The 56,533-nt window shown below is 62.8% G+C and carries 57 protein-coding genes, 1 tRNA gene and 3 pseudogenes (1 of these 61 cut by a window edge); 51 read left to right on the top strand and 10 right to left on the bottom strand.

The genetic code is table 11. The annotated features are described in order from the left end of the window. The 4 genes from IV498_RS02790 to IV498_RS02775 form a co-directional block, all read left to right on the top strand. Positions 1–574: the 3' portion of an FABP family protein gene (locus IV498_RS02790; RefSeq protein WP_269045027.1), read on the top strand. The gene continues 29 nt to the left of window position 1, outside the view; only the last 574 of its 603 coding nucleotides appear in the window; its start codon lies off the left edge, out of view; its stop codon occupies positions 572–574. Positions 575–625: 51 nt separating this feature from the next. Further along, entirely contained in the window at positions 626–1,723 is a 1,098-nt protein-coding gene (gene ygfZ, locus IV498_RS02785) for a CAF17-like 4Fe-4S cluster assembly/insertion protein YgfZ (protein ID WP_269045026.1), read from the top strand. A 98-nt stretch (positions 1,724–1,821) separates the two neighbouring features. Then, on the top strand, positions 1,822–2,394 hold the full coding sequence (locus IV498_RS02780; protein ID WP_269045025.1) for a PadR family transcriptional regulator: 573 nt from the start codon (positions 1,822–1,824) through the stop codon (positions 2,392–2,394). Between the two features lie 8 nt (positions 2,395–2,402). Then, on the top strand, positions 2,403–4,001 hold the full coding sequence (locus tag IV498_RS02775; protein WP_269045024.1) for a DHA2 family efflux MFS transporter permease subunit: 1,599 nt from the start codon (positions 2,403–2,405) through the stop codon (positions 3,999–4,001). A gap of 157 nt (positions 4,002–4,158) precedes the next feature. On the opposite strand, the gene IV498_RS02770 is transcribed toward IV498_RS02775, so the two are convergent. The 3 genes from IV498_RS02770 to IV498_RS02760 form a co-directional block, all read right to left on the bottom strand. Beyond that, positions 4,159–4,854 carry a GNAT family N-acetyltransferase gene (locus IV498_RS02770; protein WP_269045023.1) on the bottom strand — a complete coding sequence of 232 codons (696 nt, stop codon included), beginning with the start codon at positions 4,852–4,854 and terminating at the stop codon, positions 4,159–4,161. A 76-nt stretch (positions 4,855–4,930) separates the two neighbouring features. Beyond that, positions 4,931–5,956: a 6-phosphofructokinase gene (locus IV498_RS02765; RefSeq protein ID WP_269045022.1), complete on the bottom strand. Its 1,026-nt coding sequence runs from the start codon at positions 5,954–5,956 to the stop codon at positions 4,931–4,933. A 134-nt stretch (positions 5,957–6,090) separates the two neighbouring features. Next, on the bottom strand, positions 6,091–7,338 hold the full coding sequence (locus IV498_RS02760) for a pyridoxal phosphate-dependent aminotransferase (protein WP_269045021.1): 1,248 nt from the start codon (positions 7,336–7,338) through the stop codon (positions 6,091–6,093). 228 nt (positions 7,339–7,566) lie between these two features. Here IV498_RS02760 and IV498_RS02755 point away from each other — a divergent pair. The 9 genes from IV498_RS02755 to rplL all read left to right on the top strand — a co-directional run bounded on the left by IV498_RS02755 (position 7,567) and on the right by rplL (position 14,202). Further along, positions 7,567–7,639: transfer RNA gene (locus IV498_RS02755), tRNA-Trp, on the top strand. 144 nt (positions 7,640–7,783) lie between these two features. Beyond that, positions 7,784–8,062 (top strand): preprotein translocase subunit SecE, encoded by a 279-nt coding sequence (gene secE / locus IV498_RS02750; protein ID WP_269045020.1) that lies wholly within the window; start codon positions 7,784–7,786, stop codon positions 8,060–8,062. An 84-nt stretch (positions 8,063–8,146) separates the two neighbouring features. Next, complete coding sequence (nusG, locus tag IV498_RS02745; RefSeq protein ID WP_269045019.1) at positions 8,147–9,016, top strand: transcription termination/antitermination protein NusG; 870 nt, start codon at positions 8,147–8,149, stop codon at positions 9,014–9,016. 140 nt (positions 9,017–9,156) lie between these two features. Then, the gene (gene rplK / locus IV498_RS02740) at positions 9,157–9,588 is read left to right on the top strand and encodes a 50S ribosomal protein L11 (RefSeq protein ID WP_269045018.1); all 432 of its coding nucleotides are present in this window, start codon (positions 9,157–9,159) and stop codon (positions 9,586–9,588) included. Between the two features lie 131 nt (positions 9,589–9,719). Next, on the top strand, positions 9,720–10,427 hold the full coding sequence (rplA, locus tag IV498_RS02735; RefSeq protein ID WP_269045017.1) for a 50S ribosomal protein L1: 708 nt from the start codon (positions 9,720–9,722) through the stop codon (positions 10,425–10,427). A gap of 106 nt (positions 10,428–10,533) precedes the next feature. Continuing rightward, positions 10,534–11,691, top strand: a complete 1,158-nt coding sequence (locus IV498_RS02730; protein ID WP_269045016.1) for a GNAT family N-acetyltransferase — start codon at positions 10,534–10,536, stop codon at positions 11,689–11,691. Beyond that, on the top strand, positions 11,688–12,785 hold the full coding sequence (locus IV498_RS02725; RefSeq protein ID WP_269045015.1) for a GNAT family N-acetyltransferase: 1,098 nt from the start codon (positions 11,688–11,690) through the stop codon (positions 12,783–12,785). The genes IV498_RS02730 and IV498_RS02725 overlap by 4 nt, the downstream gene beginning before the upstream one ends. Before the next feature lie 371 nt (positions 12,786–13,156). Further along, positions 13,157–13,729 (top strand): 50S ribosomal protein L10, encoded by a 573-nt coding sequence (gene rplJ / locus IV498_RS02720; RefSeq protein WP_269045014.1) that lies wholly within the window; start codon positions 13,157–13,159, stop codon positions 13,727–13,729. A 98-nt stretch (positions 13,730–13,827) separates the two neighbouring features. Beyond that, a complete protein-coding gene (gene rplL, locus IV498_RS02715) occupies positions 13,828–14,202 on the top strand; it encodes a 50S ribosomal protein L7/L12 (protein ID WP_269045013.1) in 375 nt (124 codons plus the stop codon). Between the two features lie 225 nt (positions 14,203–14,427). Here rplL and IV498_RS02710 read toward each other — a convergent pair whose 3' ends face one another. From IV498_RS02710 to IV498_RS02695, 4 genes and pseudogenes are all read right to left on the bottom strand, one after another. After that, positions 14,428–14,931: an aminoacyl-tRNA deacylase gene (locus IV498_RS02710; RefSeq protein ID WP_269045012.1), complete on the bottom strand. Its 504-nt coding sequence runs from the start codon at positions 14,929–14,931 to the stop codon at positions 14,428–14,430. 8 nt (positions 14,932–14,939) lie between these two features. After that, the gene (locus IV498_RS02705) at positions 14,940–16,187 is read right to left on the bottom strand and encodes an acetyl-CoA C-acetyltransferase (RefSeq protein ID WP_269045011.1); all 1,248 of its coding nucleotides are present in this window, start codon (positions 16,185–16,187) and stop codon (positions 14,940–14,942) included. Positions 16,188–16,354: 167 nt separating this feature from the next. Beyond that, entirely contained in the window at positions 16,355–17,710 is a 1,356-nt protein-coding gene (locus tag IV498_RS02700; protein ID WP_269045010.1) for an L-lactate MFS transporter, read from the bottom strand. Between the two features lie 92 nt (positions 17,711–17,802). Then, positions 17,803–20,141 (bottom strand): annotated as a pseudogene (locus IV498_RS02695) (FdhF/YdeP family oxidoreductase). Positions 20,142–20,626: 485 nt separating this feature from the next. On the opposite strand from IV498_RS02695, the gene rpoB reads away from it, so the two are divergent. The 29 genes from rpoB (at position 20,627) to map (ending at position 46,523) form a co-directional block, all read left to right on the top strand. Further along, the gene (gene rpoB, locus IV498_RS02690; protein WP_269045009.1) at positions 20,627–24,160 is read left to right on the top strand and encodes a DNA-directed RNA polymerase subunit beta; all 3,534 of its coding nucleotides are present in this window, start codon (positions 20,627–20,629) and stop codon (positions 24,158–24,160) included. A 184-nt stretch (positions 24,161–24,344) separates the two neighbouring features. Next, on the top strand, positions 24,345–28,247 hold the full coding sequence (locus tag IV498_RS02685; RefSeq protein WP_269045008.1) for a DNA-directed RNA polymerase subunit beta': 3,903 nt from the start codon (positions 24,345–24,347) through the stop codon (positions 28,245–28,247). A 429-nt stretch (positions 28,248–28,676) separates the two neighbouring features. Then, positions 28,677–29,051: a 30S ribosomal protein S12 gene (rpsL, locus tag IV498_RS02680; RefSeq protein WP_055239341.1), complete on the top strand. Its 375-nt coding sequence runs from the start codon at positions 28,677–28,679 to the stop codon at positions 29,049–29,051. Position 29,052: 1 nt separating this feature from the next. Next, on the top strand, positions 29,053–29,523 hold the full coding sequence (gene rpsG / locus IV498_RS02675; protein WP_269045007.1) for a 30S ribosomal protein S7: 471 nt from the start codon (positions 29,053–29,055) through the stop codon (positions 29,521–29,523). A 136-nt stretch (positions 29,524–29,659) separates the two neighbouring features. Next, positions 29,660–31,762, top strand: a complete 2,103-nt coding sequence (gene fusA, locus IV498_RS02670; protein WP_269045006.1) for an elongation factor G — start codon at positions 29,660–29,662, stop codon at positions 31,760–31,762. Positions 31,763–31,894: 132 nt separating this feature from the next. Continuing rightward, positions 31,895–33,085, top strand: coding sequence for an elongation factor Tu (gene tuf, locus IV498_RS02665; protein WP_269045005.1), 1,191 nt, complete (start codon positions 31,895–31,897; stop codon positions 33,083–33,085). Positions 33,086–33,530: 445 nt separating this feature from the next. Then, positions 33,531–33,839, top strand: coding sequence for a 30S ribosomal protein S10 (rpsJ, locus tag IV498_RS02660; protein ID WP_038464699.1), 309 nt, complete (start codon positions 33,531–33,533; stop codon positions 33,837–33,839). 17 nt (positions 33,840–33,856) lie between these two features. Then, positions 33,857–34,507: a 50S ribosomal protein L3 gene (gene rplC, locus IV498_RS02655; RefSeq protein WP_269045004.1), complete on the top strand. Its 651-nt coding sequence runs from the start codon at positions 33,857–33,859 to the stop codon at positions 34,505–34,507. A 3-nt stretch (positions 34,508–34,510) separates the two neighbouring features. Beyond that, positions 34,511–35,221, top strand: coding sequence for a 50S ribosomal protein L4 (rplD, locus tag IV498_RS02650; protein WP_269045003.1), 711 nt, complete (start codon positions 34,511–34,513; stop codon positions 35,219–35,221). Beyond that, positions 35,218–35,523: a 50S ribosomal protein L23 gene (rplW, locus tag IV498_RS02645; RefSeq protein ID WP_269045002.1), complete on the top strand. Its 306-nt coding sequence runs from the start codon at positions 35,218–35,220 to the stop codon at positions 35,521–35,523. Before rplD ends, rplW begins: the two co-directional genes overlap by 4 nt. Positions 35,524–35,553: 30 nt before the next feature. Beyond that, positions 35,554–36,393: a 50S ribosomal protein L2 gene (gene rplB / locus IV498_RS02640; protein WP_269045001.1), complete on the top strand. Its 840-nt coding sequence runs from the start codon at positions 35,554–35,556 to the stop codon at positions 36,391–36,393. Positions 36,394–36,405: 12 nt separating this feature from the next. Further along, complete coding sequence (rpsS, locus tag IV498_RS02635; protein ID WP_196396945.1) at positions 36,406–36,687, top strand: 30S ribosomal protein S19; 282 nt, start codon at positions 36,406–36,408, stop codon at positions 36,685–36,687. Positions 36,688–36,725: 38 nt separating this feature from the next. Then, the gene (gene rplV / locus IV498_RS02630) at positions 36,726–37,091 is read left to right on the top strand and encodes a 50S ribosomal protein L22 (protein ID WP_269045000.1); all 366 of its coding nucleotides are present in this window, start codon (positions 36,726–36,728) and stop codon (positions 37,089–37,091) included. Further along, complete coding sequence (gene rpsC / locus IV498_RS02625) at positions 37,092–37,970, top strand: 30S ribosomal protein S3 (protein ID WP_269044999.1); 879 nt, start codon at positions 37,092–37,094, stop codon at positions 37,968–37,970. It begins immediately after the preceding gene. Next, positions 37,971–38,387, top strand: coding sequence for a 50S ribosomal protein L16 (rplP, locus tag IV498_RS02620; RefSeq protein WP_269044998.1), 417 nt, complete (start codon positions 37,971–37,973; stop codon positions 38,385–38,387). 2 nt (positions 38,388–38,389) lie between these two features. Then, a complete protein-coding gene (rpmC, locus tag IV498_RS02615; protein ID WP_269044997.1) occupies positions 38,390–38,716 on the top strand; it encodes a 50S ribosomal protein L29 in 327 nt (108 codons plus the stop codon). Between the two features lie 11 nt (positions 38,717–38,727). Next, complete coding sequence (gene rpsQ, locus IV498_RS02610; RefSeq protein ID WP_442951266.1) at positions 38,728–39,036, top strand: 30S ribosomal protein S17; 309 nt, start codon at positions 38,728–38,730, stop codon at positions 39,034–39,036. 210 nt (positions 39,037–39,246) lie between these two features. Beyond that, entirely contained in the window at positions 39,247–39,615 is a 369-nt protein-coding gene (rplN, locus tag IV498_RS02605; RefSeq protein WP_269044996.1) for a 50S ribosomal protein L14, read from the top strand. A gap of 3 nt (positions 39,616–39,618) precedes the next feature. Continuing rightward, positions 39,619–39,993 carry a 50S ribosomal protein L24 gene (gene rplX / locus IV498_RS02600; RefSeq protein WP_269044995.1) on the top strand — a complete coding sequence of 125 codons (375 nt, stop codon included), beginning with the start codon at positions 39,619–39,621 and terminating at the stop codon, positions 39,991–39,993. Next, on the top strand, positions 39,990–40,586 hold the full coding sequence (rplE, locus tag IV498_RS02595) for a 50S ribosomal protein L5 (RefSeq protein WP_269044994.1): 597 nt from the start codon (positions 39,990–39,992) through the stop codon (positions 40,584–40,586). Before rplX ends, rplE begins: the two co-directional genes overlap by 4 nt. 112 nt (positions 40,587–40,698) lie before the next feature. Then, entirely contained in the window at positions 40,699–41,097 is a 399-nt protein-coding gene (gene rpsH / locus IV498_RS02590; protein WP_269044993.1) for a 30S ribosomal protein S8, read from the top strand. Positions 41,098–41,115: 18 nt separating this feature from the next. Then, positions 41,116–41,652, top strand: coding sequence for a 50S ribosomal protein L6 (gene rplF / locus IV498_RS02585; RefSeq protein ID WP_269044992.1), 537 nt, complete (start codon positions 41,116–41,118; stop codon positions 41,650–41,652). A gap of 2 nt (positions 41,653–41,654) precedes the next feature. After that, complete coding sequence (gene rplR, locus IV498_RS02580; protein ID WP_269044991.1) at positions 41,655–42,026, top strand: 50S ribosomal protein L18; 372 nt, start codon at positions 41,655–41,657, stop codon at positions 42,024–42,026. Positions 42,027–42,052: 26 nt separating this feature from the next. Further along, positions 42,053–42,772: a 30S ribosomal protein S5 gene (gene rpsE / locus IV498_RS02575; protein ID WP_269045072.1), complete on the top strand. Its 720-nt coding sequence runs from the start codon at positions 42,053–42,055 to the stop codon at positions 42,770–42,772. After that, positions 42,772–42,984: a 50S ribosomal protein L30 gene (rpmD, locus tag IV498_RS02570; protein WP_269044990.1), complete on the top strand. Its 213-nt coding sequence runs from the start codon at positions 42,772–42,774 to the stop codon at positions 42,982–42,984. The genes rpsE and rpmD overlap by 1 nt, the downstream gene beginning before the upstream one ends. Positions 42,985–42,986: 2 nt before the next feature. Then, positions 42,987–43,493, top strand: coding sequence for a 50S ribosomal protein L15 (gene rplO / locus IV498_RS02565; RefSeq protein WP_269044989.1), 507 nt, complete (start codon positions 42,987–42,989; stop codon positions 43,491–43,493). A gap of 209 nt (positions 43,494–43,702) precedes the next feature. Further along, positions 43,703–45,028, top strand: a complete 1,326-nt coding sequence (gene secY, locus IV498_RS02560; RefSeq protein WP_269045071.1) for a preprotein translocase subunit SecY — start codon at positions 43,703–43,705, stop codon at positions 45,026–45,028. 5 nt (positions 45,029–45,033) lie between these two features. Continuing rightward, positions 45,034–45,606 carry an adenylate kinase gene (locus IV498_RS02555; RefSeq protein ID WP_269045070.1) on the top strand — a complete coding sequence of 191 codons (573 nt, stop codon included), beginning with the start codon at positions 45,034–45,036 and terminating at the stop codon, positions 45,604–45,606. A 77-nt stretch (positions 45,607–45,683) separates the two neighbouring features. Then, positions 45,684–46,523, top strand: a complete 840-nt coding sequence (gene map, locus IV498_RS02550; protein WP_269044988.1) for a type I methionyl aminopeptidase — start codon at positions 45,684–45,686, stop codon at positions 46,521–46,523. Between the two features lie 82 nt (positions 46,524–46,605). Here map and IV498_RS02545 read toward each other — a convergent pair whose 3' ends face one another. From IV498_RS02545 to IV498_RS02535, 3 genes and pseudogenes are all read right to left on the bottom strand, one after another. Next, positions 46,606–47,973 (bottom strand): ABC transporter substrate-binding protein, encoded by a 1,368-nt coding sequence (locus IV498_RS02545; protein WP_269044987.1) that lies wholly within the window; start codon positions 47,971–47,973, stop codon positions 46,606–46,608. Positions 47,974–48,036: 63 nt separating this feature from the next. Beyond that, a complete protein-coding gene (locus IV498_RS02540; protein WP_269044986.1) occupies positions 48,037–48,924 on the bottom strand; it encodes a carbohydrate ABC transporter permease in 888 nt (295 codons plus the stop codon). Next, positions 48,921–49,922 (bottom strand): annotated as a pseudogene (locus tag IV498_RS02535) (carbohydrate ABC transporter permease). Before IV498_RS02535 ends, IV498_RS02540 begins: the two are co-directional and overlap by 4 nt. Positions 49,923–50,185: 263 nt before the next feature. On the opposite strand from IV498_RS02535, the gene IV498_RS02530 reads away from it, so the two are divergent. The 9 genes and pseudogenes from IV498_RS02530 to IV498_RS02490 all read left to right on the top strand — a co-directional run. After that, the gene (locus IV498_RS02530) at positions 50,186–51,187 is read left to right on the top strand and encodes a P1 family peptidase (RefSeq protein WP_269045069.1); all 1,002 of its coding nucleotides are present in this window, start codon (positions 50,186–50,188) and stop codon (positions 51,185–51,187) included. 258 nt (positions 51,188–51,445) lie between these two features. Then, complete coding sequence (gene infA, locus IV498_RS02525; RefSeq protein WP_011775571.1) at positions 51,446–51,667, top strand: translation initiation factor IF-1; 222 nt, start codon at positions 51,446–51,448, stop codon at positions 51,665–51,667. A gap of 30 nt (positions 51,668–51,697) precedes the next feature. Beyond that, positions 51,698–51,811 (top strand): 50S ribosomal protein L36, encoded by a 114-nt coding sequence (rpmJ, locus tag IV498_RS02520; protein WP_011775570.1) that lies wholly within the window; start codon positions 51,698–51,700, stop codon positions 51,809–51,811. 225 nt (positions 51,812–52,036) lie between these two features. Further along, positions 52,037–52,414: a 30S ribosomal protein S13 gene (rpsM, locus tag IV498_RS02515; protein WP_269044985.1), complete on the top strand. Its 378-nt coding sequence runs from the start codon at positions 52,037–52,039 to the stop codon at positions 52,412–52,414. Positions 52,415–52,538: 124 nt separating this feature from the next. After that, positions 52,539–52,940, top strand: a complete 402-nt coding sequence (rpsK, locus tag IV498_RS02510) for a 30S ribosomal protein S11 (RefSeq protein ID WP_269044984.1) — start codon at positions 52,539–52,541, stop codon at positions 52,938–52,940. Positions 52,941–53,090: 150 nt separating this feature from the next. Further along, positions 53,091–54,101 (top strand): DNA-directed RNA polymerase subunit alpha, encoded by a 1,011-nt coding sequence (locus IV498_RS02505; RefSeq protein WP_269044983.1) that lies wholly within the window; start codon positions 53,091–53,093, stop codon positions 54,099–54,101. Positions 54,102–54,185: 84 nt separating this feature from the next. Continuing rightward, the gene (rplQ, locus tag IV498_RS02500) at positions 54,186–54,797 is read left to right on the top strand and encodes a 50S ribosomal protein L17 (protein WP_269044982.1); all 612 of its coding nucleotides are present in this window, start codon (positions 54,186–54,188) and stop codon (positions 54,795–54,797) included. A 51-nt stretch (positions 54,798–54,848) separates the two neighbouring features. Next, entirely contained in the window at positions 54,849–55,739 is an 891-nt protein-coding gene (locus IV498_RS02495) for a tRNA pseudouridine synthase A (RefSeq protein ID WP_269044981.1), read from the top strand. Positions 55,740–55,907: 168 nt separating this feature from the next. After that, positions 55,908–56,533, top strand: a pseudogene (locus IV498_RS02490) (hypothetical protein); the annotation flags it as partial.

Genomic DNA, 56,533 nt, shown 5'->3' with positions numbered 1-56,533 from the left:
ACCGGAACTCGTTCCGCTGTCTTGGCTGCTGGGCGAATGGAACGGCGGCGGCCGGCTCGGAACGGGGGAATCGGACTCGGAGTATTTCTCCCAGCTGGTCACGTTCTCCACCAACGGGTTGCCCTACCTGCGCTACACCGCGGAAAGCTGGTTGACGGACGAGGAGGGCACTACGCTGCGTCCGCTCTCGGTGGAAACCGGATTCTGGGCGCTGGACCGTAAACTCAACGAGGCCGACGGCGGCCCGGGATTGGTTCCAGCGGACATTGTTCCGGCCCTGACCACGGCCGAGGATGTCGAAAAGCTGCGGAATGCGGACGGAGGCTTTGACCTCACCGCCACGATCGTCCACCCCGGAGGCATCTCGGAATTGTATTACGGCCAGATCAAGGGTCCGCAGATTCAGTTGGCCACCGATGCGGTAATGCGCGGTGCCGGGTCCAAGGATTATGCCGCCGCCACCCGAATATTCGGCCTTGTCAACGGCGATCTCTTCTGGCGTTGGGACGTGGCGGCGAACGGAAGCGAGCTGTCCGCCCACGCCTCCGCAATACTGAAAAAGACTCCCGCCTGATTCCAGCACGGCCCGGCGGAATACCCTCCAAGTACAGGACGTTCCCATTCCATGAGCTATTCAAGCGCCCTGCTCGCACGCCCCGGTGCTGTCGAGGCCTCCGGTCTGGACGCCGGCGTCGCCGCGCACTACGGCGATCCGATCCTGGAACAACGCAATCTCGCCGGCATTCACGGCAAACCCGGCACCGCCGTCGTCGACCTGTCCCACCGCGGAGTGGTAACCGTCACTGGAGCCGACCGGCTCAGCTGGCTCAACACCCTCTCCTCGCAGCAGGTCACAAACCTCGCTCCGGGGGTCGGCACGGAACTGCTGCTGCTGAGCATTACCGGCCGAATCGATTTCGATGTGCGGCTGGTCGATGATGGCACCACCAGCTGGCTGTTGGTGGAGAGCGCCGAGGCGGCGCCGCTGGCCGCCTGGCTGGCCAGCATGAAGTTCATGCTTCGGGTGGAGGTGGCCGACGTCTCTGCGCAGTGGGCTGTGGTTGGGTCAACGGTGCCCGTTTCCGGGTGGGCGGACCGCGTCCACTGGCGGGACCCGTGGCCCGAGGTGGGGTCGGGCGGATACGCCTATACCGCGCTGCCGGAGGAGTTACATCCGGGCAGGGAGCGCACTTGGTTTGAATACCTGCTGCCGCTCGCGGAGCTGGAATCCGCGACGGCGGCGCTGCCGCTGGCCGGAACATTGGCCTCCGAAGCGCTGCGCATCGCGGCGTGGCGTCCGCGGCTGGGCGCCGACACGGACGAGAAGACCATTCCGCATGAGCTTGACCTGCTCCGAACGGCGGTGCATCTGGCCAAGGGCTGCTACAAGGGCCAGGAAACCATCGCCCGGGTGCACAATCTGGGACATCCGCCGCGGAGGCTGGTTTTCCTGCAGCTGGACGGATCGCAACATACCCTGCCGGCCGCGGGCAGCGACGTTCTGATGGGGGACCGCCGGGTAGGCACGGTGACCTCCGTGGCGCAGCACTATGAAATGGGGCCGGTGGCCTTGGCGGTGGTCAAGCGGAGCGTGGATCCGGATGCCGCCCTCACCGTCGATGATGCGGGTGAGCTCTACATCGCGGCCCAGGAGATTATTGTCGCCCCCGATGCCGGACAGGTTGCCGGCCGGCAGACGGGCTTCCTGCGCGCACCGCGCTGATTCGGCGGCCGTCCGCACCCCCGTGGGTGCTCAAAGTTATTCCATGTGGAATACTTGATGCGGAATAAGAACGGGTTTTGTCGGGACGGGATGGATTGATGCCGGCGCTGACGCAATTGACACCCTTGGGCGTGGCCTCGTTGGCCCTGCTCGCGGAACGTCCCATGCATCCGTACGAGATGTATCAGCTGCTGATGGCACGAAGTGAGGACCGGCTGCTTAAGGTCCGGCCCGGGACGCTCTATCACGCGGTGGGGCGCCTGTCCGAGCACGGACTGGTGGACGCGGTGGGAACGGACCGGGAGGGCAACCGGCCCGAGCGCACCACCTACGAAATTTCGCAGGCCGGCCGACGTGCCCTCACCAGCCGGCTGGAGGACATGCTGGCGGTTCCCGCGAACGAGTATCCCGAGTTTCCACTGGCCATCGCGGAGGCGCACAATCTGCCCCGCGGACAGGTGCTGGAACTGCTGGACCGGCGGCTGGAAGCCCTGGTGGTGCGGTTGCTGGATTTGGAGCACGGGGAGCGCGTGGTCACCGGCCGCCGGATCGAGAAGAAGTACTGGATCGATCTCTGCTACCAACAGACTTTGCTGCGGGCCGATATTGGTTGGATCCGCAGCTTTCAGGAAGACCTTCGAACCGGCCGCATCGGCTGGGAATCGCCATAAGGAGAAAAGTGGAAAACGTTACTCGGCCGTGGCCGGCGCTGTGGTCGCTGGTGATTGGCTTCTTCATGATCCTGATCGATACCACCATTGTTTCCGTGGCCAATCCGGCCATCATGGAGGGCCTGCACACAGACATTAACTCGGTCATCTGGGTCACCAGTTCGTATCTTTTGGCTTACGCCGTTCCACTGCTGATTACCGGCCGGCTGGGGGATCGGTTCGGCCCGAAGAAGCTCTACCTTGCCGGTTTGGTGGTCTTTACCCTGGCCTCGCTGTGGTGCGGTTTCTCCTCCGACATCGCGACATTGATCGTGGCCCGGGCCGTGCAGGGGCTGGGTGCGGCGCTGATGACACCGCAGACCATGGCCGTCATCACCCGGATTTTTCCGCCGGACCGCCGCGGCCAGGCGATGGGTCTGTGGGGCGCGACTGCCGGTGTCGCAACGCTGGTGGGTCCCATCTTGGGCGGCGTGCTGGTGGATTCGCTGGGCTGGGAATGGATCTTCTTCATCAATGTCCCGATCGGCGTCGTCGCCTTCATTCTGGCCTGGCGGCTGGTGCCAAACCTGAGCACGCATCCGCATAAGTTTGACATTCCCGGCGTGCTGTTCAGCGCCGCCGGCATGTTCCTGCTGGTCTTCGGCATCCAGGAAGGTGGCACCTATTCCTGGGGAACCATCGTTGGTCCCATCTCGGTATGGGGCCTGATCACTGCCGGCATCGTGGTGCTGGTGCTGTTCGTTCTCTGGCAGGCCGTCAACAAAGGCGAGCCGCTGCTGCCGCTGTCGCTCTTCAAGGACCGCAATTTCTCGCTGGCCAATGTCGGCATCACCACGGTGGGCTTCAGCATCACCGCCATGAGCCTGCCGCTGATTTTCTACTATCAGGTGGTCCGCGGCCTCACGCCAACCCAGTCCGCGCTGATGATGGTGCCGATGGCGTTGATCTCCGGCGGTCTGGCACCGGTGGTGGGCAAGATTATTGACCGGGTCAATCCGAAGTACATTTGTTCCGCCGCCCTGGCGCTGATGGCGGTGGCCCTGTTCTGGAACGCGAAGCTGATTGCCCCCGATACCCCCATCTGGCTCTTCCTGCTCCCCAGTGCGCTGCTGGGCTTCGCGAACGCCGGCATTTGGGCGCCGCTGTCCACCACAGCCACGCGGAACCTCGCCCCGCGGCAGGCCGGTGCCGGCGCCGGCATCTACAACACCACCCGTCAGGTTGGTGCCGTGCTGGGCAGCGCGGCGATTGCTGCGCTGATCCAGTCCCGCCTGGCCGCGGACCTGCCGAAAATACCGGGTGCCTCCGGTGCCGCTCCGACAATGGAGTTTTCCGGCAGCCTTCCGGCCGCTCTGCATGCAGGCTTCTCCAGCGCGATGGGGGAATCGATCCTGTTGCCTGCGTCAGTGATAGTCCTTGGCGCGGCTGTGGCATTGTTCTTTGCCAAGCCAAGTTCAGTCGCGGGATGGGGCAAGCCGGACGACGGCGGCGCGCAGGCCGGGCACGACGACGGCGGCGCGCAGGCCGGGCACGACGACGGCGATGCCCGCGTGAGGCGGCCAAAGCACCGCGAGCCCGTGACAGCTCCGCCGGCGCGGGACCGGTAGCCGGGGCGGGACCGGTAGCCGGGGCGGGACCGGTAGCCGGGGCAGGACCGGTAGCCGGGGCAGGACCGGTAGCCGGGGCGGGACCGGTAGCCGGGGCAGGACCGGTAGCCGGGGCAGGACCGGCAGCCCGGCGCCCGAGCCGTGTCCTGCTGGCCGGTCAGCCCAGCAGAACGGAGGTCTGGGTTCCGGCCCGGAGGAAACCGAGCGAGTGGGCCGTGGCATTGGCGGCGGCATTGCTGACGTCGGCGCGCCACTGCAGCACCAGTCCGGAGGCCAGGGCCTCATGTGCCGCGATGGCTCCGGCCAGTTTGCCAAGCCCCGCACCGCGCCGCGGTGGGGCCACGAGGACGCCGAGCCGGGCGACAATGCCCTGCCACTCGGTGAAGGCGCCGCAGGCGACGGGTCCGCCGTCGAGCATCACGGTGTAGCTGTGTTTCAGCTTCGGCAGCCCGAATTCGTTCGCGTCGTCGGGCGGGCACAGTCCCTGCAGCGCCAGCGCGTGGGCGGGATCGCGGGATACGCTCAGGTCGCCTGAGGGCTGGACGAGCGGGAGATCGTCGGCGAAATAGAGGGCGGCCGTGCCCAATCCGTGTCCGCCGTGCTCCCGGGTCAGCCGGAGCAGCGTCGAGTGGTCAGCCAGTTCGTCGTCGTCCAGCCCTGCGGCCGCTTCGACCGCCCAGCCCGGACCCACCAGAGCAGAGCGGCCGAAGAGCCGCAGAAAGCTGACCGAGGTTGCGCCGTCGTCGTGCCTGACATGGCGTTCCAGACCGGTGCTGAGCGTGCCGTCGCCGAAACCGAGCCTGCGCTCCCATGCCAGCAGGACGATGGCGGCGCTGTTGTCATCAAAGCTCATGAATCCACGCTACCGCCTGCCAGGAACGGACCGCCTGCCAGGAACGGACCGCCCGCCCGGCGCCGGCCGGCTGGATTCAGCCGAAAAGAATTGCCGCTTCCTCATAGCGGTGCGGCGGGACGGTCTTCAGATTGCCCAGTGCGGCCTCGAAGCCCACATGCTTGATCTCGGTGCCTGCCAGCGACACCATGGTTCCCCAGCGTCCCTCCACCACGGAATCAATCGCCGCCATGCCCAGACGGGTAGCCAGGACCCGGTCGAAACCCGAGGGCACGCCGCCGCGCTGGATGTGGCCCAGAATGGTGGCACGGGTTTCAATCCCGGTGCGGGCCTCAATTTCCGGAGCCAGCTGGTCCGCGATGCCGCCCAGCCGTGGCCGGCCGAAAGTGTCCATGCCGCGCTCAGAATGCGGGGATTCCATGTGCGAGGGCACGAAGCCCTCCGCCACCACCACCAGCGGGGCGCGGCCCCGATCGTGTGCCTCATTGACCCACTCGGTGATCTGCTCGATGCTGACCTGCTGCTCCGGAATCAGGATGGCATGTGCACCCGAAGCCATGCCTGCATGCAGGGCAATCCAGCCCACGTGCCGGCCCATCACTTCGGCGATCATGCAGCGGTGATGGGACTCCCCGGTGGTGCGCAGCCGGTCAATGGCCTCGGTGGCGATCTGCACGGCGGTGTCGAAGCCGAAGGTGTAGTCCGTCGCGTCCAGGTCATTGTCCACGGTCTTGGGCACGCCTACGATTTTCAGACCGGCATCCGTGAGCCGCTTGGCGGCGGCGAGGGTTCCCTCGCCGCCGATGGCGATGATGGCATCAATGCCCATCCGCTCAAGGTGCGCTTTGATGACCTCCGGACCACCATCACCCTCGAAAGGATTAGTCCGGGAGGTTCCCAAAATCGTGCCACCCTGCTTGGAGATGCCGCGGACGCTCTGTCGTGGCAGATCCATGATGTCGCCTTCGACAACGCCGCGCCAGCCATCGCGGAAGCCAACAAATTCCTGGCCGTGGATTTTAATGCCCTTCAGCACCGCTCCGCGGATAACCGCATTGAGGCCGGGGCAGTCGCCGCCGCTGGTGAGAATTCCAATTTTCATCTAGCTCGGTCCTTTGAGCTCAGTCCCGATGGGGGAGGAGTGGTCGGGGATGCGAGCACTCCGTTGAGCTCTCTTAGAGATTCTAGACGCTGATGTGACTTAGGCAACTTGGCGGGTCACACCGGCAGCGCCGGCTAGCTGGCGCTGCCGAGGAACTCCTGCAGGCGCCCGACCCCTTCGGCCAGGTCCGCGTCGGAGAGGGCATAGGAGAGTCTGATGAATCCGCTGGGGCCGAACGCCTCCCCTGGAACTACTGCCACTTCAATCTGGTCCAGGATCAGGGCGGCAAGTTCGGCCGAGGTGGCGCAGCTGACGCCGGCCAAACTGCGGCCCAGCAGCCCCCGGACGTCGGCATAGGCGTAGAACGCGCCGTGGGGTGTTGGACACACCACCGCGTCGATGGCATTGAGCCCTGCCACCATGGCCTGCCGGCGGCGGTTGAAGGCTGTCTTCATTTCCTGCACCGCGGTCAGCGGCCCGGCGACGGCGGCCAAGGCAGCCCGCTGCGGAACGTTGGAGACGTTCGAGGTGGCGTGCGACTGCAGGTTTGTGGCCCCACGGACCACATCCGCCGGTCCGATCATCCAGCCGACCCGCCAACCCGTCATGGCATATGTTTTGGCTACCCCGTTGAGGATCACCACCTTGTCGCCCAGCTCCGGTGCTGCGGTGGCTATGGAGGTAAATGGAACGTCATCGTAGGTGAGGTGTTCGTAAATTTCATCCGTCAACACCCACAGGCCCTTGGCCGCGGCCCATTGGCCTATTTCCTTGGTCTGCCCGGGGGAGTAGACCGCGCCCGTCGGGTTCGACGGAGAGACGAACAGCAGGATCTTGGTCCGCGGCGTCAGAGCCGCCTCAAGCTGGTCGGTCGTGACCAGGTAGCCCTGCTCCGGGCCGGCAAAGACATGAACAGGTACGCCGCCGGCCAACCGAATAGCCTCCGGATAGGTGGTCCAGAAGGGAGTCGGCAACAGAACCTCGTCACCCGGATCGAGCAGGGTCGCAAACGCCTCGTAGACAGCCTGCTTTCCGCCGTTGGTCACCAAGACCTGCGAGGGATCCACCTGGTACCCGGAGTCACGGAGCGTTTTCGCAGCGATGGCGCTCTTAAGCTCAGGCAGCCCGGCGGCCGGTGAGTAGCGGTGGTTTTTCGGGTCCCTGGCGGCCGCAACAGCAGCGTCCACAATGTAGTCCGGCGTCGGGAAGTCCGGCTCGCCGGCACCGAAACTAATCACCGGACGGCCAGCTGCCTTGAGGGCCTTGGCCTTGGCATCCACAGCGAGGGTCGCCGATTCGGCAATGGCCGCTATTCGTGCGGAGACGCGCCGGCGCGGGTCCGCACGGGAGAAGTCGGGAGCAGCTGTCGCTTCGGCAGGCATGAGCGTTCCTTTTTCGGTGGGGTCCGGCCCGGTGACGGACCTCGTCCCTGTCCACTTTATGCTTATCGCCGCTCGGCTTCACGCATCTGCTGCCTCCGGTTCGACGTGGGAGTCCGGATTGCGTAGACTTATTCCTCGGTGTTCAAATCGCCATGATGGCCCGCGCCTTACGCTGGTTCCTTTCCGGAGCTGGACAGGGCGGACTTCAGGCAAAGAACGCCAGTACAAAGGGTAGTGGCGCAATTGGTAGCGCAGCGGTCTCCAAAACCGCAGGTTGCAGGTTCGAGTCCTGTCTGCCCTGCGCATGACTGGCCCGCGGCAGTCAGGATCCCTCAGGGTCCGGACTGCCGCGGACGCAGTGAACGGCAGCAGCAACCGGTATGGTCGTGGTGCTGGCGAGCCTCCGGACTGAAGACATCCACAGACACAGAAGAGCGAGGCAAAGGTGACCGAGACAGCCGCGGGCAGCTCCCAGGGCCGCCCTGCCAACAAGTCCACCAAGCCGGTGAAACCCGGGTTTTTCGCCCGGATGGCACTGTTCTTCCGTCAGGTCATTGGCGAGCTGCGGAAGGTAGTGACCCCGACTCGGAAAGAGCTGATCAACTACACGATTGTGGTTCTGGTTTTCGTGGCCATCATGATGGCCATCGTGACAGGACTGGATCTTGCCTTTGGCAAGGCCGTGCTGTGGATCTTCGGCGGCAGCGGCCCAACGGAGCAGTAAGTGCCGCCAGCGCCGACTATGTTGGCAGTTGCGGCACCCGGTCGGTTTGAGGCATTCAAGTTTGGAAAAGGAAGCGGGAAATACGTGTCTGAGCAGGAGCTCGAGGTAACAAAGACTGGGCCGAACGAGAGCACCGTTGAGGAGAATGCTTTCGAGGGCCGGGACGCCGCTGCGCCCGAAACCGGAGCGGACGATGCCATGGGCGACGCTGAAAATCGAGCCGTAACGCACGACGACGGCACGGACGTTCCGGCCGATGCAGCGGACGTTCCGGCGGATGACGCCGATGCCGCGGACGTTCCGGCGGACGACGCCGCCGATGAGGACGCCTTGGTGTCCGCCGCGGCTGCCGCCGAGCCGGATCCGGCCGATGAGTTCAAGGCCAAGCTGCGCCGCCAGGAGGGCGACTGGTTCGTCATCCACTCCTATGCCGGCTATGAGAACCGCGTGAAGGCGAACCTGGAGACCCGTATCCAGTCCCTGAACATGGAAGATTTCATCTTTGAAATCCAGGTTCCCATGGAAGAGGTCGTGGAGATCAAGAATGCGCAGCGCAAGGTCGTCAACCGCGTCCGTATTCCCGGCTACGTACTGGTCCGGATGGATCTGACCGACGCCTCCTGGGGTGCCGTGCGTCATACGCCAGGCGTAACGGGTTTTGTGGGCAACGCCCATAACCCGGTTCCGCTGCGCCTGGATGAGGTTTTCTCGATGCTTGCGCCGGTCTTTGAAGAAGAGCAGGCCGAGGCCGGTAAGCCGGTCAAGCATGCCCCGGCCGCTGTCGTCGACTTTGAGATTGGCGAGTCCGTGATCGTCAAGGAAGGTCCGTTCGAGACCCTTCCGGCGACCATCTCGGAGATCAAGCCGGAGTCCCAGACCATGGTGGTCCTGGTCTCCATCTTCGAGCGCGAAACACCCGTCACACTCTCGTTCAACCAGGTTGCCAAGATTTAGTTCCGGCACTGGTTGACCATCGATTTCGCCCCGGACCGGCCCGCTTAGCCGGCTTGGGGCGATGACCATCACGCCATGGTGGTCAAGAACCTGGGGCGCGCTCCGTCTCCTCAGGAAAGCTATTAGAGAAGGATCCGAAATTGGCTCCCAAGAAAAAGGTCACCGGCCTCATCAAGCTGCAGATCAAGGCGGGTGCTGCTAATCCAGCCCCTCCCATTGGTCCTGCGCTTGGCCAGCACGGTGTCAACATTATGGAATTCTGCAAGGCCTACAACGCCGCAACGGAGGCCCAGCGCGGCAACGTCATCCCGGTGGAAATCACGGTCTACGAGGACCGTTCGTTCACCTTCATCACCAAGACTCCGCCGGCAGCAGAGCTGATCAAGCAGGCCGCGGGCGTTGCTAAGGGATCGGCGACTCCGCATACCGTTAAGGTTGCGCAGCTGACCAAGGACCAGGTTAATGAAATCGCCAGCCAGAAGCTGGTGGATTTGAACGCCAACGACATCGAGGCCGCGGCCAAGATCATCGCCGGCACGGCCCGTTCCATGGGCATCACGGTCGAGGCCTGAGAGCTTCGCACCACCACTTACATTTCTAACGACGGCGGCGCCCCAGTGTATTTGCAATGGGTGCGAACTGCCGGCGGTGGCAGGGCCCAGCGCGGTCCGCAGACCACAACTGCACAAGGAGAAAGAGCAGCATGGCAAAGCGCAGCAAAGCATACGAGGCAGCGGCCGGCAAGATCGAGGCGGACAAGTTCTACACCCCGTTCGAGGCCATTAACCTCGCCAAGGACACCAATCCGTCCAAGTTCGACGCAACGGTGGAGGTTGCCTTCCGCTTGGGTGTCGATCCCCGCAAGGCCGACCAGATGGTCCGTGGCACGGTGAACCTTCCGCACGGTACCGGTAAAGTGGCGCGCGTCTTGGTTTTCGCAACCGGTGACCGGGCCGACGCGGCGATCGCCGCCGGCGCCGACTTTGTCGGTTCCGATGACCTGATCGAGAAGATCCAGGGTGGTTGGACCGACTTTGACGCCGCCGTCGCCACGCCTGACCTGATGGGTAAGGTTGGCCGGCTGGGTAAGATCCTTGGTCCCCGAAACCTGATGCCGAACCCGAAGACGGGCACGGTGACCAACAACGTTGCCAAGGCCGTCGAGGACATCAAGGGCGGAAAGATCGACTTCCGCGTCGACAAGCACTCGAACCTGCATTTCATTGTGGGCAAGGTGTCCTTCGACGCCCAGAAACTGGCCGAGAATTACGCGGCGGCCTTGGAAGAGGTGCTTCGGTTGAAGCCTTCCGCCTCCAAGGGACGTTACCTGCAGAAGGCCACCGTCAGCACCACGTTTGGCCCCGGCATTGCCGTGGATCCCAACGTCACCAAGGTTCTGGCCGACGCCTAAGCGGTAATTTCCATCAAAGGGCCGGTGCAGCTGCACCGGCCCTTTGTTTTGCCCGGCGTAACGCGGACCGGTTTAGGATGTGAGTATCCGGCAGAAAGCAGCTTCAATGACGAAGTCCAGTGTCCGCATAACCGACCTGCACGTTCCGGGCTCGTTGGACGGCCCCGATGCTGCCGCCTTCTTGGCGGATTGCGCGTTGGCGAACCTCGTGAAGGAACACGAACGCGGCAGCGGCGATTCTTGGCTTAGTCCGCAGGCGCGCAGAGTAATGGCAACGTCCTCCGTCTACGAAGAGCGCAGCATTTTGAGCGCGTGGATCCCGGCCGGAGACTCCGAGCGGCTGGTCGGCCGTGCCGCCGTTACGATCCCGCTGCGGGACAACCTGCGCTTGGCGGAGGTATCCATCCAGGTTCACCCGGAAGTGCGGCGGCGGGGAATTGGCAGCGCGCTGTACGCCGCGTGCCTGCCGCGGATCGCCGCGGCTTCCCGGACCACCGTGATCGGCTGGAGCGACCATGGCTGGCTGGAAACGGATGATGCAGCTGCCGGCACCAGGACGGAGGCTGCGCAGATTCTGACGCCGGCCACCGGGTCGGGGGCCATCGAGCTGGCTGCGCCGTCAGCATCCTTTGCCCGCAAACTGGGATTCAGCCTGGAACAAATCGAGCGTCTGAGCGTGCTCGCCGTACCGATCCCGGCCGCCCGGCTTGACGCTTTAACCGGGGGCCGTGGCGGCGCTTCGGACGGCTATGACCTTACCGGCTGGCACTCGCACTGCCCACCGGATCTACTGGAGGGATACGCAATGCTGCGCCGGCGCATGACCACGGAGGTCCCTCAGGGTGCGCTGGATTGGGAGGAGGAGGACTGGACCTCCGAGAGGATCCGGCTGGAGGAATCCGAGCTGGCCCCCGAAGGCCGCGAACTGCTGGTAACGGTCGCGCGGGAGGCAAGCAGCGGGGCGCTGGTGGGCCAAACTGTGCTTGAATACCTGCCGGCCAAACCCGACGTTGTCTTCCAGGAAGACACGCTGGTCCTTCCCGGGCACCGGGGCCACCGGCTTGGGATGCGGCTAAAATTGGCGAACCTCGAGCGGCTGACGGCTCAGTGGCCCGCGGTGCGCCGGATTTACACGGGCAACGCCGCAGAGAACGAACCGATGCTCGCGATCAATACGGCATTGGGGTTCATCCCGGCCGGCTGCACCGCCATTTGGCAGAAAGCCGCGGCAGTCTCGGATGGACGAGGGACGCTTCGCGCATGAGCCGGATTAAGATCGACCAGCTGTGGGTTCCGGACACCCTCGACGGCGAGGATACGGCCGATTTCCTCGCGTCGGTTGAAGGGTCCAGGCAGGTGCAGATCCATATTTGGGGCACTGACGACTTAGCCGCCAGTGCGGCCGAAACGCTGCAGAACTTCCGCGACCCCTACGAGTGGTACGTCGTGCTGATTGCCCGCCTCGACGGCGGGATCGTCGGCCAGGCTGGTATCGTGCTGCCGTTGGCCGACTCCACCCATTTGGCCTATGTCACCCTGGAGATCCTGCCCTCCGCGCAAGGACATGGGGTGGGGCGGGAGCTTCTGGAGGCGGCCGAGCAGTTCGTCCGCGGGGAGAACCGCCGGGTAGTCGTTGTGGAAACTCACCATCCGGTCTCGGCGCTGGCACTCGCCGAGGATGAACGGCTCAAGCCCGCGCAGGGAGCTGGATCGTTGCCCTTGAGCAGCCGCGAGGTCGCTTTTGCACAGCGGGCCGACTATCACCTGCAGCACATTGAGCACTTCAGTGCCTGCCCGGTGCCACTGCCCGGCACGCTGCAGGACGGGTTGATGGCCGAGGCAGCCGCGGCTCAGCACGGCAACTTCACGCTGCATCAATGGCTGGACCGTTGCCCGGACAAATGGCTGCGCGACATCGCCGCCCTGGAAGGGGATCCGGGCAATGATCCGGACTGGCCGGCGGAGGACTTGGAGGCTGGCGGCAGGACCGCCGGCGGTATCCGGGACGCCGAGGCGCTGGTGCTGGCGCGGGGACGGCGCACGCTGGTGACCGCGGTCGAGGACACCGCGAGCGGCACGCTCGTCGGATTTACCTCCACCACGATGCTCAGCACCTTGGGGGAGGTGGACTTTCAGGACGACACAGTGGTGGCGAATGAATACGATGGCCAACTGCTGGGTCAGCTGATCATGGTCGCCAACATGGAACTGTTGAGTGTGCAGTTTCCGAAGGCCCGGCGGGTCTACACATGGACGGCGGTGGACGACGGCGGCTGCACTGACGTGAACGGGAAGCTGGGATTCGTACCGGCCGGTGTCTCCGGGCAATGGCGGAAGGACCTGGGATCGCTGCGCTGAACGGCGGTCGGGGCTGAGGCGGGGGCAGTGGATTTGGCTGCAGCGGGAACGGCCGGTAAAGTGAGAGGACCAAAGACCGTCGGTCGATGGATAACACTTCCCCAAACCACAGCGGAAATCTTCTGTTGTGCGCGGGAACAAGGGTGTTGTTCCATCCGAAAGTCCCGTTAAAAAGGGCGACCGGCGCAGGTGAACGAAGCGACTTCCGCTTGAGCATGATCACTGGCTGCTGGCCGTGGTTGGCTTAGGGACGGACAAGCCCCGTGCACCTGCGCGGGGCGTTTTTAGTTTGTGCAGCCAGATCGCGTTCAACGCCGTCGAACCTGTACGGGACCCGAACTGACCGGCATTAATTTCCCGGAAGGAGGGTTATGGCAACGCCAAGCAAGGTGGCAGCCGTGGGGGAAATCACCACCGATTTCAACGAATCCACCGCTGCAGTCCTAACCGAATACCGTGGGCTCACCGTGGCGCAGCTCAAGGAGCTGCGTGTTTCTCTCGGCCGCGAGAACAAATTCTCGGTCGTCAAGAACACCCTGACTGCCATTGCGGCCAAGGAAGCTGGTGTTGGCGCTTTCGAAGGCCACCTCTCCGGCCCCACTGCAATTGCGTTCATCAGGGGTGACGCTGTTGCGGCAGCTAAGAGCCTGACGGATTTTGCAAAAACCAACAAGGCGCTGGTCATCAAGACCGGTTACTTCGAAGGTAAGTCCCTGAACGCAGCCGAGGTTGCCGCATTGGCCGCCCTCGAGTCGCGCGAACTGCAGTTGGCCCGGGTTGCCGGCATTCTGAAGGCTCCGATCGCCGCCGCTGCCCGCAGCATCGACGCTCTGCGCATGAAGCTGGCCGAAGGCACCGAGGCTCCGGCCGTCGAAGCTCCTGCGGAAGAGGCCCCGGCCGCTGCCGAGGCTCCCGCTGCTGCAGCTGAGACCACCGAGGCCTAGTCCTAACAGGGAAACCTCCCTGGTTCCATCCTGGGCTCCATGAGGACTCAGGTTATAGACCCGGCCGCACAGGCCTAAAAACAGAAGGAGCGCCATCCATGGCTAAGCTCACCAACGACGAGCTCATTGAAGCTTTCAAGGAACTGACCATCATCGAACTCTCCGAGTTCGTCAAGCAGTTCGAGGAGACCTTCGAGGTCACCGCTGCTGCCGTTGCAGTTGCAGGACCGGCTGCCGGCGAAGCTGCCGAAGAGGTGGAGAAGGATTCCTTCGACGTTATCCTCGAAGCTGCCGGCGACAAGAAGATTGCCGTCATCAAGGAGGTGCGCGCCCTGACCTCCCTCGGACTGAAGGAAGCCAAGGACGTCGTCGACTCCGCTCCGAAGGCCGTCCTCGAAGGCGCCACCAAGGAAGCTGCCGAAAAGGCCAAGGCTTCGCTGGAAGAAGCCGGCGCAACCGTTACCCTCAAGTAACTCCCTGCACCAGCAAAGAAGCCCCGCACCAATTGGTGCGGGGCTTCTTTGTGTCCGCCCCTCTCCCGACCAGGCGTCCGCCCCTCTCCCAACTGAGTGACAGCAGATGCACTCATTCGCGCTTATGAGTGCATCAGCTGCTACCTACTTGGGAGGTGGGGCCGATGGTGAGGTTTGGAATAGGGTGGGGCCGACGCCGGGGCTTGGGTGAAGTGGGTCCGGGACTTACGAAGTGGCTGGCGGCGCTGCGGAGGGGGCCGAGATGTCCGTGACAGTGGCGTTCAGGGAACTGAGCAGGTCATCGGCGTCCACGAACAAGCTGAAGCCATGTTCGCCGGCACCCATCGCCACCCGTTGCCCGGTCATCGCCGCATCCGCGTAGACCGGCCAGGCGGTTGTGCTTCCCAGCGGCGTGATGGTTCCCCGCTCGTAGCCGGTGGCTGCGAGGGCCACTTCGGGGGAGGGCAGGGCCAGTTTATTGACGCCGACCGCGGCCCGCAGCTTTGGCCAGGAGATCTGGCGGTCGCCGGGGATCAAGGCGAACAGGAAGGCACCGTCCTGGCGTTTGACCACCAAAGATTTGACGATATCCGCTTCCCTGATGCCCAGCACGGCCGCCGCTTCGGCCAGGCTTCCGGCCGGCCTGCGCGGAAAAATGTCCACCGCGAGAGCCCGGGCTGCCGCGTCGGCCCGGACCCGTCCGGTGCCCGAGAGCGGGGCCGGCTGCACCAAAACGCTCAGTCCCGGTAGAGCAGCAGGGCTTCGCCCTGGCCGCCGCCGCCGCATAATGACACCGCAGCCTTGCCGGTTCCGCGCCGGTTGAGTTCGTGCGCGGCGTGCAGCGCCAACCGGGCTCCGGAGGCCCCGATCGGATGGCCCAAGGCGATGGCACCGCCGTGGATATTGCATTTCTCCAAGTCCATGTCCAGGTCCTTGAGGGATTGGACGGCTACCGAGCCGAACGCCTCGTTGATTTCGATGAAGTCCAAATCCGAGCTGCTCCAGCCGGCCTTGGCAAGCGCCTGCTGGATTGCGTGTGATGGTTGTGAATGCAGCGAGTTGTCCGGACCGGCCACCTGCCCTGACGCCCCGACGACCGCAAGCCACGAAAGACCATGTTCCTCGGCATAGCCGCGCGAGGTCAGGACCAGTGCTGAGGCGCCGTCGCTGAGCGGTGAGGAGTTGCCGGCGGTGATGGTCCCGTCCGTGGCGAAGGCCGAGCGCAGCGGTGCGAGCGTCTCGAGTGTGGTCTGTGGCCGCACGCCTTCGTCGGCGGTCAGCACCACCGGTTCACCCTTGCGCTGCGGAACGCTCACGGGAGCGATCTCGACGTCGATCAGGCCGGCTTCCATGGCGGCCGCGGCGCGCCGGTGCGAGGCCTCGGCCACGGTATCCTGCGCGGTGCGGTCGATGCCAAGTGTCACGTTGTGCCGCTCCGTCGAAAGGCCCATGGAATCGCCGTCGAACGCGTCCGTCAGGCCATCGTGAGCCGCAACATCGAGTGCCTGGATGGCACCGTAGGTCCAGCCCTGCCGGGAACCGGGGAGCACGTGCGGGGCACGCGTCATGGATTCCTGTCCACCGGCCACCACAACCGTTGCGTCCCCGCTGCGGATCATCCGGGCGGCGTCGATCACTGCGGTCAAGCCGGACAGGCAAACCTTGTTGATGGTGACAGCCGGAACGTCCCAGCCAATGCCGGCGGCAATGGAGCTTTGACGCGCCGGATTTTGGCCGGCGCCGGCCTGGAGCACCTGGCCCATGATCACTTGATCCACCTCGGAGGCGGACACGGACGAGCGGTCCAGTGCCGCAGCGATGGCCTTGGAGCCCAGCTCGACGGCGGTGAAGCCGGCGAGCTGCCCGTTCAGCCGGCCTTGGGGCGTGCGGGCTGCGGCCAGGATGACGACATCGTTGGCTTGTGGAGCCGGCACTGAAGCGGTTCCTGATGGGGCGGTTGGCTTTGCCGTCGGTTCTGCGCTCATGCTGTGCTTCTCTTTCCTGGGAGCTGGCGCAGATCCTCTTTGACGCGCCACGGTTTTAAAACCTAACAGTTCAACGCGGAGTTGTATTTCCCCAGCCGGAGAGCAGTGTGGTCCGCAGCGTATCTGCTGCGGACCACACAGGCCGATCCGACCAATTCAGGACATGGTCAGACGGCGGTCACGCCCTTCGTACCTTTGGCATCGCCGACGGCGGAGGCTGGCGGAACGTTTCCGGCGTCGGATGCAGCGCGGGGCATCTTGGTGATTGCCGGAACGATCAGGGAAACCAACGCAATGATTCCGATGACGGTGTAGCCCAGAGTGTAGTTCTTTTCCGTTCCAATCAGCGCCGCTATGATCGGTGGCCCAATCAGCCCACCCAAGCTCCAGCCAAGGATCATCAGTCCGTAGATGGCACCGGCGTGCTTGACCCCAAAGAAGTCTCCGGCGGTGGCCGGCATGGTGCCGAAGCCTCCGCCATAACACAGGTAGATGATGGCGGCGAGGACGAAGAACAGCGCCGCGTTGCCGACGTGCGGGAGGATCAGCAAGCAGACGCCCTGAAGCCCCAGCATCAAGGCGAAGGCGCCCATCCGTCCGGTGCGGTTGGACACCCAGGCCCAGAAGATCCGGCCGCCACCGTTGAACAGGGCCAGCACTCCCACGAGTGCCGCGGCCCCGGCCACGCTGTAGCCGGCAATGTCGATGGCGCTGGAATTGGCCTGTCCGATCAGCGCGATGCCCACTGTGACATTAAGTGTCAGCACTGCGGTGAGCAGATACCACTGAGGCGTGCGGAGCGCTTCCTTTTCGGTGTACTCCTTATAGCTGTCCCGGACACGTCCGGTCGAGGCGGGAACCCATCCGGGCACCGTGTAGCCGGCCGGTGGATTGCGGAAGAACGAGGCACCGATCAGGGACAGCACCAGATAGCCGATGCCCAGCGGCAGGAAGGCCCAGCCCGGCGTCGTGGGATGCATGGCGATCAGCCACTGCGCCACCGGGGCGGTAAGCACTGCCCCGAAACCGAACCCGGCCACGGCGAGACCGGTGATCAGGCCACGCTTGTCCGGGAACCACTTCTGCAGCATCGCAATGGGCACAATGTAGGCAAAGCCCAGACCGAAACCACTGATCACGCCGTAGCCAAGCACCAGCAGCCACAACTGGTCATGGCTGTGTGCGAAGGAGGCAACCATGCAGCCCACGCCGTAAATAATCCCTCCAGTCAGAGCCACGGGCCGTGGGCCCACCTTGTCCTGGATGCGGCCGCCGAGATAAGTGCCGATGAAGATCATGCCAATCGTGACGGTGAAGGGCAGCGACGCCTCGGGATTGGTCAGATGCATGGCGGTGGGTTTTTTCAACGCCGTGCTGAACACACTCCAGGCATAAACGGCTCCGATGGAAAACTGCAGCAGCAGCGCCGCGACTACTATCCACCATCTCCCGTGCGTGGAAACCCTGCCGCCACCTCCGCTGCCCATCGCGGACGGTGCCCCAGCTCCGGATTGTTCGGACATTGTATTGCCTCTCTGTAGGCGCCCAGTCCCTGCGGGAGGGGGGCGGTGGTGGTGCAAGGTCCATGCGGTAAAACTGTCCTGGCAATCGGGGGTCACACCGTGCTGACGGCAACCGCCTCGCCTGCCGCGGCGGCTGCCGGAGCGCCCGCGGGCACTACCCTGATCAGCACCGACTTGGAAGCAGGCGTGTTGCTGCCTTCCGCGGTGCTCTCAAGTGGCACCAGGACGTTGGCCTCGGGGAAATAGGCGGCGGCGCATCCCTTGGTGGTGGGGTAGGACACCGCCCGGAAGCTCCTCAGGACACGGTCTGGTCCGCCGGGGAATTCGCTGTACACATCCACTGACTGGCCGTCGGATAAGCCAAGCTCGGTGAGGTCGTCCGGATGGATGAAGACCACGCGCCGACCCTTCTTGATGCCGCGGTACCGGTCGTTGAGGCTGTAGATCGTTGTGTTGAACTGGTCGTGTGAGCGCATGGTCTGCAGCAGCAGCCGCCCCGGCGGACAAGGGATGTGCTCAAGTTCGTTGACCGTCAGCATTGCCTTGCCCGTCGCCGTCGGGAAGGTTCTGGAGTCCCGCGGTCCATGTGGCAGGATGAAGCCGCCATCCCTTCGGATCTTGGAATTGTAGTCCTCGCAGCCCTTCACTACATGGGAGATGTGGTCGCGGATCGCGTCGTAGTTCCGCTCGAAGCCGGCCCAGTCAACATCGACTTTGGCACCCAGGACGGCGCGCGCCAACCGGCTGACGATAGCCACTTCCGAGAGCAGGTTTGAGGAGACGGGCGCGACGCGCCCGCGCGAGGAGTGAACGGCGCAGACCGAGTCCTCGACCGAGACAAACTGTGGTCCGCCGGCCTGGACATCGATTTCCGTCCGGCCCATGGTTGGCAGGATCAGGGCTTCTGCGCCGATCACGGCGTGCGAGCGGTTCAGTTTCGTCGACACCTGCACTGTCATTTCGGTCTTTTGAACGGCGGCTTCCGCTGCCGCCGTGTCGGAAATCGCCGCCACCATGTTGCCGCCCAGGGCAAACCACGCCTTGATGCTGCCGTCGCGCATGCCCCGAACTGCCTGGACACTGTCCACACCGTGTTCGCGCGGGGGCTCGAAGCTGAATTCCTTCGCCAGCGCATCCAGGAACGCGGGGGGCATCTTCTCCCAGATCCCCATCGTCCGATCTCCCTGGACGTTGCTGTGCCCGCGGATCGGGGAGGCTCCGGCACCTGGTTTGCCGATATTGCCCCGCAGCAGCAGCAGATTGATGATTTCCTTGATCGCCCGAACGGCCTTTTTGTGCTGGGTCAGTCCCATGGCCCAAGTGATGATGACCTTGTCCGCTTTCAGGTACCGCGCGGCGAGCTCATCAATCTCAGCCACTGTCAATCCTGTCGCATCCAGCACCGCCTCTTCGTTCAGGCCGGCGAGGTGGTCCTTCAATTCCGCGAGGCCTTGGCAGTGTCGATCCAGGAAGTCGTGGTCCAGCACGGTGCCGGGGTTTGCCGCTTCGGCGTCGAGGACACGTTTGGAAACGGCCTGCATAAGTGCCATGTCGCCACCGAGGCGGATCTGCAGGAACTGATCCGCCAGATCGTACCCTTTCCGAGCACACCGTTGACGCGCTGCGGATTTTTGTACCGCATCAAGCCAGCCTCCGGCAGCGGGTTGACGGCGACAATCTCGGCACCGGCACGCTTGGCGTCCTCAAGGGCAGTCAGCATCCGGGGATGGTTGGTGCCCGTGTTCTGGCCCATAATGATCACCAGGTCCGCCTTGGCAAAATCCTCGTAGGCGATGGTCGACTTGCCGATTCCAATGGTCTGGCTCATCGCCAGTCCGGTGGACTCGTGGCACATGTTCGAGCAATCCGGCAGATTGTTGGTGCCGAAAGCGCGGACAAACAGCTGGTAGATGAAGGCCGTTTCATTGGCGGTACGACCACTGGTGTAGAACGCAGCCTGGTCGGGGGAGGCGAGCCCATTCAGTTTTCGGGCTATCACCGAAAACGCTTCGTCCCAGCTGATCGGCCGATAATGGTCTTCCCCGGCCGGCTTGTGGACGGGCTCCACCAGCCGGCCCTGCATCCCGAGCCAGTATTCGGAACGGGTCAGGAGGTCACTGATGGAATGTTCGGCCCAAAAATTGGGAGGGACAGTGAGCGGGGTCGCTTCCCATGTCACGGCTTTCGCGCCGTTCTCGCAGAACTCGGCCAGTTTGCGGTGGGAGGGGTCGGGCCAGGCGCAGCTCATGCAGTCGAAACCGTCTTTTTGGTTCATCGAGCCCAGCAACTTCAGGCTGCGGGTGAGGCCCATCTCCTTCACCGCCGGCACCATTGAATGAGTGACGCCTAGGACGCCCGCGGCCCAGGACTTCGCGCCGGTGGTACTGAGATCCGGTTCGGACAGATCCGTTGCTGCTGGTTCGTTCGGCATGTTGATTACCTTCGTCTCCGGCGTGGCCAGCGGTTCGTTCTCGATCCGCCAGGCTTGCTGTGATTGCGCCCACACGGTATGACTAACATTTTGGCTCAGCATAAGCAAGCACCAATCAGGTTTCCGGCGCGCCGGGCCGTTGCTGGGCTCGGGATGAGCTGAGCCTGGTCCGGAGCTGCCGCCTTTTCGTGACGCGGGGCAATGGGCGCGGACTCCTCCGCCCCGGGGCATGACGGCCCGTGATACACCCGTGGCGCGGCTGCGTCAAGTCTGAACTGGACATGTGGATCGCCGTGCCGTATTGTAGAACTTTGCGTCTTCTCTATTAACCTTCAGCCTTCATATAGCGGTGGGCTTCGCCACGGAATCAGCTGCATTCGCCGAGTGCAGTTGCCCATTTTGGCGTTCTGTGCGTTCTCTTCGAACGTGCCGGATTTGGTTGGAGAGTCGCAGGACAAGCCTGTTGGTCTGTGGAAGGATCCCTCTTGGTCGCCTCGAGCACCTCTAATGTAAACAGCTCTAATGCAAACAGCGCTGCAACCGCTATCAACACCGACAGCACCGATGGTGCAACACGCCGGCTCTCATTTGCGAAAATTCACGAGCCGCTGGACGTTCCGAACCTGCTCGCGCTCCAGACTGAGAGCTTTGACTGGTTGGTCGGCAACGAGCGTTGGCGCTCCCGCATGAATAAGGCAGCCGAAGCCGGGGACCAAAGCGTTGCCACGACTTCCGGTCTGGCCGACATCTTCGAGGAGATCTCCCCGATCGAGGACTTCCAGGGCACCATGTCCCTGTCCTTCTCCGAGCCGGAGTTCGCTGACCCGAAGTACACCACCGCCGAGTGCAAGGACCGCGACGCCACCTACGCGGCCCCGTTGTACGTCAAGGCCGAGTTCATGAACAACAACACCGGTGAGATCAAGCAGCAGACGGTGTTCATGGGCGATTTCCCGCTGATGACGGACAAGGGCACCTTCGTGGTCAACGGCACCGAGCGTGTCGTGGTCTCGCAGCTGGTGCGTTCTCCCGGCGCCTATTTTGAGCGCACTGCGGACAAAACCAGTGACAAAGACATTTTCACCGCCAAAATCATTCCGTCCCGCGGCGCCTGGTTTGAGCTCGAGATCGACAAGCGCGACCAGGTGGGAGTCCGCCTGGACCGCAAGCGCAAGCAGTCGGTCACAGTGCTGCTGAAGGCGCTGGGCTGGACCGAGGGCCAGATCCTCGAAGAGTTCGGCGAGTTTGACTCGATCCGCGCCACGCTGGACAAGGACACGGCCGAAGGCCGCGAGGACGCGCTGCTGGACATCTACCGCAAGCTGCGCCCGGGCGAGCCGCCCACAGTGGAAGCCGCCGATGCTCTGCTGCACAACCTGTACTTCAACCCGAAGCGCTATGACCTGGCCAAGGTTGGCCGCTACAAGATCAACCGCAAGCTTGGCATCGACAAGGCGCTCAACGCCGACGACGCTTCCGTGCTGGACATCGATGACATCGTTGCGATGATCAAGTTCCTGGTCACCCTGCACGCCGGTGGAAAAACCCTGACGGGCAAGCGCAACGGAGTGGATCACGAGCTCCGGGTTGAGACCGACGACATCGACCACTTCGGCAACCGCCGCATCCGCGCCGTCGGCGAACTGATCGAAAACCAGGTCCGCACCGGTCTGTCCCGGATGGAGCGTGTTGTCCGCGAGCGGATGACCACCCAGGACGTCGAGGCGATCACGCCGCAGACCCTGATTAACATCCGTCCCGTGGTGGCCGCCATCAAGGAATTCTTCGGCACCTCGCAGCTGTCCCAGTTCATGGACCAGAACAACCCGCTGGCCGGCCTGACGCACAAACGCCGTCTGTCCGCGCTGGGCCCGGGTGGTCTCTCCCGCGACCGTGCCGGCATGGAGGTCCGTGACGTTCACCCGTCGCACTACGGCCGCATGTGCCCCATTGAAACTCCGGAAGGGCCCAACATTGGCCTGATCGGTTCATTGGCGTCCTACGGTCGAATCAACCCCTTCGGTTTCATCGAAACGCCGTACCGGAAGGTCAACAACGGCCATGTGACGGATGACGTCGACTACCTCACGGCCGACGACGAGGTGGAAGTTGTCATCGCCCAGGCCAACGCGCCGCTGACCGAAGACAGCCACTTCGCCGAAGAAATGGTTCTGGTCCGCCAGCGCGGCGGCGGCGGCGAGCCGGTGTTGATTCCGGCCCGCGACGTCGAGTACATGGACGTTTCCCCGCGCCAGATGGTTTCGGTCGCCACGGCTCTGATCCCGTTTCTGGAGCACGACGACGCAAACCGCGCCCTGATGGGTGCGAACATGCAGCGCCAGGCCGTGCCGCTGGTCCGTTCCGAAGCCCCGTTTGTGGGCACCGGCATGGAGCGCGCCGCAGCCGTGGACGCCGGCGACGTCGTCATTGCCAAAAAGGCAGGCGTGGTTTCAGAGGTCTCGGCCGACCTGGTCCTGATGCTCAACGACGACGGCACCGAGACGCATTACCCGATCGCCAAGTACAACCGCTCCAACCAGGGCACCGCCTACAACCAGCGCGTCCTCGTTTCAGACGGACAGCGCCTGGAGGTTGGCGGGATTATTGCCGACGGTCCCTCCACCGACCAGGGTGAGCTTGCCTTGGGCAAGAACCTGCTGGTGGCGTTCATGTCCTGGGAAGGGCATAACTACGAGGACGCGATCATCCTCTCGCAGCGCATCGTTGCCGAGGATGTGCTCTCCTCGATCCACATCGAAGAGCACGAGATCGATGCCCGCGACACCAAGTTGGGCGCCGAGGAGATCACCCGCGATATCCCGAACGTCTCGGAGGAAATCCTCGCCGGACTGGACGAGCGCGGCATCATCCACATCGGTGCCGAGGTAGAGGCCGGGGACGTGCTGGTTGGAAAGGTCACGCCCAAGGGCGAGACCGAGCTGACCCCGGAGGAGCGCCTGCTGCGCGCCATCTTCGGAGAGAAGAGCCGCGAGGTCCGCGACACCTCACTGAAGGTTCCGCACGGTGAGTCCGGAACCGTTATTGGGGTCCGCGTCTTCGACCGGGATTCCGACGACGAACTGCCCCCGGGCGTCAACCAGCTGGTGCGCATCTACGTGGCCAACAAGCGCAAGATCACCGATGGTGACAAACTGGCCGGCCGGCATGGAAACAAGGGTGTCATCTCCAAGATCCTGCCGATCGAGGACATGCCATTCCTGGCCGACGGTACTCCGGTGGACATCGTTTTGAACCCGCTGGGCGTGCCCGGTCGAATGAACGTCGGCCAGGTGCTGGAAACACACCTCGGCTGGGTCGCCAAGACCGGCTGGAAGATCGAGGGGGAGCCGGAGTGGGTCAAGAACCTGCCGAACCTCCCGCGGGAATCCGGCTCGACGACGGTTGCCACGCCGGTGTTCGACGGTGCGCGCGAAGAGGAAATCACCGGTCTGCTGGACTCCACGAATGTGACTCGCGACGGCGAACGGCTGATCAACTCCTCCGGAAAGACCGTGCTGTTCGACGGCCGCTCCGGAGAGCAGTTCCCGGACCCGATTTCCGTGGGCTACATGTACATCCTCAAGCTCCACCACCTGGTGGACGACAAGATTCACGCCCGTTCCACCGGTCCGTACTCCATGATCACCCAGCAGCCGCTTGGTGGTAAGGCCCAGTTTGGCGGCCAGCGCTTCGGTGAGATGGAAGTGTGGGCCCTGGAGGCCTATGGCGCCGCCTACACGCTGCAGGAGTTGCTGACGATCAAGTCGGATGACATTCACGGCCGCGTAAAGGTCTACGAGGCCATCGTCAAGGGCGAGAACATTCCGGAGCCGGGCATCCCCGAATCCTTCAAGGTGCTGATCAAGGAAATGCAGTCGCTGTGCCTGAACGTGGAAGTGCTTTCCACCGACGGCACCACGATTGAGATGCGTGACTCGGATGAAGAAGTCTTCCGGGCCGCGGAGGAGCTGGGCATCGACCTCTCACGGGCCGAGCCGAACTCCGTCGAAGAAGTCTAGCGACCCAGCCGAGCCCGGTCCGGGCTCGGGACGGCGTGCCGAAGGCGACTTTGGCCGCTGAGCGGCCTTCGCCGCTTGGCGCACGCCTTCCCCCGATCCCGGACCGGGCGGCCGCCGTCGTCGTACTTCCATCCGTATCCCGAACAGACTTTAGATTTAGAGAACAAGAGAGAACAGGGACCATATGTCCAGCGAATCCTCCTTCGGCCTCATGCAAATCGGCCTCGCCACCGCGGAAGACATCCGCGACTGGTCGCACGGCGAAGTAAAGAAGCCGGAAACCATCAACTACCGCACGCTCAAGCCCGAGAAGGACGGCCTCTTCTGCGAGAAGATCTTCGGCCCGTCCCGGGACTGGGAGTGCTACTGCGGCAAGTACAAGCGCGTGCGCTTCAAGGGCATCATCTGTGAGCGCTGTGGCGTCGAGGTCACCCGCGCCAAGGTGCGCCGCGAGCGGATGGGCCATATCGAGCTAGCCGCACCCGTCACCCACATCTGGTACTTCAAAGGTGTCCCGTCCCGATTGGGCTACCTGCTGGACCTCGCGCCGAAGGACCTGGAAAAGGTTATTTACTTCGCCGCCTACATGATCACCAGCGTCGACACCGAGGCGCGCCACGCTGAGCTGCCGAACCTGCAGGCCGAGCATGACCTGGAAAAGAAGCAGCTCGTCGATACGCGTGACTCGGATATCGCCACCGTGGCCCGCGATCTGGAAGGCGAGCTTGCCCGCCTGGAGGGCGAGGGCGCCAAGGCCGCCGAGAAGAAAAAGGCCCGCGACTCCGCTGACCGTCAGATGGCCAACATCCGCAAGCGTGCGGATGCGGACATCGACCGGCTGGAGCAGGTCTGGGACCGGTTCAAGAACCTCAAGGTTGCCGATCTGGAAGGCGACGAGGCGTTGTACCGCGAGCTGCGGGACCGCTACGGCCTGTACTTCGAGGGCTCGATGGGTGCCGAGGCGATCAAGAAGCGGCTGGAAACCTTCGACATGCAGGCCGAGGGCGAGCTGCTGCGTGACATCATCCAGAACGGCAAGGGCCAGCGCAAGACGCGTGCCCTGAAGCGCCTGAAGGTTGTCAACGCGTTCCTCACCACGAACAACTCCCCGCTCGGCATGGTCCTTGGTGCCGTTCCGGTGATCCCGCCGGAACTGCGTCCGATGGTCCAGCTCGACGGCGGCCGTTTCGCCACGTCCGACCTGAACGACCTGTACCGCCGCGTGATCAACCGCAACAACCGCCTCAAGCGGCTGCTGGATCTGGGCGCGCCGGAAATCATCGTCAACAATGAGAAGCGGATGCTGCAGGAGGCTGTGGACAGCCTCTTCGACAACGGCCGCCGTGGACGTCCGGTCACTGGACCGGGCAACCGTCCGCTGAAGTCGCTCTCCGACATGCTCAAGGGCAAGCAGGGCCGGTTCCGCCAGAACCTGCTCGGCAAGCGCGTTGACTATTCGGGCCGTTCCGTCATTGTGGTTGGTCCGCAGCTGAAGCTGCACCAGTGTGGCCTGCCCAAGCAGATGGCGCTGGAGCTGTTCAAGCCGTTCGTGATGAAGCGCCTGGTTGACCTCAACCACGCGCAGAACATCAAGAGCGCCAAGCGGATGGTGGAGCGTTTCCGCCCGCAGGTCTGGGATGTGCTCGAAGAGATCATCACCGAGCACCCGGTGCTGCTGAACCGCGCACCAACCCTGCACCGGTTGGGCATCCAGGCCTTCGAGCCGCAGTTGGTGGAAGGTAAGGCCATTCAGCTGCACCCGCTGGTCTGTGGCGCGTTCAACGCCGACTTCGACGGCGACCAGATGGCCGTTCACCTGCCGCTCTCTCCGGAGGCGCAGGCCGAGGCCCGCATCCTGATGCTCTCCTCGAACAACATCCTCAAGCCCTCGGACGGCCGCCCGGTCACCCTGCCGTCGCAGGATATGATCATCGGTCTGTACCACCTGACCACCAAGCGCGTCGGCTCCGCCGGTGAAGGACGGGTCTTCTCCACTCCGGCCGAAGCCATCATGGCCCACGACGCCGGTGTGCTGCACCTGAACTCGAAGGTGCGGATCCGCCTCGACGACTTCATTCCGTACGCGGGCTGGGAAGCTCCGGAAGGCTGGGAGCCGGGCACACCGGCACTGGTCGAGACGTCGCTGGGACAGGTCATCTTCAACGAGACCCTGCCCGAGGACTACCCGTGGGTGGAGAACGTCGCCGACAAGGGCGAGCTGTCCACCATCGTCAACGACCTGGCCGAGCGGTACCCGAAGGTTGTGGTGGCGGCAACGCTGGACAACCTCAAGGATGCCGGTTTCTACTGGGCCACGCGTTCCGGTGTGACAGTGGCCATCTCCGACATCGAGGTGCCGAAGGAAAAGCCGGCCATCCTCGAGGGGTATGAGGCCAAGGCAGCCAAGGTGCAGTCCCAGTTCGAGAAGGGCCTGATTGCGGACGATGAGCGCCGCCAGGAACTGATCGACATCTGGAATCAGGCCACCAACGACGTCGCCGATGCCATGCGCAAGTCCATGTCCGCCTCCAACACCATCAACCGGATGGTGTCCTCGGGTGCACGTGGTAACTGGATGCAGGTCCGCCAGATTGCCGGTATCCGCGGCCTGGTGGCGAACCCCAAGGGCGAGATTATTCCGCGCCCGATCAAGTCCTCCTACCGCGAGGGCCTGTCGGTGCTGGAATACTTCATCGCCACGCACGGTGCACGTAAGGGTCTGGCCGATACCGCGCTGCGTACCGCCAACTCGGGTTACCTGACCCGGCGCCTGGTGGATGTCTCGCAGGACGTCATTGTCCGCGAGGACGACTGCGGCACCGAGCGCGGCTTGACGCTGCCAATCGCTGTGGCTGACGCGAACGGTGAACTGACGCTGCACGAGGAAGTCGAGAACAGCGTCTACGCCCGGACCTTGGCCACCGAAGTGGTTGACTCCACGGGCAAGGTGCTGGCCGAATCCGGTGCCGATGTTGGCGATGTGCTGATCGGCGAACTGTTTGCCGCTGGCGTCACCGAGATCAAGGTCCGCTCCGTGCTCACCTGTGAGTCCGCCGTCGGAACCTGCGCGCTGTGCTACGGCCGCTCGTTGGCGACGGGTAAGACCGTGGACATCGGCGAGGCTGTGGGCATCATTGCCGCTCAGTCCATCGGTGAGCCCGGAACCCAGCTGACGATGCGTACCTTCCACACCGGTGGTGCCGTTTCCGCCAGCCGTGGCGAGGACATCACGCAGGGTCTGCCGCGTATCCAGGAGCTCTTCGAGGCCCGTACTCCCAAGGGTGTTGCGCCGATCGCGGAAGCGGCCGGCCGGATCACCTTCGAGGAGACCGAGCGTCAGATGCGCCTGATCCTCACGCCGGATGATGGTACCGAGGAGATCGCTTACCCGATTCTGCGCCGTGCCCGCCTGCTGGTGGCCGACGGCGACCGGGTGGAGGTCGGTCAGAAGCTGGTTGTGGGTGCAGTTGACCCCAAGCAGGTGCTGCGTATCCTGGGCCCGCGTGCGGCACAGAAACACCTGGTGGAGGAAGTCCAGCGCGTTTACCGCAGCCAGGGTGTGGGGATCCACGACAAGCATGTCGAGGTCATCGTCCGCCAGATGCTGCGCCGCGTCACGGTCATCGAATCCGGCGAGTCCAATTTGCTGCCGGGCGAGCTGGCCGAGCGTGGACGCTTCGAGGCAGAAAACCGCCGTGTGGTGTCCGAGGGCAAGACGCCGGCGTCGGGCCGGAACGAGCTGATGGGTATTACCAAGGCATCGTTGGCGACCGAGTCCTGGCTGTCCGCAGCATCCTTCCAGGAGACCACCCGCGTCCTGACGCAGGCGGCCATGGAAGGCAAGAGCGATCCGCTGCTGGGCCTGAAGGAGAACGTGATCATCGGTAAGCTGATCCCCGCCGGGACCGGCCTGCCGCGCTACACCAACGTCAAGGTGGAGCCCACCGAGGAAGCGAAGGCCAACCTGTTCACCGGCCCGAGCGCGTTCAGCGACTTCGATTACACCGGAGTTGGCGGCGACCTGGCACCCGAGTTCCACGCCATCCCGCTGGATGACTACGACTTGGGCAGCGGTTTCAGCAGCTGACGCTGCGCTGAAGCGACGCTGAGCGAACGACGGCGGTCCCGCACCATCTGGTGTGAGACCGCCGTCGTTTTGCCTGCCGGCTGTGGGTTTCAACAGCAGGAAGCGGGGATCCACAGCACGTGGGGGAGCGACGATTAAGGCTCTGTTCGCCGGCATGCTAGACTGGTAAACAATTGTTAGTGTGGCAGTGGATGAGCGTGACTTGGGAGAGATCCCAGGACACAGTTCCGGGTTGCAGGCTCCTTGTGCAACGTATGCCACATTTTTGCATGCCTTGGCGCCGACAAGGTTCGGGGCGTGCGACTACCGAGAAAAGAGCTTCGCTCCAGCCGGTACTGCGTGTGTGGTCAGGACAATTCCTATCCGCCTTCGCGGCCTTCGGTGCAAAGCAACACGAGAACCTCTCGAGAAAAAACGGAGAACACGAAAGTGCCTACGATTCAGCAGTTGGTCCGCAAGGGCCGCTCACCCAAGGTCTCAAAGACCAAGGCCCCCGCACTAAAGGGCAGCCCGATGCGCCGTGGGGTTTGCACCCGCGTGTACACCACCACCCCGAAGAAACCGAACTCGGCGCTGCGAAAGGTTGCCCGCGTGCGACTCAACGGTGGCGTTGAAGTGACGGCGTACATTCCCGGCGTTGGGCACAACCTCCAGGAGCACTCGATTGTGCTCGTTCGTGGTGGGCGGGTCAAAGACCTTCCCGGTGTCCGATACAAGATCGTCCGCGGCGCGCTGGACACCCAGGGCGTAAAGAACCGTAAGCAGGCCCGCAGCCGCTACGGTGCGAAGATGGAGAAGAAGTAATATGCCTCGCAAGGGTCCGGCCCCCAAGCGGCCGCTCGTTGTAGATCCCGTTTTCGGGTCCCCGTTGGTCACGCAGCTGATCAATAAGGTCCTGGTCGACGGCAAGAAGTCCACCGCCGAGCGCATTGTCTATGGCGCGCTCGAAGGTGCCCGTGAAAAGAGCGGCGGCGATCCGGTTGCTGCTCTGAAAAAGGCGATGGAGAACATCAAGCCCAGCCTTGAGGTCAAGTCCCGCCGTGTCGGTGGAGCCACCTACCAGGTTCCGGTTGAGGTCAAGCCCGGCCGCGCACAGGCTTTGGCCCTGCGCTGGCTGGTGGGCTACTCCAAGGCCCGCCGGGAGAAGACCATGACCGAGCGTCTGCGCAACGAGATCCTCGATGCCTCAAATGGTCTGGGTGCGGCCGTAAAGCGCCGCGAAGACACGCACAAGATGGCAGAGTCCAACAAGGCCTTCGCACACTACCGCTGGTAAGCCCTCGGGTTCCCGCCGGCGCACAGCGCCGGTGGGAATTCTCAGGCATCCCCCCGCCCCGGGCGTGGGGCTTTGTTCGACACCGGAGGCCTGGCCGCCGTCGTACGGACAATAAATCTTTCAAAAGGGAGACACCGTGGCACTGGACGTGCTTACCGACCTGAGCAAGGTCCGCAATATCGGCATCATGGCCCACATCGATGCCGGCAAGACCACCACTACCGAGCGCATCCTGTTCTACACGGGCGTTAACCACAAAATTGGTGAAACCCACGATGGTGCCTCGACCATGGACTGGATGGCGCAGGAGCAGGAACGTGGCATTACGATCACGTCCGCCGCGACCACCTGTTTCTGGGACAACAACCAGATCAACATTATTGACACCCCCGGGCACGTCGACTTCACCGTCGAGGTGGAGCGCTCCTTGCGCGTCCTCGATGGCGCCGTCGCGGTCTTTGATGGCAAAGAAGGCGTGGAGCCGCAGTCAGAGACTGTTTGGCGTCAGGCCGATAAATATGATGTTCCCCGCATCTGCTTCGTCAACAAGATGGACAAGCTCGGCGCGGATTTCTACTTCACCGTGGATACCATCATCAATCGGCTCGGGGCCAAGCCGTTGGTGCTGCAGCTGCCGATCGGTGCCGAGAACGACTTCGAAGGCGTTGTCGACCTGATCGAAATGCGCGCGCTGACCTGGCGCGGCGAGACCGAGATGGGCGCCAAGTACACCATTGAGCCCATTCCGGCCGATCTTCAGGAACGCGCCGAGGAATACCGCGCGGCGATGCTTGAGGCGGTTGCCGAGGCCGATGACGAACTGATGGAAAAGTACCTCAGCGGTGAAGAGCTGACGGTTGCCGAAATCAAGGCCGGCATCCGGAAGCTGACCATTTCGAGCCAGATCTACCCGGTTCTGTGTGGTTCGGCGTTCAAGAACAAGGGTGTCCAGCCGATGCTGGACGCGGTGGTTTCCTACTTGCCTTCGCCGCTGGATGTCCCCGATATCGAGGGTCACGATGTGCGCGACGAAGAGAAGATCGTCACCCGCGCGGCCAACGCCGACGCACCGTTCTCGGCGCTTGCCTTCAAGGTGGTCACACACCCGTTCTTCGGCCGTCTGACCTACATCCGGGTGTACTCCGGACAGGCCATGTCCGGCGCCCAGGTCATTAACTCGACCAAGGGCAAGAAGGAGCGCATCGGCAAGCTGTTCCAGATGCACGCCAACAAGGAAAACCCTGTTGACGGCGTCACGACCGGCCACATCTATGCCGCCATCGGGCTCAAGGACACCACCACGGGGGACACCCTCTGTGACCCGGCGAACCCGATCGTGCTCGAGTCCATGAGCTTCCCGGAGCCCGTGATCTCGGTCGCCATCGAACCCAAAACCAAGGGCGACCAGGAAAAGCTGTCCATCGCCATCCAGAAGCTCTCCGAAGAGGATCCGACCTTCCAGGTCTCCCTCAACGTGGACACCGGACAGACGATCATCGCCGGCATGGGCGAGTTGCACCTGGATATCCTGGTTGACCGGATGCGCCGCGAATTCCGCGTCGAGGCAAACGTGGGCAAGCCCCAGGTTGCTTACCGCGAAACGATCAAGCGCGCCGTGGCCAAGCACGACTACACGCACAAGAAGCAGACGGGTGGATCCGGCCAGTTCGCCAAGATCCAGATCGCCATCGAGCCGATGGAGGTTGTTGAAGGTGTGCTCTACGCCTTCGAGAACAAGGTCAGCGGTGGTCGGGTTCCGCGCGAGTACATCCCCAGTGTTGACGCTGGAATCCAGGATGCACTCAACGACGGCGTGTTGGCCGGCTACCCGGTGGTGGGCATTAAGGCAACGCTGCTCGACGGCGCTTACCACGATGTCGACTCCTCGGAAATGGCATTCAAGATTGCCGGACGGGCCGCTTTCAAGGAAGCTGCACGGATGGCGAATCCTGTTCTGCTCGAACCGCTGATGGAAGTTGAAGTCCGCACCCCTGAGGAATACATGGGTGAAGTTATTGGAGACCTCAACTCCCGCCGCGGCCAGATGCAGTCCATGGAGGATGCAAGTGGTGTGAAGGTAATTCGCGCCCACGTTCCGCTGTCCGGAATGTTCGGATACATTGGCGACCTGCGGTCCAAGACCCAGGGCCGCGCGGTGTACTCGATGAAGTTCGACAGCTACTCCGAGGTTCCGAAGGCAGTAGCCGACGAGATCATCCAGAAGAACCGCGGCGAGTAACTTCGGCACCCGCACCACCAGCTCAACCTGAATTTCATCAAAACCCCAAGCCCCCAGTAGACTTGCTGGAGCTTCAGTAGCGAAAAGCGCCGCTGATCAGTAAGTCTTCTCAAAACGTTCTAGGAGGAACCTGTGGCAAAGGCAAAGTTCGAGCGGACTAAGCCGCACGTTAACATCGGCACCATCGGTCACGTTGACCATGGAAAGACGACGCTGACGGCCGCCATCTCCAAGGTACTGTACGACAAGTACCCGAAGATCAATGAGCAGCGCGATTTCGCGTCCATTGACTCAGCTCCTGAGGAGAAGCAGCGCGGCATCACGATCAACATTTCCCATGTTGAGTACCAGACCGAGAAGCGTCACTATGCGCATGTTGATGCGCCGGGCCACGCTGACTACATCAAGAACATGATCACCGGTGCTGCCCAGATGGACGGTGCAATCCTGGTGGTTGCGGCGACTGACGGTCCGATGGCTCAGACCCGCGAGCATGTTTTGTTGGCCCGCCAGGTTGGTGTCCCCTATCTGCTGGTGGCGCTGAACAAGTCGGACATGGTCGACGACGAAGAGCTCCTGGACCTGGTCGAAATGGAGGTCCGTGAGCTGCTCAGCTCGCAGGGCTTCGACGGCGACGAGGCACCGGTTGTCCGCGTTTCGGGCCTGAAGGCTCTCGAAGGCGATCCGGTATGGGTCAAGTCCGTTGAGGACCTGATGGATGCCGTTGACAACAACGTTCCGGATCCGATCCGCGACAAGGACAAGCCGTTCCTGATGCCGGTTGAAGATGTCTTCACCATCACCGGCCGCGGCACCGTCGTGACGGGCCGCGCCGAGCGCGGAACCCTCAAGATCAACTCTGAGGTTGAGATTGTCGGAATCCGTCCGGTCCAGAAGACCACGGTGACCGGTATCGAGATGTTCCACAAGCAGCTCGACGAGGCATGGGCCGGCGAGAACTGTGGTCTGCTGCTTCGTGGCATCAAGCGTGAAGACGTGGAGCGCGGCCAGGTTATCGTCAAGCCGGGTTCCATTACCCCGCACACCGATTTCGAGGCCAACGTCTACATCCTGGCGAAGGACGAAGGCGGGCGTCACAACCCGTTCTACTCCAACTACCGTCCGCAGTTCTACTTCCGCACCACGGACGTCACAGGCGTCATTTCCCTGCCCGAGGGCACGGAAATGGTCATGCCTGGCGACAACACCGAAATGACGGTGGCGCTGATTCAGCCCATCGCCATGGAAGAAGGCCTCGGCTTCGCCATCCGCGAGGGTGGCCGCACCGTTGGTTCGGGACGTGTCACCAAGATCGTCAAGTAATTAACTGATCGTTCCAAAGAGCGCCCGGCCACTTCGGTGGACGGGCGCTCTTTGGTGCCGATACCCCAGGCCGGCCGGAATCGTGCGAATTGGCTTTTGCCCCTCGAATCCGGCATACTGGATAAGTTGTTCAAGCGCTTCTTCGCGTCCCGGTCGAGATAATGCTCGGTGTCAGGGTCCAAGCTGGAGTCCAAACATAACCCACCCCGGCAGCCGGTATCCCCGGTATGTGTGCGTGTTTGCGGAGTACCCGCGACACGCCCGACCGCGGGGGTCGGAGCTTCGGCGGAGTGAGGAACCCGGAAATGTCCGGATTCAGTCCGTTGGGAGCGTGGCTTTCAGGCCACAGCATTACGGGTAAGTAAAGAGTGTTAGTCAGCAGTGCTGGTACGCAGGGCATTAGGTTCCGCAAAGCACTAAGTCGCAGAAAGAGAGTCACGACGCCATGGCGGGACAAAAAATCCGCATCCGGCTGAAGTCATATGACCATGAGGTCATTGACGTATCAGCCCGGAAGATCGTTGAGACGGTCACGCGCGCAGGCGCAACGGTGGTTGGCCCAGTGCCGCTGCCGACGGAAAAGAACATTTACTGCGTGATCCGCTCACCGCATAAATACAAGGACAGCCGCGAGCACTTTGAAATGCGCACGCACAAGCGTCTGATCGACATTATCGACCCCACGCCCAAGGCCGTTGACTCGCTGATGCGTCTCGACCTGCCTGCCGACGTGAACATCGAAATCAAGCTCTAGGGAGGTGCAGAGAAACTATGACCGTTAGCCGCAATATCAAGGGCATCCTGGGCACGAAGCTCGGCATGACCCAGGTTTGGGACGAGAACAACCGGCTGGTGCCGGTAACCGTTGTCCAGGCCGATTCCAACGTCATCACACAGCTGCGCAACGCCGCTGTTGATGGTTACACCGCCGTTCAGATCGGCTACGGCCAGATCGATCCCCGCAAGGTGACCAAGCCGCTGGCCGGTCACTTTGACAAGGCCGGTGTTACCCCCCGCCGCCATGTCGTCGAGCTTCGCACCGCGGACGCCGACAGCTATGCCCTCGGCCAGGAGCTCTCCGTGGAGATCTTCGAAGCCGGCCAGAAGGTCGACGTCGTCGGCACTTCAAAGGGTAAGGGCTTCGCCGGTGTTATGAAGCGCCACGGTTTCCACGGTGTCGGTGCCTCACACGGTGCCCACAAGAACCACCGTAAGCCCGGCTCCATCGGTGGCGCATCCACCCCCAGCCGCGTTTTCAAAGGCGTGCGCATGGCCGGCCGCATGGGTGGCGTCCGGCACACCACGCTGAACCTCACGGTTCACGGCGTTGACGCTGAGAAGTCGCTGCTGCTCATCAAGGGTGCCGTTCCCGGCGCCCGCGGACAGGTCGTCCTCGTGCGCACCGCCGTGAAGGGAGCATAACCAATGGCTGCTGCATCCAGTGCCAATACCGTATCAAACGACAATACTGTCGCCGTTGACCTGCCCGCGGAGATTTTCGACGTGCAGACCAACGTGCCTCTGCTGCACCAGGTTGTTGTGGCTCAGCTTGCTGCCGCACGCCAGGGCACGCACAAGACCAAGACCCGCGCCGAGGTTTCCGGTGCCGGCCGCAAGCCGTTCAAGCAGAAGGGTACCGGCCGGGCCCGCCAGGGTTCCATCCGTGCTCCTCACATGACCGGCGGTGGCGTCGTCCACGGTCCCACACCGCGTGACTACTCCCAGCGCACGCCCAAGAAGATGAAGGCCGCTGCCCTGCGTGGCGCCCTCTCCGATCGGGCACGCAACGGCCGCATCCATGTGATCTCCGAATTGGTGGGTGGCACGAAGCCGTCCTCCAAGGACGCGATGGCAACGCTGCGGGCCGTGTCCGAGCGCAAGAACTTGCTGGTTGTGTTGGAGCGGGCCAACGATGTTGGCGCGCTGTCGGTACGCAACCTAACGGACCTGCACGTGCTCTACGCGGATCAGTTGAACACCTATGACGTGCTCGTCAGCGACGATGTCATCTTCACCAAGGCTGCTTACGACGTTTTCGTCTCCGGCAAGGCTGCATCCGAGGCATTTGCTTCCAGTGCACTGCTCGGTGCGGTTGACCTCGAAGCTGCACAAGCAACCGAGGAGGACGCCAAGTGAGCGCCGCCACCATCAAGGATCCCCGCGACGTGGTCATTGCACCAGTCGTGTCGGAAAAGAGCTACGGTCTGATCGACGAAGGTAAATACACCTTCCTGGTTGACCCGCGCTCAAACAAGACCGAAATCAAGCTCGCCGTGGAGAAGATTTTCTCCGTCAAGGTCGAATCGGTCAACACCATCAACCGTGCCGGTAAGCGCAAGCGCACCAAATTCGGATGGGGACAGCGCAAGAACACCAAGCGCGCCATAGTGTCTCTCAAAGAAGGCACTATCGACATCTTCGGCGGTCCGCTTTCATAAGCGGAGACCACTTTAACGAGGAAATGAATCATGGGAATCCGTAAATACAAGCCGACAACCCCGGGCCGTCGAGGCTCGAGCGTTGCCGACTTCGCAGAAATCACGCGGTCGACGCCGGAGAAGTCTTTGGTCCGTCCGCTCCCCAAAAAGGGTGGCCGCAATAACACCGGTCGTATCACGACCCGTCACAAGGGCGGTGGCCACAAGCGCCAGTACCGCCTGATTGACTTCCGTCGTCACGACAAAGACGGTGTTAACGCCCGCGTTGCAGAGATCGAGTACGATCCGAACCGCACCGCGCGCATTGCACTGCTGCACTATGTTGATGGCACCAAACGGTACATCATCGCTCCGAACAAGCTCAAGCAGGGTGACTTTGTTGAGGCCGGCGCCAGCGCCGACATCAAACCGGGCAACAACCTGCCGCTGCGCAACATCCCGGTGGGTACTGTTATCCACGCCGTGGAGCTGCGTCCCGGAGGCGGGGCCAAGATGGCCCGCTCCGCCGGAGCATCAACCCAGCTCGTTGCCAAGGAAGGCCGCTTCGCTCAGCTGCGGCTGCCAAGCGGGGAAATCCGCAACGTCGACGTGCGCTGCCGTGCCACGATCGGCGAGGTCGGCAACGCCGAGCAGTCGAACATCAACTGGGGCAAGGCCGGCCGTAACCGCTGGAGGGGCATCCGTCCCACCGTGCGTGGTGTGGCCATGAACCCGGTTGACCACCCGCATGGTGGTGGTGAGGGTAAGACTTCCGGTGGTCGTCACCCGGTCAACCCGAACGGTAAGCCCGAGGGCCGTACCCGGCGCCCCAACAAAGAGAGCGACAAACTCATTGTGCGTCGCCGTCGTACTGGCAAGAACAAGCGATAGGAGCCTGGACACATGCCACGCAGCCTGAAGAAGGGTCCTTTCGTAGACCAGCACCTCTTTGTCAAGGTAGCTAAGGAAAACGAAAAGGGCACCAAGAACGTCATTAAGACCTGGTCCCGCCGCTCGATGATCATCCCGGACATGCTGGGACACACGATCGCCGTGCACGACGGCCGCAAGCACATCCCCGTGTTTGTGACCGAGTCGATGGTCGGGCACAAGCTCGGCGAATTCGCTCTGACGCGGACTTTCCGCGGCCATGTGAAGGACGACCGTAAGGGCAAGCGCCGCTAGGCGCCTGCGTTTACGGCTAAGACGAGAGAAGGATAGCAATGGAAGCCAAGGCAATTGCGCGTCATATTCGCGTAACGCCTATGAAGGCCCGGCGCGTCGTCAACCTGATTCGTGGCAAGCAGGCGAATGAGGCATTGGCGATTCTGAAGTTTGCCCCGCAGGCAGCTTCGGAGCCGGTTTTCAAGGTACTCCAGTCCGCAGTGGCTAACGCCCGCGTGCTGGCAGACCGCGACAGCGTCGCTTTCGATGAAGGCGATCTGTTCATCAGCGAGGCATTCGTTGATGAGGGCCCCACCATGAAGCGGTTCCAGCCGCGTGCCCAGGGCCGCGCATTCCGCATCAGAAAGCGCAGCAGCCACATCACCGTGGTCGTCGCAACCCCGGAGAAAGAGGAGGCTCGCTAAGTGGGACAGAAAGTAAACCCGCATGGGTTCCGACTCGGCATCACCACGGACCACGTTTCGCACTGGTTCGCCGACAGCAACAAGCCCGGCCAGCGTTACAAGGACTTCGTCCGCGAAGACATCAAGATCCGCGCACTCATGTCCACGGGCATGGAACGCGCCGGCATCTCCAAGGTCGAGATCGAGCGCACCCGCGATCGTGTCCGGGTGGATATCCACACCGCGCGTCCGGGCATCGTCATCGGCCGCCGGGGCGCCGAGGCTGACCGCATCCGCGGTGAGCTGGAGAAGCTGACCGGCAAGCAGGTGCAGCTGAACATTTTGGAAGTCAAGAATCCGGAAGCGGACGCTCAGCTGGTGGCCCAGGGCATCGCCGAGCAGCTGACCTCACGTGTGGCCTTCCGCCGCGCGATGAAGAAGGCCATGCAGTCCGCCCAGCGCGCCGGCATCAAGGGCATCCGTGTCGCTTGTGCAGGCCGTTTGGGTGGCGCTGAAATGTCCCGCACCGAGTTCTACCGCGAAGGTCGTGTGCCGCTGCACACCCTGCGCGCCAACATCGATTACGGCTTCTTCGAAGCCAAGACGGTATTTGGCCGCATTGGTGTCAAGGTCTGGATCTACAAGGGCGACATGACCTCCAAGGAGTTGGCTGCGCAGGCGGCCGCAGCTCCGTCCAGGGGTCGTGCACCTCGCCGTGACGGCGATGGTGGACCTCGCAGGGACAGCGCACCGCGCGGCGGAGACCGTGCTGGCGACCGCCGTCGTACCGAGCGCCCGCAGGGTGAGTCCGCGGAGGGCGCAGCTCCGGCAGCGGCCCCCGTGAACGCTGCTCCCGCGGCACAGGCGGCTGCTCCGGCAGCAGAAGGAGGACAGGCTTAAATGCTTATCCCACGTCGAGTCAAGTTCCGTAAGCAGCACCACCCGACCCGTTCGGGCCAGGCCACCGGTGGCACCAAGGTCACCTTTGGTGAGTACGGCATCCAGGCGCTGACGCCGGCTTACGTGACGAACCGTCAGATCGAGTCCGCTCGTATCGCCATGACCCGCCACATCAAGCGTGGCGGAAAGGTCTGGATCAACATCTATCCGGACCGTCCGTTGACCAAAAAGCCTGCCGAAACCCGCATGGGATCCGGTAAGGGTTCGCCGGAGTGGTGGATCGCCAATGTCAAGCCGGGCAGGGTTTTGTTTGAGATCTCCGGTGTCAGTGAAGAGGTAGCTCGCGAGGCTCTGCGCCTGGCAATTCACAAGCTGCCGTTGAAGGCACGCATTCTGCGTCGCGAAGGTGGTGACTAGAAATGGCAGTTGGGTCCAAGGAACTTGCACCTGCACAGCTGGACGGATTCGATAACGAGCGTCTGGTCGAGGAACTCCGCAAGGCTAAGGAGGAGCTGTTCAACCTCCGTTTCCAGTCGGCCACCGGTCAGCTGGATAACCACGGACGTCTGCGCACAGTCAAGCGCGACATTGCCCGGATTTACACGGTGATGCGGGAGCGCGAGCTGGGCATCCGCCCGGCCGTGGCCGCCGCACCAGTGGTTGAGCCGGAGGCCGAAAAGAAGGCTGTCAAGGCAACCAAGAAGGTTTCCAAGAAGGCTGACAAGTCTGAGGAGGACGCCAAGTGAGCACCGAAAACGTGAGCACGGAAAAGAAGGACGCACCCGTGGCTGACACCTCGGCAACGACCGTGCTCAAGCGCAATGATCGGAAGTCGCGCCGCGGCTATGTGGTCTCGGACAAGATGGAAAAGACCATCGTCGTTGAGGTCGAAGATCGCGTCAAGCACGCTTTGTACGGTAAGGTTATTCGTCGCACGTCAAAGGTCAAGGCCCACGACGAGCAGAACGCCGCCGGCATCGGCGACCTTGTTCTGATCAGTGAGACCCGGCCGTTGTCCGCCACCAAGCGGTGGCGTCTGGTCGAGGTCCTCGAAAAGGCGAAGTAAGACAAACCGAGTACTTCCTGCCCTCGCACGCGCCGTAAAAGGTGGTAGGGCACCCCGGGCCCCCGTGGCGCGGGGACCCAATGCATGCGGCGTCCGCGCGGCATGCATTGGGAGGCCGTGGGGACCGTTCTGGACACCAGACGGTCCATGAGACAAATATCCGTTCCGCCAGGCTCGAGCAGAGAACCGGCGCGACGACAGGAGCAATAAGTGATTCAGCAGGAGTCGCGGCTTAAGGTCGCCGACAACACGGGGGCCAAGGAAATCTTGACCATCCGCGTTCTCGGTGGATCCGGGCGCCGCTACGCAGGCATCGGCGACGTTATCGTCGCCACCGTCAAGGATGCTATTCCGGGCGGCAACGTAAAGAAGGGCGACGTCGTTAAGGCTGTCATCGTCCGCACCAAGAAGGAACGCCGCCGCGCGGATGGTTCCTACATCAAGTTTGACGAGAACGCGGCGGTGCTGTTGAAGAACGACGGCGATCCCCGCGGCACTCGTATCTTCGGCCCGGTGGGCCGCGAGCTGCGTGACAAGAAGTTCATGAAAATCATCTCGCTGGCTCCGGAGGTGCTGTAGCTGATGTCAAGGATCAAACTGAAGATCAAGAAGGGTGACCTGGTTCAGGTCATCACCGGCGCCAAGCAGGAGCGTGGCGGTGACCGTGGTAAGCAGGGCAAGGTTCTGCGCGTATACCCGGAAACCAACCGCGTACTGGTTGAGGGCATCAACCGCGTGACCAAGCACACCAAGGTGGGCCAGTCGCAGCGCGGCACCAAGACCGGTGGAATCGAGACCGTTGAGGCCACGATCCACATCTCCAACGTGGCCGTGGTGGACCCGTCCACCAAGAAGCCGACCCGGGTTGGCTACCGTACCGAGTCTGTCGAGCGCGACGGCCGCACGCGGAACGTTCGCGTCCGCGTTGCCAAAAGCTCCGGGAAGGACCTGTCATGAGTGCTGCTGTGTCTGAAACTGCATCCGAAAATGATGCCTCAAAGATCACACCCCGCCTGAAGGCCCGTTATGCCGCGGAGATCAAGGCGACACTGCTGGAGCAGTTCTCCTACACGAACGTCAACCAGGTTCCCCGCCTCGTCAAGGTCGTTGTGAATATGGGTGTTGGAGATGCCGCAAAGGACTCCAAGCTGATCGATGGCGCCGTCCGCGATCTGACCCTCATCACCGGCCAGAAGCCGCAGGTGACGAAGGCCCGCAAATCCATCGCCCAGTTCAAGCTGCGTGAAGGCATGCCGATCGGCGCGCACGCAACTCTGCGCGGGGACCGGATGTGGGAATTCGTGGACCGCCTGGTGACGTTGGCGTTGCCGCGTATCCGCGACTTCCGCGGCCTCAGCGGCAGGCAGTTCGACGGGAACGGTAACTACACCTTCGGTCTGACCGAGCAGGTTATGTTCCACGAGATCGACCAGGATTCCATTGACCGCGTCCGCGGTATGGACATCACGGTTGTTACCACCGCAAAGACCGATGACGAAGGCCGTGCGCTGCTGAAGGCGCTTGGTTTCCCGTTCAAGACCGAAGATTAATAATCTACGTAACAGGTCCGGTGGCCGGTTGGCTGCAGCGGCAAGGGTTTCTGACCCCCGCCGCCGCAGCCGAGGGCCAAAGGAAACCGTTTCGAGGAAGGGCTGAAGCCCAATGACAATGACCGATCCTGTCGCAGATATGCTTACGCGTCTGCGCAACGCAAACTCGGCTTACCACGATTCCGTGACCATGCCGTACAGCAAACTTAAAGGGCACGTTGCAGACATTCTTAAGGCGCAGGGCTACATCGCTGCCTGGAAGGTCGAAGACGCCGAGGTTGGCAAGAAGCTCACCCTGGACCTGAAGTTTGGCCCGAACCGCGAGCGTTCCATTGCCGGAATCCGCCGCATTTCCAAGCCCGGACTGCGCGTCTACGCAAAGTCGACCAACCTGCCGCATGTGCTCGGTGGGCTGGGTATCGCCATACTGTCGACGTCCTCCGGTCTGCTGACCGACCGTCAGGCCGCTAAGAAGGGTGTAGGTGGGGAAGTCCTCGCCTACGTCTGGTAGCAGGGAAGGGAAAGAAAAATGTCACGTATTGGACGTCTCCCCATCTCCGTGCCTGCCGGCGTGGATGTCAAAATCGACGGCAGCGTCGTTTCCGTCAACGGACCGAAGGGCGAACTTAGCCTCACGGTTGCCAACCCCATCGAGGTGGCCCTCGCCGACGGAACCGTCAGCGTCAGCCGTCCCAACGACGAACGCGCCTCCCGTGCACTGCACGGGCTGACCCGTACCCTCATTTCCAACCTGATCGTTGGTGTCACCGAGGGCTACGTGAAGCGGCTGGAAATCGTCGGAACCGGTTACCGCGTACAGGCTAAGGGCTCGGACCTTGAGTTCGCCCTCGGCTACAGCCACCCCGTTGCCGTCAAGGCACCGGTTGGCATCACCCTGACCGTTGAGAGCCCCACTAAGCTCTCGGTTGCCGGGATCAACAAGCAGCAGGTGGGTGAGGTTGCGGCCAACATCCGCAAGCTCCGGAAGCCAGACCCGTATAAGGGTAAGGGCATCCGCTACGCCGGCGAGATCATCCGCCGCAAGGTCGGAAAGGCTGGTAAGTAATCATGGCACTGTCCGTAAAAGGCAAGTCCAAGTCAGCAGCACGCGGCCGCCGCCACCTGCGGGTCCGTAAGCGCATCACCGGAACCGCGGTACGTCCGCGCCTGGTGGTCAACCGGTCCGCACGCCACGTCTTTGTCCAGGTTGTCGATGACAGCCAGGGCATCACCGTCGCTTCGGCCTCAACTCTCGAAGCCGATCTGCGAGCTTTCGACGGCGACAAGACCGCTAAGGCCAAGCGCGTTGGCGAACTGGTTGCCGAGCGCGCCAAGAAGGCCGGTATTGAAGCCGTCGTCTTCGACCGCGGAGGCAACAAGTACCACGGCCGTATTGCGGCCGTCGCCGACGGCGCACGCGAAGGTGGGCTGGCACTGTGAGCGAAAATACCAACAAGGAGAACACTGTGTCCGAAGCCAGTGCAGAGGGCACCGTAACAGCCGCAGCGGCAACCAAGACTGCAGCGGCGGAGACGACAGCCGGCACCGCCGCTGCCGGCACCGACGACCGCCGCGGTGCACGCCGTGACGGTGGCCGTGGTGGCCGCGAAGGTGGCCGGGGCGAGCGTGGTGGCCGTGGTGGCCGTGACGGTGGCCGCGAAGAGAAGAACCAGTTCATTGAAAAGGTTGTCAACATCAACCGAGTGGCCAAGGTGGTCAAGGGTGGGCGTCGCTTCAGCTTCACCGCCCTGGTCATCGTCGGTGACGGCAATGGCATGGTCGGCGTCGGCTACGGCAAGGCCAAGGAAGTTCCCGCGGCCATCGCCAAGGGTGTTGAAGAGGCCAAGAAAACCTTCTTCCGCGTCCCGCGTGTCGGCGGCACCATTCCGCACCAGGTTCAGGGTGAAGCTGCCGCTGGGGTTGTCCTGCTGCGTCCGGCATCACCGGGTACGGGTGTTATTGCCGGTGGACCGGTCCGCGCGATCCTGGAGTGCGTGGGCATCCACGACGTCCTTTCCAAGTCGCTCGGTTCCTCCAACGCCATCAACATTGTGCACGCTACGGTTGACGCGCTGAAGCGGCTCGAAGAGCCCGCGTCAGTGGCTGCACGCCGTGGTCTGCCGATGGATGAAGTTGTTCCTCCGGCTTTGCTGCGTGCCCTGCAGAATCAGAAGGTGGGTGCGTAATGACTACCCCAAAGAATGTCCAGGTTTCCGGGAAGCAGCTGGAAATCACTCAGATCAGGTCCACCATCGGTGGCAAGCAGAACCAGAAGGACACCCTTCGCTCACTGGGTCTCAAGCACATCGGCGACTCCGTCGTCCGTACGGCTGACGCAGTGACCGTTGGCATGATCAATACGGTTCCGCACCTCGTAATGGTTGAGGAGGCGAAATAATCATGGCAACTCAGAAGAACACCGACTCCGAGGCAGCAACTACGCAGACGCAGGTTGCCCCGAAGCAGTCGACCCTCAAGATCCACCACCTGCGCCCTGCCCCGGGTGCCAAGACCGTCAAGACCCGCGTGGGTCGCGGTGAAGGTTCCAAGGGTAAGACCGCGGGCCGTGGTACCAAGGGTACGAAGGCGCGTTACCAGATCAAGGCCGGATTTGCCGGTGGCCAGTTGCCACTGCATATGCGCCTGCCGAAGCTGCGCGGCTTCAAGAACCCGTTCCGGGTGGAATTCCAGGTTGTCAACCTGGAAAAGCTGTCCGAGCTGTTCCCCGAGGGTGGCACCGTCACCGTGGAGAACCTGGTTGAAAAGGGTGCGGTCCGCAAGAACCAGCCCGTCAAGGTGCTTGGTACCGGTGACATCACCGTCAAGGTGAACGTCACGGCCAACGCTTTTTCCTCCAGCGCGGCGGCGAAGATCGCTGCAGCAGGCGGAAGCACCACGGAGCTCTAAGGTTCCGCAGGAACACGCTCCAGCGACTAGACTCTTGGTGAGCAGGATAAGCTCCTGCTCACCAGGAGTTTTTGGTATCCAAGGACTTTCAGCGGTTCCGCGGGCGGGCAGACACAGTTTTCCGCCGCCGGTCACCGCTCCCGTTAGAATCAGTTGTTGGGCTTCAATAACTGGAATTCCCCGTGACTAATGAAACTTCAGGAGGACGCTTGCTTACCGCATTTGGCCGCGCCTTTCGCACGCCTGATCTGCGACGCAAGTTGTTGTTCACGCTGGCAATAATCGCAATCTTCCGCTTGGGCGCCTTCATTCCCTCGCCCGGCGTGAACTATCACAACGTCCAGGCCTGCCTGAACAATGCCAACACGAACCAGGGCATCTATCAGCTCGTCAACCTGTTCAGCGGCGGTGCCCTGCTGCAGGTCTCCGTGTTTGCGCTGGGCATCATGCCCTACATCACCGCCAGCATCATCGTCCAGCTGCTGCGGGTGGTCATCCCCCGCTTCCAGGAACTCCATCTGGAGGGCGCACAGGGGCAGGGGCAACTCACCCAGTACACCCGGTACCTGACCATCGCCCTGGGCCTGCTGAACGCGACCACTCTGGTGACGCTTGCGCGATCCGGCCAGCTGCTGGGAAATTGTGGTGCGGCCGGTACGCCAACCGCCATCATCCCCAATGACAGCCTGATCACCACCGTCCTGCTGATCATCACCCTGACCGCTGGCACCGGTCTGATCATGTGGATGGGCGAGCTCGTCACCGAGAAGGGGGTCGGGAACGGGATGTCCCTGCTCATCTTCATCGCCATCGCTGCCCGTTTCCCCACCTCGCTCGGCGAGATCATCAAGACCAAGGGCTGGGGAGTTTTCCTGGCGGTTCTGCTGATCGGTCTGCTGGTCGTGGCGCTGGTGGTCTTCGTGGAGCAGTCCCAGCGTCGTGTCCCCGTTCAGTACGCCAAGCGGATGATCGGGCGCAGGACCATGGGGGGAACCAGCACGTACATCCCGATCAAGGTCAACATGGCCGGCGTTATCCCGGTGATCTTCGCATCCTCGATGCTCTACCTGCCCGCGCTGCTGGCTCAGTTTGCTACACCGCATGATGGCAAACCGGCGCCGGAATGGGTCAACTGGATCACGGCCAACCTGACCAAGGGTGACCATCCGCTGTACATGTTGCTTTACTTTGTGCTGATCGTCTTCTTCACCTATTTCTACGTGGCGATCACCTTCGATCCGACCGAAGTTTCGGACAACATGAAGAAGTACGGCGGTTTCATTCCGGGCATCCGGGCCGGCAAGCCTACTGCGGACTATCTGCAGTACGTTTCGTCCCGCATCACGCTGCCCGGTGCCGTGTACCTCGGTTTTGTGGCGCTTATTCCGTTGATCGCCCTGGTGCTGATCCAGGCGAACCAGAACTTCCCGTTTGGCGGCACCTCGCTGCTGATCATCGTCGGCGTGGGTCTGGAAACGGTGAAACAGATCGATGCCCAGCTGCAACAACGGCACTACGAAGGGTTATTGCGATGACGAGAATGCTGATAATCGGTCCGCCAGGATCGGGCAAAGGTACACAGGCGGAACGGATATCGGCACGTCTCGGGGTCGTGGCTATTTCCACCGGCGACATCTTCCGGGCCAACGTCAAGGGCGAAACTGCCCTTGGGCTGGAAGCCAGGAAGTACATGGACAACGGTGACTTCGTGCCGGACAGCGTGACGAACAAGATGGTGCGCGAGCGGCTGCAGCAGCAGGATGCCCTTGAAGGCTTTTTGCTGGACGGCTATCCGCGGACCACCGCGCAGGTGCAGGAGCTCGATGACATCCTGGCCGCGGAGGATCGCAAGCTCGATGTGGTCCTGCAGTTGACGGCGGACGACGCCGAACTGGTCAAGCGTCTGTTGGGCCGGGCCAAGGACGACGGGCGCAGCGACGACAACGAGACGGTGATCCGGCATCGGCTGGATCTTTACCACGAGCAGACCGAAGCCGTGGTGGGCAAGTATGCGGATCGGGGCATTCTGACCCAGGTGGACGGCATCGGTGCCATGGATGTGGTCACCGATCGCGTGCTCAGGGCCATCGAGAAGGCACGGGCCGCCTACTAGGACCCGACTTCAATTTGGCGAGGCTCCTCCCGTCTCCGGGGGGAGCCTCGCTTTTTTCAGTATCGAAAGGACAACCGATGGCATTCGGACAGCCCCGCATCGAATACAAGTCCAACGCCCAGATGCGCGTCATGACCCAGGCGGGCCTGGTGCTCAGCCGCGCCCTCGATGCAGTGTTGGCTGCCGCAGCTCCGGGGATTAGCACGGCTGAACTCGACGCGGTCTTCGCAGGCATTCTCAAGGATGCCGGCGCCACGTCCAACTTCCTGGGTTACCACGGCTTTCCGGCAACGGTCTGCACCTCGGTCAACGAAGAGGTTGTGCACGGCATCCCCTCCGGCCGTGTGCTGCGCGCCGGGGACATTCTTTCGGTCGATGGTGGTGCGATCGTGGACGGCTGGCATTCGGACTCGGCCCGGACCACCATCGTCGGCGGCCCGGCCTCGGAGGATCCAGCAGACCGCCGGCTTTCGGACATTACCGAGGAAGCCATGTGGCGCGGAATCGCGGCCGTGGCGCAGGGCAAGTTTGTCTCCGACATCGGCTCCGCCATTGATGACTATGTCAGTTCGCTGCCCGGCGGAGCGCTGGGGATTTTGGAAGACTATGTGGGCCACGGAATCGGCTCGCAGATGCACATGGCCCCCGACGTGCTCAATTACCGGTCCAACCACCGGGGTCCACGGCTGCGGCCAGGCTTGTGCCTGGCCATCGAGCCGATGCTGGTCCGCGGTAACCTCGAGACGAAGGTGCTCGATGACGATTGGACGGTCATCACTGCCGATGGGGCGCGCGCGGCGCACTGGGAACATTCCGTCGCTGTGCACGAGGCGGGCATCTGGGTGCTTTCGGCCGACGACGGCGGCGCGGCGCGGCTCGCGCCGTTAGGTGTTGTGCCGGTTCCCGTGCCGCACTAGGATCGCCGACAGCAGGGGCGGTGGGTTGGCCTGCGCCGACCCACCGCCCGTTAGCTTCGCGGCCGCTCTGCGGCGGCAAGGCTCAGGACTTCAGTTTTGGCTTGACGTCCTTGTTGTAGATTCCTTCCAGAGTCCCCTTCAGGTCCGTCATGGTGGCCTTGACATCGGCCTTCTGGTTCATGAACTTCGCGGCCGACTTAGCCATTTCCTGATCTGCGCCCGGCAGGAAGACCCGGGCGTAGTCCTGGCTTTTGGTGACCTTGAGCTGGTCCAGGGCCACCTGGATCTCCGGTGTCTTGGCGATCACGTCCTTCATGTCCGCGGTGGTGCGGACCGGCATGTAACCTGTTGCCGCCGAGAACTGCGCCGTACTTGAGGCGTTGGTCATGAAGGAGATGAACTTGGCTGCAGCCAACTGGCGCTCCGGTGAGGTCTTTTTGGCAATCACGAGGCCGGAACCTCCGGTCGGGCACACGGGGGAGGCCGAGACAGGGCCGCCCGGCAGGAAGCCCACGCCGATGTTCATGTTCTTGGCCTTGGCTGCTTTGATCGTTCCCACCAGGTCACCGGTGGAGCTGACTGTGGCGCTGACGGCGCCGGCTGTCATGTCCGAGACGGCGTCCTTGGATGATACTCCAGCCCAGTTGTCCTTGTTGATCGTGTCCTGCACCCACTGCAGGGCCTTGACCGACGGGTCCGAGTCGCAGGTGATGTCCCATTGATTGGACCAGCCCCCGCCATAACCCCAGAGCACGTTCTGCAGCGTCCAACCGGCGTACCCGGCCAGTGCCGGATACTGGTAGACGTTCGTGTAGCCCGGGGCAGAGGCATTGGCGGCCTTGATTTTCGGGGCCCATTGGGCGAACTCGTCCCACGTCTTTGGGGCCCGGTCCGGCAGGCCAGCCTTCTTGAAATGATCCTTGTTGTAGTAGAACAACGGCGTCGAACGGGCGTAGGGCACCGCCCAGTGCGCGTCGTTGTACTTGTAGTCGTCGAAAAGGGTGGTGTTGTAGTCCGAGGTCTTGTCCGAGACGGCCTTCAGAATGTCATCCACCGGAACAATCGTGGAGGACAGGGTGTAGCGGAACCACCAGACGTCGGAGGCCACCACGACGTCGGGGACATTGTTGCCTGCCTGGGAGGTCTGGAACTTTTGCGCCACCTCCTCGTAGTTGGCGCCGCCAGTAATCAGATCCACCTTGATGTCGGGGTTTTCCTTTTGGAACGCCTCGATCAACTTCTGCTCAATGGGCTGAGAGGTTCCGGGATGGCTGGACATAAAGGAGATTTTTGCGGCCGGCTTGACCTTGGACCAGTCCGTGTTCGCCGCAGATTTGGCGGCGCCGCCGCCGCCACTCGTGTTGGGTCCTCCACATCCGGACAGGGCCGTCGCGCCAAGTCCAAGGGCGGTCAGGGCCATGAAGTGCCGGCGATCGAATTGTGTTGACATGCGGTGCTGCCTTTCGTAGATTCCCCTGTTTGATGCGGTGTCCCGTTGCCGTGCTGCGCACTGCTAGCCGGTGACTGACCCTTGCGTCAGGCCGGCGACAATGTAACGCTGCAGGGCCGCGAAGATAATCAGAATGGGGATGATCACGATCACGGCACCGGCCATCAGGATGCCCCAGGCCTGGCTGCCGCTGTCGCTGTTGGCCAGCAGTGTCAGACCGACTGGAAGAGTCATCATCTGTGGGTTGTCGATGACGATCAGCGGCCAGATATAGTCATTCCACTCGGTGACAATCGTCACCAGGGCGACAGTGGCAATGGTCGGTACGGAGATCGGAAACACGATCTTCCACAGCCGGGTCCAGTGGTTTGCGCCGTCGATCTCCGCCGATTCCAGGATCGAGGCCGGAAGTGTCAGGAAGTGCTGACGCAGCAGGAAGGTCCCAAAGGCGGTGCCCAGCCCGGGCAGAATGATGCCCCAATACGTGTTCAGCCCGCCCAAGCCGGCGATCAGCACGTAGTTGGGAAGCACCGACACCTGCGGGGGAACCATCAGGGCCACCAGGATCAGCAGGAAAATGGCCCGCTTGAACGGGAACCGGATGAAGACCAACGCATAGGCGGTCACCACCGCGAGCGTGCATTTGATAACGGAGGCGATGCTGGTGACGATGACACTGTTGAGGAAAAAGCGGGCAAAAGGAACGGTTGTTGCCGCGTCCACATAGTTCTGCATGGTGGGGTTTTGTGGCAGTACCTTCAATTGGGTGGTGACAATTTCCCCGGGTGTCTTCAGCGATGACAGGATCATCCAGGCCAGCGGCAGGAATACCACCAGTGTGGTGATCAGCAGCGGGAGGTAACCGCCGAGCACGGTTTTGGTGATGTTCTGTTTGGACAGGGGCCGGTCGCGCCGCGTCGGTGCGGTGCCGGCACTGGTCAGGGCGGTCATGAATAGTGGACCTTTCGCTCAACGAAGCGCAGCTGCAGCCCCGTCACCACCAACAGCAGGACAAAGAGCACCACGGAAATGGCGGCCGAGTAGCCGGCCCTGTTGTAGGTGCTGAAGGCCTGCAGGTAGGCCTCAAAGATCAGTGTGCTGGTGCCATTACCGGTCGGGGTCATGATCCGGATGATGTCGAAGGCCTGCAGTGAACTGAGCAATGAGGTGATCAGGATAAAAAAAGTTGTGGGCGAAAGCAGCGGAAGCGTAACCGAGACGAACCGGCGGAAATTACCGGCGCCGTCGAGGGCGGCAGCCTCCATCAGATCCTTCGGCATCGACTGCAGGCCGGCCAGGTAGATTACTGCGCAATATCCAAGGTTCTTCCAGACGTAGACGATGATGACCATCCACAGGGCGAGCTTGGGATCGTTGATCCACTGCGGGCTGGACGTTCCGACGCTGCGCAGGATCCAGGACAATACGCCGTACACGGGATCAAATATAAACAGCCACACCAGCCCAACACCGACACCGGAGAGCACGTAGGGTGCGAAAACTGCGGACCGGGCAAACCCGCGGCCCTTAACATTGAGGTTTAGCGCGATGGCGACGAACAGACCCAGCACCATGGCACCGCCAACAGTGGCAAGCGTAAAGATGGCGGTCGTGCCCAGCACCGCTGAGGCATCGGATGAGGTAAAGAATTATATGTAATTGCCCAGTCCCACCGAAATGGCGTCGGGTGCTCCAAGCGTCCAGTCGAGGGTGGAGTAATACATATTGGTAAACAGCGGGCGGTAGGTAAAGACCGCAATAAGCACGATGTTCGGCAGGGCGAATGCCAGGAAAATCAGTGCATCGCGCCTGGTCCGCGGAGTCCAGTACTTGGACCGTCTGGGCGGGCGCCCACCGTTGCTCCCGCCGCCGGAAGAAAACTTCACTGGCGGTGGAGCGGCCCTCTGCCCGGATCCGGGCCGGGGTCCGGAAGTGCTGAGCCGGCTCATATCCACCCTCATTCTGGCCGGCCTCAGTCCGGCAATTGTGCTCGCTTCGTCCTGACCTACTTCACCATGGGAATTACCCGCAGAAATCCAAATATGGATTTCTTTTCCGCTGTTCCCTCAGTCTTCACTGCGCGTTCACCGAGGTGCCTTGACGGTATCCGCCTTCGGCACGATCTACAAGGGGTAATCAGGTAATCTCCACCTTTTGTCCGGACATGGCCCGCAAACTTGGTGCGGCGGCCAGCCCGGCAGACAATACAGTCATGAAGAACACGCTGGGATCCATTACTGATGTACCCGGAATCCGGATCGGTCAGGTCCAGCGCATCGGGGCCGGCTGGCTGTCGGGGGTGAGCGTGGTGCTGCCGCCGCCCGGGACAATTGGCTCCGTCGATGTCCGTGGCGGCGGTCCCGGGACCCATGAAACCGATGCTCTTGACCCGACCACGCTGGTTCCCACGGTCGACGCCGTCGTCCTGACGGGTGGCAGCGCCTACGGGCTGGCAGCGGCGGCCGGAGTGCAGAACTGGTGCGAAGAACAGGGGAGAGGGTTCGCCGTTCCCGGTGGCGTGGTCCCGATTGTGCCGGCGGCGGCGGTCTTTGATTTGGGCCGCGGCGGGGACTTCGCGGCACGGCCGGATGCGGCGATGGGCTATCTGGGAGCGGCCGCCGCTGGCGTGTCGGAACCGTTTGCCGTCGTCGCCCGTGGCAATGTCGGTGCCGGAACCGGTGCAGCGCTGGGCGGCGGCAGATTCAAGGGCGGCACGGGATCCGCCTCGCTGCGGCTCTCCGGTACGAATTCATCCGTCGTCGTTGGAGCTCTTGCGGTTGTCAATGCGGCTGGCTTGCCCTGGCCGCCGCCGCCCGTGGCGCAAGGCGCAACGCAGCCCGAACCGGGCACGGCGGATTTGAACACGGCGGGGCTGAACACGACGGGGCTGAACACGACGCTGGTGGTGGTGGCGACAAATGCCGTGCTCACCGTCGCGGAAGCCAAACGGACGGCGACGGCGTCCCATGCCGGCATGGCGAGGGCGCTGAGCCCCGTCCACACGTTGGCGGACGGAGATACCATCTTTACCCTGGCCACTGGCGAAGTGACATTGGACAGCGGGCCGGCGGCTGGCGTCCGCGCCAGAATAGAACTGCAGGCCACAGCTGCTGAAGTGGTCCGGCTGGCCATCCTGGACGGAATTGGCCAAGCCCAATCCATCCGCACCTCCGCTGGCGTCCTGCCGGCTTGGACGATGGAGAACAGCGAGTGACGGCTCGGCGATTTAACTTATCGGGGCCCATGAAGTAGAGTTGTTTGTTGGTTGTCTGCGCTCCCATGTGCCTTCTGCCGCCTCCTTAAACTGAACATGATATTCCTGTGTTCCAGTTCAATTTCGGGCGTGGAAAGTTCTGCGGTGCAAACCGTGGAGTCATGGGCGCAGTTCACATCCAATCCAGTAGTAAACGTAGCCCTCCGTGGAGATCTTTACCAGATCAAAGCGCGGGACCGAACAAAGTTAGCGGAGGATATGGCCAAGAAAGACGGGGTCATTGAGATCGAGGGCGTTGTGACTGAGGCTTTGCCTAATGCGATGTTTCGCGTTGAGCTGACCAACAAGCACGTCGTTCTCGCACATATCTCAGGAAAAATGCGCCAGCACTACATTCGTATCCTTCCTGAGGACCGGGTAGTGGTGGAGCTGAGCCCTTACGACCTCACACGTGGTCGTATTGTCTACCGCTATAAATAATCAAACCTGCAAACCACGCAAAGGAATGCCATGAAGGTCAAGCCGAGCGTCAAGCAGATCTGCGACAAGTGCAAGGTGATTCGCCGTAACGGGCGGGTCATGGTGATCTGCGAGAACCCGCGCCACAAGCAGCGCCAGGGCTAATTTTCCCGCACGGAAAATTACCCGGGTCCTGCCCACGTCAGTATGAAACACAGTATGAAAAGCTGCCCGGCTTGTCCGGGTGCACAAGACAATAACGGCAGCACAAGCTGAGCCAAATGCCGGAACACGGTATGGCCGGCGTACCCCTGGTCGGAGGCCGGGGCCGCGCGGAACGCGCGGGTGTACTGCCTACGACCTCCGGTTTACACAAGGAGAACCGCCACTATGGCACGTCTCGCTGGCGTAGACCTTCCCCGCGAAAAGCGGTTGGAAGTAGCGCTTACATACATTTACGGCGTGGGTAAGACCCGTGCGCACAAGACCTTGGCTGACACCGGCATTTCGCCGGACGTCCGCGTGAAGGACCTGTCCGATGCTGAGATGGTTCAGCTGCGCGACTACATCGAGGGTAACTACAAGGTTGAGGGTGACCTTCGCCGCGAGGTGGCAGCCGACATCCGCCGCAAGGTGGAAATTGGCAGCTACCAGGGTATCCGCCATCGCCGCGGTATGCCCGTTCACGGCCAGCGCACCAAGACGAACGCCCGTACCCGTAAGGGACCGAAGCGGACCGTCGCCGGTAAGAAGAAGGCCACGCGCTAGTCCCGCACTTGCTGGCTCAAAGTCACTCAAGTGACTTGACGCCCATTGCAGGCGTGGGCCCACCCATCCGCGCTCGTTCAGAGCAGGATCGGGCCTAAACCAATAACTTTCTGTAGGAGAAATAATGCCCCCGAAGACTCGTGGAGCGGTTCGTAAGCCGCGTCGCAAGGATAAAAAGAACATTGCGCTCGGTCAGGCGCATATCAAGAGCACCTTTAACAACACCATCGTGTCCATCACGGATCCGAATGGCGCCGTCATCTCCTGGGCTTCCTCGGGCGAGGTCGGCTTCAAGGGCTCCCGCAAGTCCACCCCGTTCGCGGCCCAGATGGCCGCGGAAGCTGCTGCAAAGCGCGCTCAGGAGCACGGCATGCGCAAGGTCGACGTTTTCGTAAAGGGTCCCGGATCCGGTCGCGAAACGGCGATCCGTTCGCTGCAGGCCGCTGGACTGGAGGTCGGCTCCATTCAGGACGTCACCCCCAGTGCCCACAATGGCTGCCGTCCGCCGAAGCGCCGCCGCGTCTAAGGACGCCGCTGCCCGCGAAGCCCGTTCCCGTGCTGGCTGGAATTCCAGCCCGCAAGGGGCGGGCGGTTTCGGCGGGCGCCTAGTCCTGGACCGTTCTTTCCACCACCTGTGTTGCGTCATATAGCGGATGCTCGCTGAAAGGAAACCTAAGTGCTCATTGCACAGCGCCCCACCCTCTCCGAAGAAGTCGTTTCTGAAAACCGTTCCCGTTTCGTCATTGAACCGCTGGAACCGGGATTCGGTTACACCCTCGGAAACTCCCTCCGCCGCACGTTGCTGTCCTCCATCCCCGGCGCTGCTGTAACCAGCATTCGCATCGATGGTGTGCTGCACGAATTCACCACGGTTCCCGGTGTCAAGGAAGATGTCACTGAGATCATCCTGAACATCAAGAGCCTCTCCGTGTCTTCTGAGCACGACGAGCCGGTGGTGGCTTACCTGCGCAAGCAGGGCCCCGGTGTTGTCACGGCAGCGGACATTGCGCCGCCAGCCGGTGTCGAGTTCCACAACCCGGATCTGCATATTGCCACGCTGAACTCGAAGGGCAAGTTCGAGTTGGAGCTGACCATTGAGCGCGGCCGCGGTTATGTTTCGGCGTCGCAGAACAAGGCTGGCGACTCGGAGATCGGCCGCATTCCGGTCGACTCCATCTACTCGCCGGTGCTGAAGGTGACCTTCCGCGTTGAGGCCACCCGTGTTGAGCAGCGCACCGACTTCGACCGTCTGGTCGTTGACGTGGAGACGAAGGCAGCCATCGCCCCGCGCGACGCCATCGCCTCCGCCGGAACCACGCTGGTTGAGCTCTTCGGCCTGGCCCGTGAGCTGAACACCGCCGCTGAAGGCATCGAGATTGGCCCGTCACCGACGGACGCCGCTCTGGCTGCCGACATGGCGCTGCCGATCGAGGACCTGGACCTCACCGTCCGATCCTACAACTGCCTCAAGCGGGAGGGCATCCACTCCGTGGGTGAACTCGTGGCTCGCTCCGAGGCTGATCTGATGGACATCCGGAACTTCGGTGCCAAGTCCATCGACGAGGTCAAGGCGAAGCTGGTTGAGCTCGGTCTGTCCCTGAAGGATTCCCCTCCAGGCTTCGACCTCGCTGCCCGCGCCGCCGCCATCGACGAGAACGACGACGCTTTCGGCGACGACGAGCTCTAAAGACGAACACACTTCGGCCGGTCAGCTTCTTCCAGCGTCCTCTGGATGAAACTGGCCGGCCAACACTTGAGGAGAAAAAACACCATGCCTACCCCCACTAAGGGTCCGCGCCTCGGTGGTAGCCCGGCACACCAGCGACTGATGCTGGCTAACCTGGCCGCCGCTTTGTTTGAGCACAAGCGGATCACCACCACGGAAACCAAGGCCAAGCGCCTGAAGCCGTACGCCGAGCGTCTTGTCACCTTCGCCAAGCGCGGCGACCTGGCTTCCCGCCGTCGTGTGCTCGGTCTGATTAGCAACAAGGGCGTTGTCCACGAACTGTTCACCGACATTGCCAAGGCGGTGGAGAATCGCGAAGGCGGTTACACCCGCATTACGAAGATTGGTCCCCGCAAGGGCGACAATGCTCCGATGGCGGTTATTGAACTCGTGCTGGAACCGCTGAGCCCGAGGCAGGCCGTCGTCGCCGAAGCTGAAACCGCCGCTAAAGCTGCTCCGGCCAAGGCTGCCGCAGCGCCGGCGCCTGCCGTCGAAGACGAAGCAGCAACCGCCGTCGAGCCCGAAGAAACCGCCTCGGACGACGCTGCTGCTGCTCCCGAGCCGGCCGAAAGCGATGCTGTCGAAGCACAGGCACCGGCTGCCGAGACCCCTGACGCTCCGGAAGCTGACGCTCCGGCCGCCAAGGAAAAGAAGTAAGCACCTGTTGCCGATTTCTGCTTCGCGCAGGCCGCGACGTAGTTTTGAAGCATGAATGACCATAAGCCCGCCGTTCCCGTTGAAGGGGACGGCGGGCTTGTGCGTGTCCGCCTCGACGTGAGCTATGACGGCGGCCCCTTCAACGGCTGGGCAGTGCAGCCCGGCCTGCTGACCGTGCAGGGGTCCCTGGAGGAGTCGCTCGGTCTGCTCCTGCGTCGTCCCATTAGGGTCACTGTGGCGGGCCGGACCGATGCCGGAGTGCACGCCCGCGGGCAAGTGGTTCACTGTGACCTCAGCGCGGCTGAGTGGGATGGACTGCGGCGGGGCCACGACATGGATTCCGGCGTGGCACTTCTGCGGCGGCTCCGTGGAGCCCTCAGCCACACGCTGCGCCAGCTCTCCGGGGCTGTGGAGGTTCATGCGGCGTCGGTGGCTGCGCCGGGCTTTGACGCGCGTTTCTCTGCGTTGTGGCGGCGCTACAGCTACCGGGTGGCGGACACGGGCCTGCAGTGGGACCCGCTGCTGCGTCACAGCACGCTGTGGCACGGTGCGGCGCTCGACGTGGACCGGATGAACGACGGCGCCGAACGGCTGCTGGGATTGCGCGATTTTCGCGCCTTCGCCAAGCCGCGCGAGGGAGCGACTACCGTGCGCGAGCTGCAGCGCTTCGAGTTTGACCGCGCCGCGGACGGCATCATTTCCGTGACGGTGCAAGCTGATGCCTTTTGCCACAATATGGTGCGTTCGCTGGTCGGCTCAGCACTGGCTGTGGGCGAGGGGACCCAGCAACCGGAGTGGTTGCTTAAGCGCCTCAACACGCGGGCACGGGATGCCAAATCGGTGCTGGCCCCGCCGCATCCCCTCGTCTTGGAAGAAGTCAGGTATCCGGGGGCGGAAGAAATGCTGGGTCGTGCGCTCCTGACCAGAGCAAGGCGGCACTGAAGCTTCCGCGACAGCTGACGGCACGGACCGATGACGACGGCGGCCGTGAGCGCCAGCCGCGATCGGTCGTCCGGCAGGTCAGCGCCTCATCCAAACCTGAGCGGCGCCGAATCAGTGGGCTGTTGATGGCCGCTGAATAATGTCGGTGGGCGGCGGTAGCGTTGTTTTATGGACGACATCGGGAACCGGAAAGAGCGTGGGCGGGCTGCGCAGCTGCAGTCACCGCCGGTCTTCGCCCTGGCCTTGGGCGCTGTCCCAGCCCGGGTTCCGGCACCAGCCCGGGTTGCGGCGCCAGCCGCCGGACCTGCCCACGTCGCAGCCCCCGCCCGGGCCGCCGGGCCTGCCCACGTTACAGCCCCCGCCCGGGTTGCGGCACCAGCCGAGGGACCTGCCCGGGTTACAGGACCGGCTTGTTTGCCGGTACCGGTTTCGGGGGTGGCGGCCGTGCCGGTGGTTGCTGGCTGGGTGTCGGCGTTGGCGTGGTTGGATACTGGGGTTGATGATGCGGCCCTGATTGATCAGTTGCGGGTGTTGGAGGACTTGAAGTCCGCTGCTGCCGCGGCGCAGGCCCGGGCCGCGGTCGCCCTGGATGTTTCCCAGCGCCGGAGCCAGCACGCGGCGGGTGTCCCGGCTGATCAGTTGGGTCAAGGGGTCGGTGCGCAGGTCGCTTTGGCCCGGCGTGAGTCCCCGGCCAGCGGCGGGCGGCTGTTGGGGTTCGCCAAAGCCCTCGCCGAGATGCCGCATACCTTCACGGCCCTGTCCACCGGCAGGCTCAGTGAGTGGCGGGCCACGCT

The sequence above is a fragment of the Paenarthrobacter sp. Z7-10 genome, from assembly GCF_026932795.1.
Taxonomy (GTDB): Bacteria; Actinomycetota; Actinomycetes; order Actinomycetales; family Micrococcaceae; genus Arthrobacter_M.
This window is presented reverse-complemented; position numbering and strand designations above follow the sequence as displayed.

What these genes read in the sequence shown, in the direction of transcription:
- rpsK (WP_269044984.1), top strand. Translation starts at nt 52,539, where the DNA reads ATGCCCCCGAAGACTCGTGGAGCGGTTCGTAAGCCGCGTCGCAAGGAT.
- IV498_RS02555 (WP_269045070.1), top strand. Translation starts at nt 45,034, where the DNA reads ATGCTGATAATCGGTCCGCCAGGATCGGGCAAAGGTACACAGGCGGAA.
- IV498_RS02685 (WP_269045008.1), top strand. Translation starts at nt 24,345, where the DNA reads ATGTCCAGCGAATCCTCCTTCGGCCTCATGCAAATCGGCCTCGCCACC.
- IV498_RS02765 (WP_269045022.1), bottom strand. Translation starts at nt 5,956, where the DNA reads ATGAAAATTGGAATTCTCACCAGCGGCGGCGACTGCCCCGGCCTCAAT.
- rplB (WP_269045001.1), top strand. Translation starts at nt 35,554, where the DNA reads ATGGGAATCCGTAAATACAAGCCGACAACCCCGGGCCGTCGAGGCTCG.
- rplX (WP_269044995.1), top strand. Translation starts at nt 39,619, where the DNA reads ATGTCAAGGATCAAACTGAAGATCAAGAAGGGTGACCTGGTTCAGGTC.
- rpsS (WP_196396945.1), top strand. Translation starts at nt 36,406, where the DNA reads ATGCCACGCAGCCTGAAGAAGGGTCCTTTCGTAGACCAGCACCTCTTT.
- rpsJ (WP_038464699.1), top strand. Translation starts at nt 33,531, where the DNA reads ATGGCGGGACAAAAAATCCGCATCCGGCTGAAGTCATATGACCATGAG.
- ygfZ (WP_269045026.1), top strand. Translation starts at nt 626, where the DNA reads ATGAGCTATTCAAGCGCCCTGCTCGCACGCCCCGGTGCTGTCGAGGCC.
- IV498_RS02705 (WP_269045011.1), bottom strand. Translation starts at nt 16,187, where the DNA reads ATGAGCGCAGAACCGACGGCAAAGCCAACCGCCCCATCAGGAACCGCT.
- rplE (WP_269044994.1), top strand. Translation starts at nt 39,990, where the DNA reads ATGAGTGCTGCTGTGTCTGAAACTGCATCCGAAAATGATGCCTCAAAG.
- IV498_RS02730 (WP_269045016.1), top strand. Translation starts at nt 10,534, where the DNA reads ATGACGAAGTCCAGTGTCCGCATAACCGACCTGCACGTTCCGGGCTCG.
- IV498_RS02760 (WP_269045021.1), bottom strand. Translation starts at nt 7,338, where the DNA reads ATGCCTGCCGAAGCGACAGCTGCTCCCGACTTCTCCCGTGCGGACCCG.
- rplF (WP_269044992.1), top strand. Translation starts at nt 41,116, where the DNA reads ATGTCACGTATTGGACGTCTCCCCATCTCCGTGCCTGCCGGCGTGGAT.
- rplP (WP_269044998.1), top strand. Translation starts at nt 37,971, where the DNA reads ATGCTTATCCCACGTCGAGTCAAGTTCCGTAAGCAGCACCACCCGACC.
- rplC (WP_269045004.1), top strand. Translation starts at nt 33,857, where the DNA reads ATGACCGTTAGCCGCAATATCAAGGGCATCCTGGGCACGAAGCTCGGC.
- rplL (WP_269045013.1), top strand. Translation starts at nt 13,828, where the DNA reads ATGGCTAAGCTCACCAACGACGAGCTCATTGAAGCTTTCAAGGAACTG.
- IV498_RS02725 (WP_269045015.1), top strand. Translation starts at nt 11,688, where the DNA reads ATGAGCCGGATTAAGATCGACCAGCTGTGGGTTCCGGACACCCTCGAC.
- rplJ (WP_269045014.1), top strand. Translation starts at nt 13,157, where the DNA reads ATGGCAACGCCAAGCAAGGTGGCAGCCGTGGGGGAAATCACCACCGAT.
- rplQ (WP_269044982.1), top strand. Translation starts at nt 54,186, where the DNA reads ATGCCTACCCCCACTAAGGGTCCGCGCCTCGGTGGTAGCCCGGCACAC.
- rpsM (WP_269044985.1), top strand. Translation starts at nt 52,037, where the DNA reads ATGGCACGTCTCGCTGGCGTAGACCTTCCCCGCGAAAAGCGGTTGGAA.
- rpsG (WP_269045007.1), top strand. Translation starts at nt 29,053, where the DNA reads ATGCCTCGCAAGGGTCCGGCCCCCAAGCGGCCGCTCGTTGTAGATCCC.
- rpmD (WP_269044990.1), top strand. Translation starts at nt 42,772, where the DNA reads ATGACTACCCCAAAGAATGTCCAGGTTTCCGGGAAGCAGCTGGAAATC.
- IV498_RS02700 (WP_269045010.1), bottom strand. Translation starts at nt 17,710, where the DNA reads ATGTCCGAACAATCCGGAGCTGGGGCACCGTCCGCGATGGGCAGCGGA.
- rplR (WP_269044991.1), top strand. Translation starts at nt 41,655, where the DNA reads ATGGCACTGTCCGTAAAAGGCAAGTCCAAGTCAGCAGCACGCGGCCGC.
- infA (WP_011775571.1), top strand. Translation starts at nt 51,446, where the DNA reads ATGGCCAAGAAAGACGGGGTCATTGAGATCGAGGGCGTTGTGACTGAG.
- rplV (WP_269045000.1), top strand. Translation starts at nt 36,726, where the DNA reads ATGGAAGCCAAGGCAATTGCGCGTCATATTCGCGTAACGCCTATGAAG.
- rplA (WP_269045017.1), top strand. Translation starts at nt 9,720, where the DNA reads ATGGCAAAGCGCAGCAAAGCATACGAGGCAGCGGCCGGCAAGATCGAG.
- IV498_RS02495 (WP_269044981.1), top strand. Translation starts at nt 54,849, where the DNA reads ATGAATGACCATAAGCCCGCCGTTCCCGTTGAAGGGGACGGCGGGCTT.
- IV498_RS02545 (WP_269044987.1), bottom strand. Translation starts at nt 47,973, where the DNA reads ATGTCAACACAATTCGATCGCCGGCACTTCATGGCCCTGACCGCCCTT.
- IV498_RS02530 (WP_269045069.1), top strand. Translation starts at nt 50,186, where the DNA reads ATGAAGAACACGCTGGGATCCATTACTGATGTACCCGGAATCCGGATC.
- map (WP_269044988.1), top strand. Translation starts at nt 45,684, where the DNA reads ATGGCATTCGGACAGCCCCGCATCGAATACAAGTCCAACGCCCAGATG.
- IV498_RS02770 (WP_269045023.1), bottom strand. Translation starts at nt 4,854, where the DNA reads ATGAGCTTTGATGACAACAGCGCCGCCATCGTCCTGCTGGCATGGGAG.
- rpmC (WP_269044997.1), top strand. Translation starts at nt 38,390, where the DNA reads ATGGCAGTTGGGTCCAAGGAACTTGCACCTGCACAGCTGGACGGATTC.
- IV498_RS02780 (WP_269045025.1), top strand. Translation starts at nt 1,822, where the DNA reads ATGCCGGCGCTGACGCAATTGACACCCTTGGGCGTGGCCTCGTTGGCC.
- rpmJ (WP_011775570.1), top strand. Translation starts at nt 51,698, where the DNA reads ATGAAGGTCAAGCCGAGCGTCAAGCAGATCTGCGACAAGTGCAAGGTG.
- rpsH (WP_269044993.1), top strand. Translation starts at nt 40,699, where the DNA reads ATGACAATGACCGATCCTGTCGCAGATATGCTTACGCGTCTGCGCAAC.
- rplO (WP_269044989.1), top strand. Translation starts at nt 42,987, where the DNA reads ATGGCAACTCAGAAGAACACCGACTCCGAGGCAGCAACTACGCAGACG.
- rplD (WP_269045003.1), top strand. Translation starts at nt 34,511, where the DNA reads ATGGCTGCTGCATCCAGTGCCAATACCGTATCAAACGACAATACTGTC.
- IV498_RS02540 (WP_269044986.1), bottom strand. Translation starts at nt 48,924, where the DNA reads ATGACCGCCCTGACCAGTGCCGGCACCGCACCGACGCGGCGCGACCGG.